This window comes from Streptomyces showdoensis, assembly GCF_039535475.1.
Taxonomy (GTDB): domain Bacteria; phylum Actinomycetota; class Actinomycetes; order Streptomycetales; family Streptomycetaceae; genus Streptomyces; species Streptomyces showdoensis.
Genome location: NZ_BAAAXG010000028.1, coordinates 687,968 through 745,098, shown reverse-complemented (window position 1 = coordinate 745,098; position 57,131 = coordinate 687,968). Strand labels below are relative to the sequence as shown.

Genomic DNA, 57,131 nt, shown 5'->3' with positions numbered 1-57,131 from the left:
TTCTCCGTCCAGGACGGCAGTGCACTAGGGCGAGGATGGCGGCCCGTCCGTCGCCTTGCTTCCTTGCTCCCATGACGCTCACCACCCCGCCCCGCGCCGCCGGCGAAGCGCTCGCCGGCCGCCGCGAATGGACCGCCCTCGCCGTCCTGATGCTGCCCCTGCTCCTCGTCTCCATGGACGTCTCCGTCCTCTACTTCGCCCTCCCCGCGATCGCCGCCGAACTCCGCCCCGGCGCCACCGCGCAGCTGTGGATCCTCGACATGTACGGCTTCGTCCTCGCCGGACTCCTCATCACCATGGGCGCCCTCGCCGACCGCCTCGGCCGGCGCCGGCTGCTCCTCGGCGGCGCCGCCCTCTTCGGCCTGGCCTCCTGCGCCGCCGCCCTCGCCGACGGCGCCGGCACGCTCATCGCGGCCCGCGCGCTCCTCGGCGTCGGCGGGGCCTGCCTGATGCCCACCACCCTCGCCATGATCCGCACCCTCTTCCGCGACGAGGCCCAGCGCGCCAAGGCCGTCACCACCTGGACCGCGGTCATGGCCGGCGGCATCTCCCTCGGGCCCATCCTCAGCGGAGCGCTCCTCGAACACTTCTGGTGGGGCTCGGTGTTCCTCGTCAACCTGCCCGCCATGGCCCTGCTCCTGCTCCTCGGCCCCGTCCTCCTGCCCGCCGGCCGGGGCACGCCCGGGCCGGGCCGCTTCGACGGGTGGAGCGCGCTGCTCTCCCTCGGCGCGGTGCTGCCGACCGTCTACGGCGTCAAGGAGTTCGCCACGGACGGGTGGTCGCCCCTCGCCGCGCTCGCCGTCGCCGCCGGCCTCTGCGTCGCCGCCGCCTTCCTGCGCCGCCAGTCCCGGCTCGCCCACCCCATGGTCGACCTCGCCCTGCTGCGCCGCCCCGCCTACGGCGGCTCCGTCCTCGTCAACCTGCTCGCCATGGCCGCGACCGTCGGCTTCGCCGTCTTCACCACCCAGTACCTGCAGTCCGTCCTCGGCCAGAGCCCCTTCGAGGCCGCCCTGTGGAGCCTCGTGCCCACCCTCGGCGTCATGGCCGCCGCCCCGGCCGCCGCGGGGCTCGCCCGGCGGACCGACCGGGCGTACGTCATGGCCGGCGGGTTCCTCCTCGCCGCCGCCTGCTTCGGGTGGCTGGCCCTCGTCGACCTCGGCACCCCGCTGTGGGCCGTGCTCACCGCCTGCGCCGGGTACGCGGCCGGGATCGTCTCGGCCATGACCCTCGGCAACGAACTCGCCCTCGGCGCCGCGCCCGTCGAGCGGGCCGGGGCGGCCGCCGCGGTCCTCGAATCGGGCCAGGAACTCGGCGGAGCCCTCGGCATGGCCGTCCTCGGCTCCGTCGGCACCGCCGTCTACACCGCCGCCATGCCCTCCGGGGCGCCCGTCGCCGCCCGCGAGACCCTCGGCGGGGCCCTCGGCGCCCCCGCCCCCGTCCTCGCCGCGGCCCGCGCCGCCTTCACCGAGGCGATCGGCGGGGCGGCGGTCGGCGCGGGGGTGCTGATGCTGGTCGCCGCGGGTCTCTCGTACGGGGTGCTGCGGGGGCGGCGGGTGGGGGACTGAGGGGCGTGTCGGCCGGGTGGCCCGCTGACCGGGGCCCTGGTGGGCCCGGTCGCCGCGTCGCGCGTCGGTCCGGTGGGTCGCAGGGGCCCACCGGGCCCCTCAGCCCACCAGACTGTCGCGCCAGGCCTTGTGCAGCCCCGCGTACCGGCCCTCGCCGCCGACCAGTGCCGCCGGTGAGCCGTCCTCCACGACCCGGCCCGATTCCATCACCAGGACCCGGTCCGCCACCTCCACCGTCGACAGGCGGTGGGCGATGACCACCGCCGTGCGGCCCGCCAGGACCGTGTCCATCGCCCGCTGCACCGCCCGCTCGCCCGGCACGTCCAGCGAGCTGGTCGCCTCGTCCAGGATGAGCACCGCAGGGTCCGCCAGCAACGCCCGCGCGAAGGCGACCAGTTGGCGCTGGCCCGCCGAGATCCGGCCGCCCCGCTTGCGCACGTCCGTGTCGTAGCCGTCCGGCAGCGCCGCGATGAAGTCGTGGGCGCCGATGGCCTTCGCCGCCTGCTCGATCTCCTCGCGGCTCGCCTCCGGGCGGCCGATCGCGATGTTCTCCGCGACCGTCCCCGAGAACAGGAACGCCTCCTGCGTCACCATCACCACGCCCCGCCGCAGCTCCGGCGTCGCCAGCTCGCGCAGGTCCGCCCCGTCCAGCAGCACCCGGCCCTCCGTCGGGTCGTAGAAGCGGGCCAGCAGTTTCGCCAGCGTCGACTTGCCCGCGCCCGTCGAGCCCACGACGGCGACCGTCTGGCCCGCCGGGATCGTCAGGTCGAGGCGCGGCAGCACCTCGCCGCCCGTCCGGTACGCGAACCGGACCCCCTCGAAGACCACCTCGCGGCCCGGGGCGCCGGTGCGCACCGGCAGCTCCCGGGGCGCGGTCGCCTCCGGGACGCCCGGCCGCTGGGCGAGCAGGCCCGCGATCTTCGCGAGCGAGGCCGCCGCCGACTCGTACGAGTTGAGGAACATGCCGAGCCGGTCGATCGGGTCGTACAGCCGGCGTACGTACAGCACCGCCGCCGCCAGCACGCCCAGCTCCAGCGTGCCGCCCGCCACCCGGTACGCGCCCCACAGGCACATGCCGGCCACCGCCGTGTTCGCCACGAGCCGCGAGCCCACCACGTACCGGGCCATCTCCAGGAGCGCGTCGCCGTTGCTGCGCTCGTGCCGCGCGTTCAGGACCGCGAACTCCGCGTCGTTCGCCCGCTCCCGGCGGAAGGCGCGCACCGGCCGGATGCCGTTCAGCGTCTCCGCGAACTTCACGATCACCCCGGCGATCGCCGTCGAGCGGACCGCGAACACCGCGGCGGAGCGCCGGCGGTAGCTCCGGACCAGGAGGTACAGCGGGCCGAACGAGGCCACCGCCACCGCGCCGACGCCCAGGTCCAGCCAGAGCAGCATCAGCGAGATCGACACGAAGGACAGGGCCACGCCCAGGAGTTCCTGCAGGCCCTCGGAGAGCAGCTCGCGCAGCGACTCCACGTCGGTCGTGGAGCGGGAGATCAGCCGGCCCGAGGTGTAGCGCTCGTGGAAGTCGATGCTGAGATCCTGCGCGTGGCGGAAGATCCGGCCGCGCAGGTCCAGCAGGACGGCCTGGTTGATCCGCGCGGCCGTCCGCACGAACGCGTACTGGAGCAGGCCGCCGGCCGCCGCGCAGCCCAGGTAGCCGAGCGCCACGGCGAGGACCGGGGTGTGGTTCCCGGCGCGGAACGCCGGCACGCCCCGGTCGATCGCGTACGCCACCAGGAGCGGGCCCGCCTGGAGGGCCAGCTGCTGGACCAGGAGCAGGAGGACCGCCGTCGCGGCCGTCGCCCGGTGGGCGCTCAGGAGGGAGCGGAGGAGCCGGCCCGTGGCGCCGGGGGCGGTGGGGAGGTCGTCCTGGTCGAAGGGGTCGGCCGGGCCGGCCGGCGGTGCGGTGAGGGGTGCGGGGGCTCCTGGCGTCCCACGGCTGCCGGGCGGGGTCTTCCGTTCCGTGTTCGTGTCCGTCATCGGGGGTCCTCATGCCTTTCGCCGGACATCAGCCATGCGTACTCGGCGCTCTCGCGGAGCAGTTCGTGGTGGGTGCCGACCGCCGCCACCCGGCCGCCGGACAGCAGCGCCACCCGGTCGGCCAGCAGCACCGTCGACGGGCGGTGCGCCACCACCAGGGCGGTCGTGTCGCGCAGCACCTCCCGCAGTGCCGCCTCGACCTTCGCCTCCGTGTGCACGTCCAGCGCCGACAGCGGGTCGTCCAGGACCAGGAAGCGGGGGCGGCCCACGACCGCCCGGGCCAGTGCGAGGCGCTGCCGCTGGCCGCCCGACAGGCTCAGGCCCTGTTCGCCGACCTGGGTGTCCGCGCCCTCGGGCAGCCTCCCCACGAAGTCCTGCGCCTGGGCCACGGACAGGGCCCGGGACAGGTCCTCGTCCGTTCCCCCGGCCGTCCCCATCAGGACGTTCTCGCCGATGCTCGCCGAGAACAGGGTCGGCTCCTCGAACGCCACCGACACCAGGGAGCGCAGCCGTTCCCGGGGCATGAGGGTGATGTCCTCGCCGTCCAGGAGGATCCGGCCGGCGCTCGGCTCGTGCAGCCGGGGGACGAGGGCGGTGAGGGTCGTCTTGCCCGAGCCCGTGCCGCCCACCAGCGCCAGCGTCTCGCCGGGCCGGACGTGCAGGTCCACGCCGTCCAGGACGGGCGGGCTGCCGGGGGGCGCGTCCGGGTAGTGGAAGGTGATGTTCTCGAAGTGGAGGCCGGTGGACCGTTCGCCGGTCCCCCCGGCTTCCTCCCGGAGGGCGTCCTCCTCCTCGGGTTCGTCCATCACCTCGAAGTAGCGCTCGGCCGCCGTCGCCGCCTCCTGGCTCATCGCCAGCAGGAAGCCGATCGACTCCACCGGCCAGCGCAGTGCCAGCGCCGTCGCCAGGAACGCCACCAGCGTGCCCGCCGACAGCTGCCCGTCGGCCACCTGCACCGTGCCCAGCACCAGGGCGGCGCCCACCGCCAGTTCGGGCAGCAGCGTCATCACCGCCCAGATCCAGGCCAGCAGACGGGCCTTGGCCAGTTCCGTGCCCCGGAGCAGCTCCGCCAGGTTCCGGAAGGCGTCCGCCTGGCTGCGGTGCCGGCCGAAGCCCTTCACGATCCGGATGCCGAGCACGCTCTCCTCGACCACCGTGGTCAGGTCGCCCACCTGGTCCTGCGCCCGCCGGGTCACCACCGTGTACTTCCGCTCGAAGAGCGAGCAGAGGATGACCATCGGCGCGACGGGGGCCAGCAGCACCAGGCCCAGCGTCCAGTCCTGGGCGAACAGCACCGCGTAACCCACCAGGATCGTCACGCCGTTGACCAGTAGGAAGGTCAGCGGGAAGGCGAGGAAGAGGCGGATCAGCATGAGGTCCGTGGTGCCGCGCGACAGGAGCTGGCCGGATGCCCAGCGGTCGTGGAAGGCGATCGGCAGCCGCTGGAGGTGCCGGTACAGGTCGGCCCGCATCCCCGCCTCCACCCCCGCGAGCGGGCGCGCCACCAGCCAGCGCCGGACGCCGAAGAGGACCGCCTCGGTGATGCCGAGGAGGAGCAGGTACAGCGCGCCGAACCAGACTCCGGCCCGGTCGCCGGCCGTGACCGGGCCGTCGACCAGCCACTTCAGGACCAGGGGGATCACGAGCGACAGACAGGAGGCCACGATCGCGACGAACGCGGCGGTGAAGAGCCGGGCCCGCACCGGGCGTACGTACGGCCACAGACGCAGCAGCGCGCGCACCGTCGAGCGCCGTCCGGGGGACGATTCCTTGGTGGGTACATGTTCAGTGGGCATCAGGTCCGAGCCTACGGTTCACCCCTGACACGGCTCATGTGGTTTTCCGGCCACCGGGCGGGGCACCTCCCACCGCGAGACCGCTGCCGAGCTCTTCCTCAGCGAAGCCACCGTCAAGACCACCTGACGCACATCCACGCCAAGCTGGGCGCCGAGGACCGCGCGGCGGCCGTCGCCGTCGCCTACCAGCGGGGCATCCTCGGCGGCACCGGCTGACCGCTGCGCCCAGCGTCAACGGGCCCTGCGCTCCCGGACAACGACACCGCCCACCCGGGCGCGGAGACTGGACAGCGCACGGGACGGCTCACGGGGGACGGCGAGCCGCCACGTGCGCCTTCCCCCGCCGGCCACCGCCGTCGCGCCGTGGTGGCCGGCGCGGGGCCCACCGTCCGTCGGCCGCGAGCCGGTCCGTAGGATCCCGCCCGTTCGGCCGCGCGGCCGGAGGAACGGGTGACGAGGGTGGGGACCATGAACGACTCCAGGACGCGGCGGCGCGCCGCCGCACTGGTGCTGCCGCTGCTGCTGACGACGGTGGCGGCCTGCCAGTCCGGCGGCCGGGACGGCGAGGCGGCCCCGACGACCCCCTCGCCCACCCCGACCCCCGTCTTCTCGGTACGCCTCGACGACCAGCTCTCCGCCGCGAGCGAGGCCACCAGGGCGGCCGGCTCCGCCGCCTTCACCTGGACGCTCCGCTACGGCTCCGCCAAGGGCACCGCCGTGGAGCGCGTGACCGGCGTGCAGGACTACGCGAAGGACACGGCACGGGCGGAACGGGTGGTCGAGGTCCCGCGCCGCTTCCCGGCGGACGCGGCGCGCGAACTGGGCGGGGAGCCGGTCCGCGAGCGCAGGCCGCAGACCTTCGCCGTCTCGGGCAACCAGGTCTCCTACCGCACCGCGGACGGCGGCTGGCTGCGGTACTCCTCCGCCGCCTCCACCGACGTCGTGGACCGGATGGACGGCGCCCTCCAGCGGGCCGGCGACACCGCCCCGTACGGCCGGACGCTCGCCGAGGTCGTCTCCGTCGCCGACGCGAGCACGCCGCCCGTGAAGGGCGCGGACGGCAGCCGCACGTACCGGCTGGACGTGCCCCTCACCTACGCCACCGGCGCGCTGCCGGAGGCGCTCGACCTCACCCAGGACCTCGCCCGGCAGGCCCCCGGACCGATCCGCATGACCGTCGTGCTCGACGCCCACGGCCTGCTCCTGCGCGCCACCGCCGACTACGCCCCCGCGCTCGCGCTGCTGCACGGCCGGCACCTCCTGAAGGGGGTGACCTCGCTGCGCGCCGACTACGCGCTGTCCGGCCACGGCAGGACCCCCGTGCCGCCGCCGCCCGCCGGCGCGCGGGTCCGGGACGCCGAGAAGGCGCTGACCGACGTGCACCGGGTGAAGCCCGGCGGCTGCGCCTCCGTCGACACCGGGCTCGGCACCCTGGCGCTGGTCCGGGTCGTCCCCTGCGGCTCCGGCGCGGACCTCCGGGTGTTCGGGCAGGTCAGGTTCAAGGAGACCGTCCAGGGCGACCCGGACGGCGTCGCCGCGCGCGAGGGCCAGGACCGGTGCGAGGACGCGTTCGGCACCGCACCGCGCTCCTGGATCGCCGACGGGCGCCCGGCCGGCTCCTTCACCACCTACGGGCAGGGCACCACGTCCTCCGCGTACACCGGCCCCGACGTCGACGTCGAGGGCGACTACACCTGCTTCGTCGAGACCCGCTAGCCGCCCACCCGCAGCAGCACCACCGACCGCCCCGCCACGGTGATCGTCCCCCCGCCCCGGTGCACCGTCCCCGGGGCGCGGGACTGGTCCTCCGTAGCGGTGTCCACGATCAGCTCGTAGGACGCGGCCCACGGCGGGCCGGGCAGCCGGAACTCCACCGGGCGGTGGCCCGCGTGGAGCACCGCCAGGAAGCTGTCGTCGGTGACCTGCCGGCCGCGCGCGTCCCGGCCCGGGATGTCGCGGCCCGACAGGTAGAGGCCGAGCGTCGCCGCCGGGGCGTACCAGTCGGGTTCGGTCATCTCGGTGCCGTCGGCGGTGAACCAGGCCAGGTCCCGCAGCCCGTCGGCGGCGGGCCGGCCCGAGAAGAAGGCCCGGCGGCGCAGCACCGGGTGACGGTGGCGCAGGGCGAGCAGCCGGCGGGTCAGCGCCAGGAGCTGGGCGCGGCCCGGGTCCTCCGGGAGGCTCCAGTCCAGCCAGCCGATCTCGTTGTCCTGGCAGTAGGCGTTGTTGTTGCCGCCCTGGGTGCGGCCCATCTCGTCGCCCGCGACGAGCATCGGCACCCCGGTCGACAGCAGCAGCGTGGTCATCAGGTTGCGCAGCTGGCGCCGGCGCAGGGCGTTGATCCCGGGGTCGTCGGTCTCGCCCTCGGTGCCGCAGTTCCAGGAGCGGTTGTCGTGGGTGCCGTCCCGGTTGCCCTCGCCGTTGGCCTCGTTGTGCTTGCGCTCGTAGGTGACGAGGTCGCGCAGGGTGAAGCCGTCGTGGGCGGTCACGAAGTTGACCGAGGCGTACGGGCGCCGCCCGCCCCAGGCGTACAGGTCGCTGGAGCCGGAGAGCCGGTAGCCGAGGTCCCGGACGTCGGGCAGGGCGCCGCGCCAGAAGTCCCGTACGGCGTCCCGGTAGCGGTCGTTCCACTCCGTCCACAGCGGCGGGAAGGAGCCCACCTGGTAGCCGCCGTTGCCGACGTCCCAGGGCTCGGCGATGAGCTTGACCCGGCGCAGCACCGGGTCCTGGGCGATGACCGCGAGGAAGGGGGAGAGCATGTCGACGTCGTGCATCGAGCGGGCGAGCGCCGCCGCCAGGTCGAAGCGGAAGCCGTCCACGCCCATCTCGGTCACCCAGTAGCGCAGGCTGTCGGTGATGAGCCGCAGCACCTGCGGCTGCACCACGTGCAGGGTGTTGCCGCAGCCGGTGTAGTCGGCGTAGCGCCGGGCGTCCGACTGGAGGCGGTAGTAGCCGCGGTTGTCGATGCCCTTCAGGGACAGGGTGGGGCCGAGCTCGCCGGCCTCGGCGGTGTGGTTGTAGACGACGTCGAGGATGACCTCGATCCCGGCGGCGTGCAGCGCCCGCACCATCCGCTTGAACTCGCCGACCTGCTGCCCGGCCGTCCCGCTCGCCGAGTAGCCGGCGTGCGGGGCGAAGTAGCCGATGGAGTTGTAGCCCCAGTAGTTGGTGAGGCCGCGCCGCAGTAGATGGTCCTCGTGCGCGAACTGGTGCACCGGCAGCAGTTCGACCGCGGTGACGCCGAGCCGCACCAGGTGCTCGATCGCGGCCGGGTGCGCGAGGCCCGCGTAGGTGCCGCGCAGGTGCTCGGGGATGCCGGGGTGCCGGGCGGTGAAGCCCTTGACGTGCAGCTCGTAGATGACCGAGTCCGGCCAGGGCGTCTTGGGCCTGCGGTCGTCGGACCAGTCGTCGTCGTCCTGGACGACGACCCCCTTGGGGACGTACGGGGCGGAGTCCCGCTCGTCGCGGACGGTGTCGGCGACGTGCTGCTGCGGCCAGTCCCGCACGTGCCCGTACGCCTCGGGCGGCAGCGAGCGGTAGTCGTTGCCCGCGGCCCCGTCGACGGCCCGGGCGTACGGGTCGAGGAGCAGCTTCGCCGGGTTCCAGCGGGCCCCGGTCCACGGGTCCCAGCGTCCGTGCACCCGGTAGCCGTACCGCTGTCCGGGGCCGACGCCCGGCACGAAGCCGTGCCAGATCTCATGGGTCGGCTCGGCCAGTTCGAGCCGCGTCTCGGTGCCGTCGGCGTCGAACAGGCACAGCTCGACGGCCTCCGCCCCGCCCGACCACAGCGCGAAGTTGGTGCCCGCGACCCCGTCGGGGCCCACCCGGCAGCGGGCGCCGAGCGGGGTCGGCGCCCCCGGCCACACCACCCGCTCCGGCCCCTTCGGGGCGCGGGCATGCTCGTGTACCGCCTCCTGCTCGGCTGCGCTCGACACCGTCCCGGCCTCCCGCGGCTCTCCCCGTGCGGGAGGGCGGCGGCGTCCCGGCCGCCGCTGTCCGCACGTGGTCCTCCCACCTGTTCTGCCCGCACGGCCCTGCTCCCAACATGACCCGCACGCACGTTTCCCCTGGAGGGTGGCCGTCGTTGGGCCGGTCGTGAGACATGTGATGAAGCGGGCGGGGTACGCGCTCGCCGTGGCGGGACTGTTGGCGGGCCTCGCGGGCTGCACCGGAGCCGACGGTGACGGCGGTGCCGGCGGTGGCGGGGGCCTCGGCACCGGCGTGGCCCTGCCGGGCAAGGCGCGGGCGCCCGGCGACGTGATCCGGGTCAGCCCCGAGGACGGCAGCCGCGGGGTGCCCGCCGACGGGCCCCTGGAGGTGCGGGTGGACAGCGGCCGCCTGGAGCGGGTCACCGTCGTCCAGGTGGAGGACGCGCAGCGCACCCGGGTGGCGGGGGAGATCTCCGCGGACGGGCTGCGCTGGCGCCCGGGCCCGGGCACCCGGCTCGCGCTGGCCGCGAAGTACAGCGTGGACGCGGTCGCGCTCGACGCCCACGGGCGCCGCTCGGCCCGGCACACCACCTTCACCACGGTGGTGCCCGAGCGCCGCTTCATCGGCTACTTCAAGCCGGAGAACCGGTCCACGGTCGGCACCGGCATGATCGTCTCCTTCTCCTTCAACCGGGAGATCGAGAACCGCGCGGAGGTCGAGCGGGCCATCCGGGTCACCTCCGACCCGCCGGTCGACATCGCCGGCCACTGGTTCGGCAAGGACCGCCTCGACTTCCGCCCCGCCGCGTACTGGCAGCCCGGCACCGAGGTCACCGTCGACCTCGACCTGCGCGACGTCGAGGGCGCGCCCGGGGTGTACGGGATCCAGCGCAAGAAGGTCGGCTTCACGGTGGGCCGCTCCCAGGTCTCCCTGGTCGACGCCGAGCGGCACACGATGGAGATCCGCCGGGACGGCGACCTGCTCACCACGCTGCCGATCACGGCCGGGGCGCCGAAGACCACCACGTACAACGGCAAGATGGTGGTCACGGAGCTGTTCGAGGTGACCCGGATGGACGGGCGTACGGTGGGCTTCGGCGGCGAGTACGACATCAAGGACGTGCCGCACGCGATCCGGCTGACCGACTCGGGGACCTTCCTGCACGGCAACTACTGGGCCTCGGCGTCCACCTTCGGCTCGGCCAACGTCAGCCACGGCTGCGTCGGGCTGCGGGACGTGAAGGGCGGCGGCTCGGACACCCCGGCCGGCTGGTTCTTCGACCGGACCCTCATCGGCGACGTGGTCGAGGTGGTCAACTCGCGCGACAAGCAGGTCGCCGCGGACAACGGTCTGGGCGGCTGGAACATGGAGTGGAGCCGCTGGCGGGCGGGTTCCGCGCTGAGCTGATCCGGGACGACGCGGCCCGGGGCCCGCCGGTCGCCGCGCCCCGCGTGAACTGGGACTGAACGGTGACATTCGCGTGGAAGTTTCGTGTCCGGCGGTGTGATTATCTAACGCCGTGTGCGCGGGAGGATGCGCACGGGGGTGGGGCCCGAGCAGTGCCGGGTCGTCCGAGGGGAGAAGAGCATAGTGAACGGGCAGCCGATATCCGGAGGGACCGCCGGACGACGGCGCCGAGGCGCCCGCCTGGGCGCGCTGGCGACGGGGACGCTGCTCCTCGTGCTGACCGCGTGCGGCGGCGGCGGTGCCACCGGCGGGGGCAAGGGGGGCCAGGGCCCGGCGGGCTCCGGCGGCAAGCAGGAGATCGCGGCGTCCACCGCGGTCGTGACGATCGCCCCGAAGGACGGCGCCGACTCGGTCGCCACCAGCGGCGCGCTGAAGGTGACGGCCGATCAGGGCAAGCTGTCGACGGTCACGGTCGCCGACACCAAGGGCACCCCGGTCGAGGGCCGGATCTCCGCGGACGGCGCGAGCTGGGAGCCGCTCGGCCACCTGTCGGCCGGCACCCAGTACAAGGTGCACGCCGTGGCCAAGGACACCGAGGGCCGTGAGTCGGCGAAGGACACCACCTTCAGCACCCTCGTCCCGAAGAACACCTTCATCGGCCACTACACGCCGGAGGACGGCGCGACCGTCGGCGTCGGCATGCCGGTCTCGATCAACTTCACCCGGGGCATCACCAACCCGGAGGCCGTCGAGCGCGCCATCAAGGTGACGGCGGAGCCGGCCGTGGAGATCGAGGGGCACTGGTTCGGCAACGACCGGCTCGACTTCCGTCCCGAGGACTACTGGGCCGCGGGCACCAAGGTGACCGTCAAGCTCAACCTGGACGGCGTCGAGGGCCGCCCGGGCGTGTACGGCAAGCAGAAGAAGACGATCACCTTCACCATCGGGCGCCGCCAGGTCTCCACGGTGGACGCCAGCGCCAAGACGATGAAGATCGAGCGCGACGGCCAGATCATCAAGACCCTGCCGATCACGGCCGGCGCGCCGTCCACGACCACGTACAACGGTCAGATGGTGATCAGCGAGAAGTACAAGGTGACGCGCATGAACGGCGCCACCGTGGGCTTCGGCGGCGAGTACGACATCAAGGACGTGCCGCACGCGATGCGCCTGTCCACCTCGGGCACCTTCGTGCACGGCAACTACTGGGCCTCGGCCTCGACCTTCGGCTCGGCCAACGTCAGCCACGGCTGCGTCGGTCTGCGCGACACCCGCGGCGCCGGCGACAGCTCGACGCCCGCCGCCTGGTTCTTCGACCGCTCGATCATCGGTGACGTCGTCATCGTGAAGAACTCGCGCGACAAGCAGATCAAGCCGGACAACGGCCTCAACGGCTGGAACATGTCCTGGTCGGAGTGGAAGGCCTGACCTTCCGTCCTCCCCTCGCGGGCCCCGGTGCTGTGACCAACGGCACCGGGGCCCGCGCCGTTAACGGCGGCTAACCTTCGGTCCATGACTGTGAACCTCGAAGTCGCCGATGGCGTCGGCACGATCCGTCTCGACCGCCCCCCGATGAACGCCCTGGACGTCGCCACCCAGGACCGGCTGCGCGAGCTGGCCGAGGAGGCGACCGACCGCGACGACGTGCGGGCCGTGATCCTCTACGGCGGCGAGAAGGTGTTCGCGGCCGGCGCGGACATCAAGGAGATGCAGGTCATGGACCACGCGGCCATGGTCAAGCGGTCCCGGGCGCTGCAGGACTCCTTCACCGCGGTCGCCCGCATCCCCAAGCCGGTCGTCGCGGCCGTCACCGGGTACGCGCTGGGCGGCGGCTGCGAGCTCGCGCTCTGCGCCGACTACCGGATCGCCGCGGACAACGCCAAGCTGGGCCAGCCCGAGATCCTGCTCGGCCTCATCCCCGGCGCCGGCGGCACCCAGCGCCTCTCCCGTCTCGTCGGCCCCTCCAAGGCCAAGGACCTCATCTTCACCGGCCGCATGGTGAGGGCGGACGAGGCGCTCCGGCTCGGCCTGGTCGACCGGGTCGTGCCGGCCGCCGAGGTGTACGAGCAGGCGCACGCCTGGGCCGCGCAGCTGGCGAAGGGGCCCGCGATCGCCCTGCGGGCCGCGAAGGAGTCGGTCGACCAGGGTCTGGAGGCGGACATCGACACCGGTCTCGCCATCGAACGCACCTGGTTCGCGGGCCTGTTCGCGACGGAGGACCGGGAGCGCGGGATGCGCAGCTTCGTCGAGGAGGGCCCGGGCAAGGCCACGTTCGCCTGAGCCGGGCCCGCTTCCGCCGACGTCGCGGACCGGCGTCGGCCGCTGTCGGACGGATCCCCCGGAATTGTCGATTCCGGGGGGTCGAATCCCGCGGAACGCCCCCCGCGCCCCGCTCCGTGCGGCCATGATGGGGGCATGGCGGGCCTGGATGGTATGGATCAACCGCGGCAGCGCGGCGGTGCGACCGCCGCACGGTGGGTGCCGGCCGCGGAGGACGGACAGGCCGCGGAAGCACTGGAGTTGTACGGGAACCCGGCCGAGGAGGATGTCCGGCTGCCGTCCCGTCCCGAGTCGGCCGCGGTCGCCCGTCGGCTCACCCAGTGGGTCGTGCTGCGCCAGTGGGCGCTCGGTCCGCAGATCGCCGAGCACGCGGTGCTGCTCGTCTCCGAGCTGGTCGGCAACGCCGTCCGGCACACCGGCGCGCGGGTCTTCGCCCTGCGCATGCTGCGCCGCCGCGGCTGGATCCGGATCGAGGTGCGCGACCCCTCGCGCGGACTGCCCTGTCTGATGCCGGTGCACGAGCTCGACACGAGCGGCCGGGGCCTCTTCCTCGTCGACAAGCTCTCCGACCGCTGGGGCGTGGACCTCGCCCCGCGCGGCAAGACGACCTGGTTCGAGATGCGGGTCGGCGACCGCTAGGCCGTGTCCGGGCGGGCGGCCCCCGGACGCACGAAAGCCCCCGTCCGCCGTGGTGGGGCGCGTGGGGGCTTCCGTGTGATGCGCCGTGGATCGGGGGGGGTGTGTCCACGGCCGCCATGTCGACCTGGCCCGGGTCAATGGGGGTCGTGTCTCCGACTATGGCAGACAGGTGGCCACTCCGCCAAAAGTCCCTACCGGGGCAGAGTCGGACAAAGCGGGACGGTTTACCAATGAATCGTTGGTGACATGCAGCACCGTCCTTATAAACGATGAATAAGTATGGCGTTCATCGGGTGTTTCCTCGCCCCGTCCGCATGGTGGACGCCTGATCCCGTCCCGCAAACGTCCTGAATTGGCTCAATCGTCGCGATTCCGGCATACCAGCCCTTAAATGGTCCCGTGATGCCGACCGACCGCCGCGGTGCCCTCCGGGCGGGCGCGGCCACCGCCCTCGCGGGGGCCCTCGCCACCGCCTGCGGTACGGAGCCGCGCCCCGCACCCCCCAAGGGCCCCGCACCCGCCCCCGCCGCCCCGTCGCCGCGCTGCTATCCCGGCCGCCCCGACGAGATCGCCAACGGCCCCCGCGACCGCCCCGCGGTCGCCCTCACCTTCCACGGACAGGGCGACCCCGCCCTCGCCCGCGCCGTCCTCGGCCACGCCGAACGGGCCGGCGCCCGTGTCACCGTCCTCGCCGTCGGCGACTGGCTCGACCGGTACCCCGAGATGGCCCGCCGCGTCCTCGACGGCGGCCACGACCTCGGCAACCACACCCAGCGCCACGTCGACGTCAACGCCATGACCGAGGCCGACGCCCTCGCCGAGATCCAGGCCTGCGCCACCCGGCTGCGCCGCCTCACCGGCTCCATCGGCACCTGGTTCCGGCCCTCCCGCACCCAGCACGCCGCCGAGACCGTCCGCCGGGCCGCCCGGCGCGCCGGATACCCGCACGTCCTCTCGTACGACGTGGACTCCCTCGACTACACCTCGCCCGGCCCCGCCGCCGTCGTCAGCCACGTCACCGGGCGGATCCGCAACGGATCGGTGGTGAGCCTCCACTTCGGCTACGCCGACACGGTCGCCGCGCTGCCCCTCCTCCTCGCCGACCTCGACCGCCGCGGCCTGCGCGCGGTGACCACCACGGAGCTGCTGACCTGATGCCGACCCACGCCCCCCGTACCAAGGGACTCCTCGCCGCCGCCCTGCTCCTCGCGCTGGCCGGCTGCGGCACCCCGCACCCCGCCGAGAACTCCGGCGGCGTCAAGAAGGCCGCCGTGCTCCCCGCCCTGCCGAAACCGGCCGCAGCCCCCGCCGGACTGCCCGGCATGCCCCCGCTGCTCAAGCCCGACGACGTCTACGCCGCCGACCGGCCGAACCGGCTCTCACCGGTCGTCAAGGACTTCCCCTCGCGGGTGTACGTCCCCAACACCGCCTCCAACACGGTCTCGGTCATCGACCCCGCCACGTACAAGGTCGTCGAGACCATCCCGGTCGGCAACCAGCCGCAACACGTCGTGCCCTCCTGGGACATGAAGACCCTCTGGGTCAACAACAACCGCGGCCACACCCTCACGCCCATCGACCCGGCCACCGGCGTCGCCGGCAAGCCCGTCGAGGTCCACGACCCGTACAACCTCTACTTCACCCCGAACGGCAAGTACGCCGTCGTCATGGCCTCGCTCGACCGCGAACTCGTCTTCCGCGACCCGCACACCATGGAACGCCGCAAGACCGTCCCGGTCTCCTGCTACGGCGTCAACCACGCCGACTTCTCCGCCGACGGGCGCTACTTCGTCGTCTCCTGCGAGTTCTCCGGCGAACTCCTCAAGGTCGACACCGAGAAGATGGAGGTCATCGGCCAGCAGAAGCTGCCCTTCCAGGGCGCCATGCCGCAGGACGTGAAGATCTCCCCGGACGGCAAGACCTTCTACATCGCCGACATGATGGCCCACGGCATGTGGGTGCTCGACGGCGAGAAGTTCACCACCCCGACGCTGCTGCCCACCGGCAAGGGCTGCCACGGCCTCTACGTCTCCCGCGACTCCAAGGAGATGTACGTCTCCAACCGCGGCGAGGGCACGGTCTCCGTCTTCGACTTCGCCCAGAACCGGCTCACCAAGAAGTGGCGGCTCCCGAACGGCGGTTCGCCCGACATGGGCGGGGTCTCCGCCGACGGGAAGGTGCTCTGGCTCTCCGGGCGCTACGACTCCGAGGTGTACGCCATCGACACCGCCACCGGGAAGCAGCTCGCCCGCGTCCCCGTCGGCGGCGGCCCCCACGGCCTGGCGGTCTACCCGCAGCCCGGCCGCTACTCCCTCGGCCACACGGGCATCTTCCGCTAGCCGCTCCCGGGCCCGTCTAGCCCGCGACGAGCAGCACCTCCGCGCCCACCGGGCGGTACCCCGCCGCCTGGAAGGTGCGGACGCTGCGCGCGTTGCCGGGGCTGTTCTGGGCCCACACCACGGGGTCCGGGGTCAGATGACGGGCCGCCGTCGCGAGCGCCCGGCCCAGACCCCGGTGCCGCACCTCCTCGTCCACCTCGACGGCGGCCTCCATGCGGCCCGCCACGCCCCGGCCCAGGATCAGCACGCCGCCGTCCGCCGCCCACACCCGGACCTCGTCCCGGTACTTCAGCGCCCGCGCCACCCGGGGGTGCTCCTGGTCCTCGATCTCCCGCAGTTCGATCTCCGGCTCGCCCGGCAGGGCGCCCGCGACCGTCAGCAGGTCGACCGTGTTCACGTCCCGGCCCGTGCGCGCCATCAGCGCCGAGTGGAACCGCGGGGTCATGCTCGCCACCAGCGGATCCGTCGAGGCCGCCGACAGCTCCGCCCGTATCCACTCCGGGTCCTCGTCCAGGAAGACCACGGAGTGCGCCGTGAAGGACAGCACCCCGGCGTCCCGCGCGTTCGGCTGGGGCAGGATCGTCGTCGACCCGTCCGGCGGCGGGAACTCCCCGTGTGCCGCGGCGGTCAGGATGCGGGCCACTTCGCTGTTCATACCCCCATCATCCGGCACGGGGGCGCCCGCTAATCTGGCCCCCGACATCGAAGCACCATGAAGGGGCGGAAGCAGTGGCCGACATCAACGAGGCGCGTACGGCGTTCGAGCGGTTCGACGTGGACGGGGACGGCTTCATCACGGCCGCCGAGTACAAGAGCGTCATGGCGCAGCTGGGTGACTTCAACGTCACCGAGTCCGTCGCCGAGGCCCTCATCAAGCAGCGCGACGACAACGAGGACGGCGTGCTCTCCTGGGACGAGTTCTGGTCCCACCTCAGCAAGGCCTGAGCCTCGGGGCGAGGACGGGCGGCACCCGGTACGACCACGCGCGCGTACGCGGCACGCCGCCCGTCCGACCTCTCCTTCCCCTCCCGCTCCCCGTTTTCGTCACGCTCCGTGCACGACGAGCGGATTTGCGTGGCGGGGAGGAAGATGGGGAGTGATCCACCCACCCCCTCATCCTCATGATGTCCACTGCCGTGCGACTGGCGCGTCGATTTCTGATGGCGGTGCTTCTGAGCGCAGCGATCAGCGTGGGTCCGGCCGCACTCACCCCCCTGACGGGCCTGCTGCCGCAAGCGGTGGCGGCCTCCCTCACGCTGGCGCCGAACACCGGGCCGCCCGGTACGAGCGTCCAGGTCCACGGTGACGGCTTCTCGTCCTGCAGCCCGGTGACCATCACCTTCGACGGCGGGCACGGGGTGCCGGGCACGGCGAACCTGCCCCAGATCTCCGGCACCATCGCGGTGCCCGCGGACGCCACTCCCGGTGGCCACAAGATCGCGGCGAACTGCAAGCCGCTCGTCGACTCCGGCGGTGACTACTACTACGCCGCGGCCACCTTCACGGTGACCGGCGCCGGCCCCGGCCCCGGCGACACCACCAACCCCGCGGAGAGCCTGAAGACCGCCACGATCAGCCTGGACAAGTCCGAGGGGCCGCCCAAGACGCAGTTCACCGTGAGCGGCTCGGGCTTCGGCAAGTGCTACGCCGACGACGTCGAGCTGTACGCGGGGGAGAAGAAGCTCGTGGACCACCGCATCGACGTCAGCGCGGACGAGGGCAGCTTCAGCCAGCAGGCGGAGGTCTTCGAGGGCACCCCGCCGGGCACGTACCAGATCACGGCCGTCTGCGTCGGCTACCCGAACATCAAGGCGAGTGCCCCCTTCACCGTGACGGAGAAGACGGCCGCGCACCCGGCCCTCGCACTCGACCCCAAGGAGGGCGAGAAGGGGAAGCCCGCACAGGCCGACGGCACCGGCTTCACCTGCCCGGACGTCGAGCTCGATTGGGACGACGGCGGGGTGCTCACCCCCGCGACGGTCACGGACGGCACCTTCAGCACCGGGATCACGATCCCGGCCGACGCCCAGCCGGGCGCCCACACGGTGCGGGCCGCGTGCACGGCCGACGCGGAGCAGTACGCGGACGCGCCGTTCACGGTGAAGGCCGGTCCGACCGAGAACGGCGGGAACCAGAACGGTGGCACCGACCAGAACGGCGGGAACGAGAACGGCGGCGATCACAACGGCGGGAACCAGAACGGGGGCACCGACAACGGTGGTGACCAGAACGGCGGGGGCACCGATAACGGCGGTACCGACAACGGCGGTACCGATAACGGCGGTACCGACAACGGCGGTACCGACAACGGTGGCACCGACAACGGTGGTGACCAGAACGGCGGGGGCACCGACAACGGTGGGAACCAGAACGGTGGCGGTACCGACAACGGTGGGAACCAGAACGGTGGCGGTACCGACAACGGTGGGAACCAGAACACCGGCGGCACCGACAACGGCGGGAACCAGAACACCGGCGGCACCACCGGCGGTGACAGCGGAGGGTCCGCCACCCCCGTCGGCTGGATCGTCGGACCCGCCTCGCTCGGCGGCGTGCTCGCCGTGGCCGTCGCCGCCGGCGCGTACTTCGGGCGGCTGCACCGCGGTCCCCGCTGGGTCCGCGGTCATGTGAAGGCCCGGCTCCGTCCGGTCACCGGCAGTGCCGATCTGACCGAGGCGCGGGCGCCCGGCGAGCCGCCGACCCACTCGACCCGGCTCGACCCGCACCCGGACCCGGGCCGGCAGACGCTCGACGAGGAGGACCGATGACCACCACCATGCCCACGACGGCCCCCACGACCGTCCGCTCGTTCCTGCTCGGGGCGGGGGAGAGGCTCGACGGTCCGCTGCGCGCCCACGGCACGGCGGGCCCGCTGCTCGCGCCGGTGCGGGGCCGGACCCCCGCCGCCGACCGGGCGGTCGAGCACGAGCTGGCGGGGGTCGTGGACGACTTCCTCGGCCTCGACGTGTTCGACCTCGTGGCGGGCGGCTGGTCCGGGCACTCGGCGCTGCAGGCGGCGGCCCGCAGGACCCGGGAGCTGCCGGGCAGCGAGGAGGTCGTGGCGCTGGCGACCCACCGGGTCACCTCGACGCACCGGCCGTACATCGACGTGTACGTGGACGGCGCGAAGCTCGGCACCCTGCAGGTGGAGCTCAACCTGGTCTTCTGGGTGTCGGGGTTCGTGTGCGTGGTCCGGGACGCCTGTCTGACCGGGGTGAACGCGGGGAGCTGCGCGGTCGACGCGAGCCTCGCGGTGCAGGGGGCCGTGCTCGCGGAGCGCAAGGGCGGCCCGCTGGACCTGCCGGGCGGCTTCGCGCTGCGCGGCCCGGTGCCGCTGCTGCGGGACGAGCCGGACCCGTACGGGGCCCGGACCGTCCCGGGAGTCGGCGGCCGCCGCCGGTGATCAGCACTCGATGATGTTCACGGCGAGGCCGCCGCGCGCCGTCTCCTTGTACTTCACGCTCATGTCCGCGCCGGTCTCCTTCATGGTCTTGATGACCTTGTCGAGGGAGACCATGTGGCTGCCGTCGCCGCGCATCGACATCTTCGCCGCCGTGACGGCCTTGACCGCCGCCATGCCGTTGCGCTCGATGCACGGGATCTGGACCAGGCCGCCGACCGGGTCGCAGGTGAGGCCCAGGTTGTGCTCCATGCCGATCTCGGCCGCGTTCTCCACCTGCTCGGGCGAGCCGCCGAGCACCTCGGCGAGGGCGCCGGCCGCCATCGAGCAGGCCGAGCCGACCTCGCCCTGGCAGCCGACCTCGGCGCCGGAGATGGAGGCGTTCTCCTTGAAGAGCATGCCGATCGCGCCGGCCGCGAGGAGGAAGCGGACCACGCCGTCCTCCTTCTCCTCCGGGGTGCAGGAGCCGGTGCCGAAGTTCATGTAGTAGTGCAGGACGGCGGGGATGATGCCGGCCGCGCCGTTGGTCGGGGCGGTGACCACCCGGCCGCCCGCGGCGTTCTCCTCGTTCACGGCCATCGCGTAGAGGGTGATCCACTCCATCGCGTGCGCGGCCGGGTCGCCCTCGGAGCGCAGCTTGCGGGCCGAGGTGGCGGCGCGGCGGCGGACCTTCAGACCGCCGGGCAGGATGCCCTCGCGGGACATGCCGCGGGACACGCAGGCCTGCATGACCCGCCAGATCTCCAGGAGGCCCGCGCGGATCTCGTCCTCGGTGCGCCAGGCCTTCTCGTTCTCCAGCATCAGGGAGGAGATCGACAGGCCGGTCTCCTTGGTCAGGCGGAGCAGCTCGTCACCGGTGCGGAAGGGGTACTTCAGGACGGTGTCCTCGGGGACGATCGGGTTCTCGCCCGCGACCGCGTCCTCGTCCACGACGAAGCCGCCGCCGACCGAGTAGTAGGTCTTCTCCAGGACGAGCGCGCCCTCGGCGTCGTACGCGAAGACCGTCATGCCGTTGGCGTGGTACGGCAGTGCCTTGCGGCGGTGCAGGATCAGGTCGTCGTCGAAGGAGAAGGGGATCTCGTGCATCCCGAGCAGGTTGATCCGGCCGCTCGCCTTGATCCGCTCGAACTCGTCGTCGGCCTTCTCGACGTCGACGGTGCGCGGGGAGTTGCCCTCCAGGCCGAGCAGGACGGCCTTCGGGGTGCCGTGGCCGTGGCCGGTGGCGCCCAGCGAGCCGTAGAGCTCCGCTCGTATCGCCGCCGTGTGGGCGAGCAGGCCCTCGTTCTTCAGGCGGCGGGCGAACATCCGGGCCGCGCGCATGGGGCCCACCGTGTGGGAGCTCGACGGGCCGATGCCGATCGAGAACAGGTCGAAGACCGAGATGGCCACGGGGGAACTCCTTGTGGGGGCTAGACGCCGTTGTCTGCCGGGGTGGAGCAGAAACGAAGGGGGTGGAGCACGGGCCGGGGCACCGCGCTCACTGTCCAGTGTGCGCGGTGCCCCGGAGGTTTCGTACGAACGGACTCGTACGAGCCCGGTAACAAAAGGGTACGAAACTACTTCAGGCCGGGGTACAGCGGGTGCTTGTCGGCGAGCGCCGTCACCCGGGCCTTGAGCGCCTCGGCGTCGAAGCCGGGCTTCAGCGTCTCGGCGATGATGTCGGCGACCTCGGTGAAGTCCTCGGCCTGGAAGCCGCGGGTGGCGAGGGCCGGCGTGCCGATGCGCAGGCCGGAGGTGACCATCGGCGGGCGCGGGTCGTTCGGAACGGCGTTCCGGTTGACCGTGATGCCCACCTCGTGGAGACGGTCCTCGGCCTGCTGGCCGTCGAGCTCCGAGTTGCGCAGGTCGACCAGGAGCAGGTGCACGTCGGTGCCGCCGGAGAGCACGGACACGCCGTGCTCGGTGACGTCGTCCCGGACCAGGCGCTCGGCGATGATGCGGGCGCCGTCCAGGGTGCGCTGCTGGCGCTCCTTGAACTCCTCCGAGGCCGCGACCTTGAAGGAGACGGCCTTGGCCGCGATCACGTGCTCCAGCGGGCCGCCCTGGAAGCCGGGGAAGACCGAGGAGTTCAGCTTCTTGGCGAATTCCTTCTTCGCCAGGATGATGCCGCCGCGCGGGCCGCCGAGCGTCTTGTGCGTGGTCGAGGTGACCACGTCCGCGTACTCGACCGGGTTCGGGTGCAGACCCGCGGCGACCAGGCCCGCGAAGTGGGCCATGTCGACCCACAGGTAGGCCTCGACCTCGTCGGCGATCCGGCGGAACTCGGCGAAGTCCAGCTGGCGCGGGTAGGCGGACCAGCCCGCGATGATCACCTTGGGGCGGTGCTCCTTGGCCAGGCGCTCGACCTCGGCCATGTCGACCAGACCGGCCTCGTCGACGTGGTACGCGACCACGTTGAACTGCTTGCCGGAGAAGTTCAGGCGCATGCCGTGGGTCAGGTGACCGCCGTGCGCCAGGTCCAGGCCGAGGATCGTGTCGCCCGGCTGGGCGATCGCGAAGAGGGCGGCCTGGTTGGCGGAGGCGCCGGAGTGGGGCTGCACGTTGGCGTACTCGGCGCCGAACAGGTCCTTGATCCGGTCGATGGCGATCTGCTCGGCCACGTCGACGTGCTCGCAGCCGCCGTAGTAGCGGCGGCCCGGGTAGCCCTCGGCGTACTTGTTGGTGAGGACCGAGCCCTGGGCCTCCATGACCGCGACCGGAGCGAAGTTCTCCGAGGCGATCATCTCGAGGGTGGACTGCTGGCGGCGGAGCTCGGCGTCGACGGCGGCGGCGACGTCCGGGTCCAGCTCGTGGAGAGGGGTGTTCAGAAGCGACATGAATCGATCCCTAGGGGGTCTCGGTTTAGCCGGCGGTGAAGGCGGTGTACTCGTCGGCGGTGAGCAGGTCGTCCGGCTCGCCCGCGAGGCGCACCTTGAACAGCCAGCCACCCTCGAACGGAGCGGAGTTCACGAGCGACGGGTCGTCGACGACGTCCTGGTTGGCCGCGACGACCTCGCCGGTCACCGGGGCGTACAGGTCGCTGACGGACTTGGTGGACTCCAGCTCGCCGCAGGTCTCGCCCGCGGTCACGGTGTCGCCGACCTCGGGGAGCTGCACGTAGACGATGTCACCGAGCGCGTTGGCGGCGTGCTCCGTGATGCCGATCGTGGCGACGCCGTCCTCGACGGCCGACAGCCACTCGTGCTCCTTGCTGTAGCGCAGCTGCTGGGGGTTGCTCATGACCTGATTCTCCTGGATCGGGGGAGTACTGATGAACGTGGGTCTTGCGGGGTGAGACACGAAGTGAGACGGGGGGTGAGGGAAACGTCACTCCTCACGCCCCAGGACGCCCTCAGGCGCCCCTCGCGTCCCTCACGTCACTTCTGGCGCTTGTAGAACGGCAGCGCCACGACCTCGTACGGCTCGTGCGCGCCGCGGATGTCGACGCCGACGCCCTCGGTGCCGGGCGCGGCGAACTCCGCGTCGACGTACGCCATGGCGATCGGCTTGCCCAGGGTCGGCGACGGGGCGCCGGAGGTCACCTCGCCGATGACCTGGCCGTTCGCCACGACGGAGAAGCCGGCGCGCGGGACCCGGCGGCCCTCGGCGATGAGGCCGACCAGCTTGCGCGGCGGGGCGGACTCGGCGCGCTCGGCGGCCTTCTCCAGCGCCTCGCGGCCGACGAAGCGGCCCTCGTTGGTGGTCTTCTCGAACTTCACGACCCGGCCCAGCCCGGCGTCGAACGGGGTCAGCGCGGTGGTCAGCTCGTGGCCGTACAGCGGCATGCCCGCCTCCAGGCGGAGCGTGTCGCGGCAGGACAGGCCGCAGGGGATCAGGCCGACGCCCTCGCCCGCCTCGGTCAGGGCCTTCCACACGCCCTCGGCGTGCTCGGGCTTCAGGAACAGCTCGAAGCCGTCCTCGCCGGTGTAGCCGGTGCGGGCGATGAGCGCGGGCACGCCGGCGACGGTGCCGGGCAGGCCGGCGTAGTACTTCAGGCCGTCCAGGTCGGCGTCGGTGATCGCCTTCAGGATGCCGGGGGACTCCGGGCCCTGGACGGCGAGCAGCGCGTAGGCGTCGCGGTCGTCGCGGACCTCGGCGTCGAAGCCCTCGGAGCGCGCCACGAGGGCGTCCAGGACGATCTGGGCGTTGGAGGCGTTGGCGACGACCATGTACTCGGGGGCCTCGGGCTCGCCCAGGCGGTACACGATCAGGTCGTCGAGGATGCCGCCGTCCTCCTGGCAGATCATCGTGTAGCGGGCCCGGCCGGTGCCCACGGTGGAGATGTTGCCGACGAGGGCGTGGTCCAGGAGCTCCACGGCCTGCGGGCCGGTGACGGTGATCTCGCCCATGTGGGAGAGGTCGAAGAGACCCGCCTTGGTGCGGACGGCGTTGTGCTCGTCGCGCTCGCTGCCGTAACGCAGCGGCATGTCCCAGCCGGCGAAGTCGGTCATGGTCGCGCCCAGCGAACGATGCAGCGCATCGAGGGCGGTGAGGCGGGGGGCAGTGCTCATCGGGTGGCTCCCGGGTCCCAGGGCGTGCAGGGCACGACATGCATGACGGAGGACGGTCCTCCCCATCTGTCATGGAACCTGAGAGGTTCACCGAGGGCATCCCCGGCTTGCACCTTGGGTGGGGCCACGACAGGCGCGGCCCGCTTTTCAGATCTGCCTCATCCACGCGGTACGGGGCCTGAGAGATTCAAGGGAGGAACTTGCTCCTTCGGCGCCCGGGCGCACCCTGTGACTGCGGTGCGTGACCGGGACTCTCCCGCGCGGATTCGAGCGGCCGGTATGAGGTTGTGGACGCTCGTGCGAGCGCCTGCGCGCACATCATTGCACGGCGGTTCGGCCCGGCAAATCGCTTGCGTCTCATTACCCTTTCTTTACACTTCGTGGGCAAGGGTCTCCGCAGGGCCTACCAGGGGGAGAGACGCGATGCAGATGCCGCCGAGGACGCCGATGCGGCACACCGGTGCCTATGCGACGAGCGCGGGCATACCCGTGCAGAATGCCGGAAGCCGGGCGCGGGCCCGTGCCCGGACCCGCCGCCGCAGCCGCCTGCTGCGCGACCTGCGCGACCGCGGGGCCGACCGCGGCCCCCGCGCCCTCGCGTACGCCATGGGGGACGTCGTGGTCGTCTCCGGACTGCCCGGCAGCGGCAAGTCGACCCTGATGGCCCGCACGGCCGAGGGCCGCGCCATCGACTCCCAGCACACCCGCGAGCGCTGGGAGGCCCGCCTGCCCCGCTTCCTGCCCTACGCCGTCTACCGCCCGCTCGCCCGCCTCGCCCACTACGCGGGGCTCCGCCGCGCCCTGCGCTCCGGCGCGAGCGTCGTCGTCCACGACTGCGGCACCCAGTCCTGGGTGCGCGGCTGGCTCGCCCGCGAGGCCCGGCGCCGCGGCACCGCCCTGCACCTGATCCTGCTCGACGTCGAGCCCGCGACCGCCCGGGAGGGACAGGCCGCCCGCGGCCGCGGCGTCTCGGGCTACGCCTTCGCCCGGCACCGCCGCGCCGTCGGCCGGCTCGTGAGCACCGCCGAGGCCGGGAAGCTGCCCCCGGGCTGCGCCTCGGTCACCCTGCTCGACCGGGACGCCGCCGACACCCTGCGGAAGATCGGCTTCCGCGACGTGTCCTGAAGCACTCCACGGGCTTTCCGCCCCCTTTTCGGTCACAGCGGCGCCGACGCGCCGTTAAGGTGCTGAACCGCACCGTGTGTGCCGGACGCACCGGGTGCCGGAAGGGGAAAGCGAGAACCGTGGACGTGACGTGGCCGGGCAATGAGCTCGAAGAAGTGCTGGCCGCCTCGCTCGGCAACCCCGCGGCCGGCGGCCGACTGGTCGAGGTGCTCGGGCGCAGCCCCGTGTGGGTCCCGCTGCCCAACGGCGGCGGCCCCGACAGCAGCGACCTCGACCTGCCCACCCTGGAGCTGGACGGCTACGCCTACGTGCCCGTCTTCAGCTCCGAGCAGCAGTTCCTCGCCTGCGTCGGCTCCCACATGTCCTTCACCGTGGCCCCCGCCCGCGACTTCGCCCGCGGTCTGCCCCCGCAGCTCGGCATCGCCGTGAACCCCGGCGGCACCGTCGGCGTCCCGCTGCCGCCGCCCGCCGTCGCCGAGCTCTGCCGGGCCGGCCGCACCCCGCTCGACGGGCCCGCCAGCGGCGGCCGCGTCCGCCTCTTCGAGCCCGACTGGCAGGACGACCCCGTCGACTTCCTCGCCGCCGCCTCCGCCGAGTTCGAGGCCGCCGGAACCGTCGTCACCGCCCGCCGCGTCCTCGCCAGCGTCGAGGGCACCGAACCGGCCCTCTTCATCGGCGTCCAGCTGCTCGGCCCCGACGCCGACCGCAACGGGCCGCTCGACGCCCTCGGGCGCGCCCTCGGCCGGGTCGAGGTGGCCTGGCCGGTCAACCTCATCCTGCTCGACGTGGCCCAGGACCCGGTCGGCGACTGGATGCTGGCGAAGGTGCGCCCCTTCTACCAGCGCGCCGCCGTGTGAGCGTCCCCCTGTTTAAGCTGAACTGATTCAAGCCGATCCACACCGCGATGCGGACGACGAGGGGCGGGACCCAAAGGTGAGCGCGTCAGGCACCGCTGCGACCGAACAGGTCGAGCACATGCTGCGCCAGGTGGCACCCGGGCGCCACGACGCCTACGAGCAGCTGCTGCACGCCCTCGCCGCCGCCGACGTCCGGATGCTGCTCTGGCAGGGCTCGCCCGGCTCGCCCGACGCCCAGTACGGGAACATGGAGGTCGACGGCTTCGGCTACGCGCCCTGCGTCACCTCCGACCAGGAGCTCGCCGCCTCCGGCTGGAACCGCGGCCACGAGCTCGCCTCCGGTCTGGAGATCGCCCGCGCCCTCTACCCCGACCGCTGGGGGATCTGGCTGAATCCGCACGCCCCCGGCGGCGGCGTCGGCATCCCCTGGGCCGATCTGCGCCGCATCGCCACCGGCCTGGACCGGATGCCCGCCGGACCCCTGCGGCTCTCCGAGCCCGCCGTGGAGATCCCGCAGTTCTACGCCCTGCTCACGCAGAACGCCCACCGCACGCCCGCCGTGCGCTCGCTGCGTCGCGCCTGGGTGCAGCCCGCGCTGGGCTCCCCGTACCTCGCCATCGGTCTGGACCTCTACGACTCCTCGCCGGGCTCCGTCGAGGCGGTGCGCACGATGATGCGCCAGACCGTCGGGGCCGTCCCCGAGGGGCTGCCGGTCTCCACGGTCGCGATGTCCGACGGGTACGACCCGGTCGCGATGTGGCTGCACGCCCACGCCCGGCCCTTCTACGACCGTGACGCGCACGCCGCCCCCGCGGCTCCGCACGCCCCGGCTTACGGCTATCCTCCGGCCGCGCCCCGCCCGTACTGATACGTCCGTTCCGTCACCCGCGTCACCTCCGTCCCCCCAAATCACGCCCGCGCGGCATGAGTTGAGCAGGATGTCCGGTCTGGTCGAATAGCGGCCGAGTTGGTCCGCTCACGCGATCACGACGTCCGGATAACGGAAGACAACGCACCGCATCACGTTTACGCAAACATTCCCCTTGGGGGCTGGCGGGTGATCGCGGGCACATTGAAGACTCCCCGGAACACCAGGCGTTCGGCTCCCCCCGAGCCGGTGCCCAGCAGTTGTTCCACCGAGCCGCTACCCGCGGCGGGCAAGGGCCGGCGACCCGGCGGCCGAGAGGGGTCCTCACCACGATGACGGCACCACTGCACGAGACGAATGCGGCCGAGCAGGCCGCGGCCGTCGACGCCGTGCCCGACGCGCCGGCCAAGGCGATCGAGGGCCGTTCCCCCTGGAAGATCGCCTGGACCAGGCTGAAGCGCGACAAACTCGCCCTCGCGGGCGCCTTCGTGGTCGTCTTCCTGATCCTGGTCGCGATCTTCGCCCCGGTCATCGTCTCGCTCCTCGGCCACCCGCCGGACGAGTTCCACGAGGACCAGATCGACCCGCTCTTCGGCACCCCGATCGGCTCCTGGGGCGGCGTGAGCTCGGACTTCCTCTTCGGCGTCGAGCCGGTCAACGGCCGCGACGTCTTCAGCCGCATCGTCTACGGCGCCCGGATCTCGCTGCTCGTCGCCTTCGCCGCCGCGCTCTTCGCGGTCCTGCTCGGCACCGTCCTCGGTGTCGTCGCCGGCTACTTCGGCGGCTGGATCGACGCGGCCCTCAGCCGGGTCATGGACGTCATGCTCGCCTTCCCGCAGCTGCTGTTCACCATCGCCCTGGTCTCCGTCCTGCCGAACCAGTTCCTCGGACTCGACGGTTCGGGCGTCCGCATCGCCGCCCTGGTCGTCGTGATCGGCTTCTTCGGCTGGCCCTACGTGGGCCGCATCGTCCGAGGCCAGACGCTCAGCCTGCGCAACCGCGAGTACGTGGAGGCGGCCCAGAGCCTGGGCGCCGGCCGGCTGTACATCCTGCGCCGCGAGCTGCTGCCCAACCTGATCGCCCCGATCATGGTCTACGCAACCCTCATGATCCCCACCAACATCCTCACCGAAGCGGCGCTCAGCTTCCTCGGTGCGGGTGTGAAGCCCCCGACCGCTTCCTGGGGGCAGATGCTGTCGACGGCCATCACCACCTACGAGGCCGACCCGCTCTTCATGGTGATCCCCGGCCTCGCCATCTTCATCACCGTTCTGGCGTTCAACCTCTTCGGCGACGGCGTGCGTGACGCGCTCGACCCGAAGAGCTCCCGCTGACACACGCCGTTCACCGAAAGACCAGCCCCTGCCGCTGTCGACAGAGGCACATCCCCCAAAGGCGGACCATCCGTGACAACGGCCGCCATGACTTCGGAGGTTGCTCGACCATGACTCTGAACAGCTCCCAGAGGCGCAGAATCGCCGCCGGCGCGCTGCTCGCCGCGGCCACGATGGTCGCGACCACCGCGTGTGGCGGCGGCAAGGGCGGCGAGAGCGGCGGCAAGGGCGGCAAGGCGGGCGCGGCCGGCTTCAACGCCGCGGTGAACCAGGTCGCCAACCCCTCGGACAAGAAGGGCGGCGAGCTGAAGTTCATCGGCTCGCAGGAGGCCGACTCGTGGGACCCGCAGCGCGGTTACTACGGCTTCGTCTGGGACTTCCAGCGCTACTACACGCGCCAGCTGGTCTCCTTCAAGTCCGAGCCGGGCGCCGCCTCCACCGAGCTGGTCCCGGACCTCGCGACCGACGCGGGCAAGGTCTCGGCCGACGGCCTCACCTACACGTTCACGCTGAAGGACGGCGTGAAGTGGGAGGACGGCAAGCCGATCACCTCCAAGGACGTCAAGTACGGCATCGAGCGCATCTGGGCGCAGGACGTCATCTCCGGCGGCCCGATCTACCTTCAGCAGGTCCTCGACCCCAAGAAGACCTACGCCGGTCCGTACAAGGACACCTCCGCGGACAAGCTCGGCCTGAAGGCGATCGAGACCCCGGACGACAAGACCATCGTCTTCAAGCTGCCGGTCGCCAACGGCGACTTCCTGCAGATGCTGGCGATGCCCGCCGCCTCCCCGGTCCGCCAGGACAAGGACACCAAGGCCAAGTACGGCCTGGGCGTCTTCTCCTCCGGCCCGTACAAGTGGCAGTCGTACACGCCGAACAAGTCCATGAAGCTCGTGCGCAACGAGAACTGGGACGCCAAGTCGGACACCATCCGCAAGGCCCTCCCGGACACCATCAGCGTCACGTTCACCACGAACGCCGACGACATGGACAACCGCCTGATCGAGGGCGAGTACGACCTCGACATCAACGCGACCGGTGTCGGCGCCGCCGCCCGCGCGAAGGTGCTCCAGCAGAACAAGGCGAACGCGGACAACCCGCAGACCGGCTTCATCCGTTACGCCGTGTTCCCGCAGACGGTCATCTCCAACATCGAGTGCCGCAAGGCGATCATCTACGCGGCCGACTCCAAGTCGCTGCAGACCGCCCGTGGCGGCCCGCAGGCCGGTGGCGACATCGCCGCCAACATGCTGCCGCCGGCGATCAAGGGTGCCGACCCGAAGTACGACCCGTACGGCAAGCTGGGCGGCGCTCCGGACCTCGCCAAGGCGAAGGACGCGCTGAAGAAGTGCGGCAAGCCGAACGGCTTCAAGACCACCATCGCGGTCCGCAACAACAAGAAGATCGAGATCGCGACCGCCGAGTCCCTCCAGCAGTCGCTGAAGGCCGTCGGCATCGACGCCCAGATCGACCAGTTCGACGGCGCCCAGACCTCCGGCATCATCGGTTCGCCGAAGGTGGTCAAGGAGAAGGGCTACGGCATCATCATCATGGGCTGGGGCGCCGACTTCCCGACCGGCCAGGGCTTCCTGCAGCCGCTCGTGGACGGCCGGTTCATCCTGCAGTCCGGCAACAACAACTTCTCCGAGCTGAACGACCCGGCCGTCAACGGCCTGTTCGACCAGGCGCTGAAGGAGACCGACCCGACCAAGGCCGGCGAGCTCTACAAGCAGATCAACACCAAGGTCTCCGAGGCCGCGGTCTACCTGCCCTTCACCCACGAGAAGAACATCATCTGGCGTGGCTCGCGCCTGACCAACGTCTACACGGCCGACGCCTACAACGGCCGCTACGACTACGCGTCGCTCGGCGTCGTCAAGTAAGTCGCCACACCAGCCGAGTCTGAAACCAACTCGCTCCAACGGCGCACCCGCCGCTAGGTCCGAAGGGCAGGTGAGGGCCGTGCGCGGCGGCCGGGGAATCCGATCGGGTTCCCCGGCCGCCGACCGGCCGACCGCATGCTTGCATACATAATCCGACGGCTCTTCGCCGTCGTCATGATGCTGCTCGTCGTCACCCTGGTGACGCTCAGCATCTTCTTCCTCATCCCCAAGCTGACCGGCAGTGACCCTGCCGCGATGTTCGTCGGCAAGCAGGCGGATCCGGCTGCCATCGAGGGCGTCCGTCAGAAGCTGGGCCTCGGCGATCCGATCCTGGTGCAGTTCTGGCACTTCGTCTCCGGAATCTTCGTCGGCCGCGACTACGTGGGCGGCGGCGACTCCATCCACTGCGCCGCGCCCTGCTTCGGCTACTCGTTCAAGACCGAGCAGGACGTCTGGACGATGCTGCTCGACGCCTTCCCGATCACCCTCTCCATGGTCATCGGCGCGGCCGTGCTGTGGCTGGTCCTCGGCGTCTCCACCGGCGTCCTCTCCGCGCTCAAGCGGGGCACGGTCGTCGACCGCGCGGCGATGATCACCGCGCTCGCCGGCGTCTCGCTCCCCATCTTCTTCACGGCCATGCTGGCGATGCTCGTCTTCCGCACCCAGCTCGGCTGGCTCGACGCCACGTACGTGCCGCTCGGCGAGTCCTTCGGCGGCTGGTTCGGCGGTCTGATCCTCCCGTGGGTCACCCTCGCCTTCCTGTACGCGGCGATGTACGCCCGCCTCACCCGCGCCACCATGCTGGAGGTCCTCGGCGAGGACTACATCCGCACCGCGCGGGCCAAGGGCCTGACGGAGCCGGTCGTGCTCGGCAAGCACGCCATGCGCTCCACGATGACCCCCATCCTGACCATCTTCGGCATGGACCTCGGCGCCCTCGTCGGCGGCGCGATCCTCACCGAGACCGCGTTCAACCTCCAGGGCCTCGGCTGGATGGCCATCAAGGGAGTGAGCGACCGCGACCTGCCCCTGATCATGGCCGTCACGCTCATCACCGCCGCCTGTGTGGTCATCGCCAACCTCGTGGTGGACCTTCTGTACGCAGTGATCGACCCCCGAGTGAGGCTGGCATGACCGACAAGCTCGTGAAGACCGGCGCCGCCGTCGGCGAGCCGGTCGCCACCGGGAACGCGCCCTCCGACGCCTTCCTCGACGTCCGCGACCTGAAGATCCACTTCCCGACCGACGACGGTCTGGTGAAGTCGGTCGACGGCCTCACCTTCCAGCTGGAGAAGGGCAAGACCCTCGGCATCGTCGGCGAGTCCGGCTCCGGTAAGTCGGTCACCTCGCTCGGCATCATGGGCCTGCACACCGTCGGCCAGTACGGCCGGCAGAAGGCCCGCATCTCCGGCGAGATCTGGCTCAACGGCCGGGAGCTGCTCACCGCCGACGCGGACACCGTGCGCAAGATGCGCGGCCGCGAGATGGCGATGATCTTCCAGGATCCGCTGTCCGCGATGCACCCGTACTACACGGTCGGCAACCAGATCGTGGAGGCCTACCGGGTCCACCACGACGTCGACAAGAAGACCGCCCGCAAGCGGGCCGTCGAACTCCTCGACCGGGTGGGCATCCCCGAGCCGGCCAAGCGCTTCGACAACTACCCGCACGAGTTCTCCGGCGGCATGCGCCAGCGCGCGATGATCGCGATGGCGCTGGTCAACAACCCCGAGCTGCTCATCGCGGACGAGCCGACCACCGCGCTCGACGTGACCGTCCAGGCGCAGATCCTCGACCTGATGCGCGACCTGCAGAAGGAGTTCGGCTCCGCGGTCATCATCATCACGCACGACCTCGGCGTGGTCGCCGAGATCGCCGACGACATCCTCGTGATGTACGGCGGCCGCTGCGTGGAGCGCGGCTCGGCCGAGGACGTCTTCTACGAGCCGAAGCACCCCTACACCTGGGGTCTGCTCGGTTCCATGCCGCGCATCGACCGGGAGCAGACCGAGCGCCTCATCCCGGTCAAGGGCAACCCGCCCAGCCTCATCAACGTCCCCAGCGGCTGCGCCTTCAACCCGCGCTGCCCGTACGCGGACGTCCCCAAGGGCGGCATCACCCGGACCGTACGCCCCGAGCTGACGGAGACCGGTTCCCGACACTTCTCGGCCTGTCACATGGCGCCGGAGGAGCGGAACCGGATCTGGACCGAAGAGATTGCGCCGAAGCTGTGAGCGAGACGACGGAACCCCTGCTGAAGGTCACCGGCCTGCAGAAGCACTTCCCCATCAAGAAGGGGCTGCTGCAGCGCCAGACCGGCGCCGTGAAGGCGGTCGACGGCATCGACTTCGAGGTCTACCCAGGTGAGACCCTCGGCGTCGTCGGCGAGTCCGGCTGCGGCAAGTCCACGATGGGCCGCCTGATCACCCGGCTCCTGGAGCCGACCGGCGGGACGATCGAGTTCGAGGGCACGGACATCTCGCACCTCGGCGTCGCGAAGATGCGTCCGCTGCGCCGCGACGTGCAGATGATCTTCCAGGACCCGTACGGCTCGCTGAACCCGCGCCACACGGTCGGCGCGATCGTCTCGGCGCCCTTCAAGCTCCAGGGCGTGGAGCCCGAGGGCGGCGTGAAGAAGGAGGTCCAGCGCCTGCTGGGCCTGGTCGGCCTGAACCCCGAGCACTACAACCGCTACCCGCACGAGTTCTCCGGCGGCCAGCGCCAGCGCATCGGCATCGCCCGCGCCCTGGCCCTGAAGCCGAAGCTGGTCGTCGCGGACGAGCCCGTCTCGGCCCTGGACGTCTCGATCCAGGCGCAGGTGGTCAACCTCCTGGACGACCTCCAGGAGGAGCTCGGCCTCACGTACGTGATCATCGCGCACGACCTGTCGGTCATCCGGCACGTGTCGGACCGCATCGCCGTCATGTACCTGGGCAAGGTCGTCGAGCTGGCCGACCGCAAGTCCCTGTACGAGTCGCCGATGCACCCGTACACCCGCGCGCTGATGTCCGCGGTCCCGATCCCGGACCCGCGCCGCCGGGGCCAGAAGAACGACCGCATCCTGCTGACCGGTGACGTCCCGTCGCCGATCGCGCCCCCGCCGGGCTGCCGCTTCCACACCCGCTGCTGGAAGGCGACGGAGCTGTGCAAGACCCAGGAGCCCCCGCTCCTGGAGCTGCGCCCAGGCCAGCGCGTGGCCTGCCACCACCCGGAGAACGCCGAGAACGCCGCGGGCCTGACGGTCCCGGCGGCCCGCGAGTCGGTGGAGGTCGCCCTCACGAAGAAGCCGGAGCCGGAGGCCCCGGCACAGGACACGACGGACGAGCCGGCACCCGAGGCCTCGCCCGAGGCGACCCCCGAGTCCTGACCGCCCGCCGGGGCCCCCGTTCGCCGAAAGGCGGCGGGGGCCCCGTGCCATGTCGGCGCACCCGGGCGGAACCGGCACAATTGGTCGGTGCTCCACGATCTGTTCAACCCCTCCGTCCAGCACGCCCTGGATCTCATCGGCATCTTCGTCTTCGCGATCTCCGGTGCGCTCCTGGCCGTGCGCAAGAACTTCGACGTCTTCGGCATCGCGGTCCTCGCCGAGGCCACGGCGCTGGGCGGCGGTATCGTCCGCGACCTGATCATCGGCGCGGTGCCCCCGGCCGCCTTCACGGACCTGGGCTACTTCCTGATGCCGCTGGTCGCGTCCGTCCTGGTCTTCTTCCTCCACCCCGAGGTGGAGCGCACCCAGACCGCGGTCAACGTCTTCGACGCGGCGGGTCTCGGCCTCTTCTGCGTGACGGGCACGACCAAGGCGTACGACTACGGCCTCGGCCTGACCTCCTCGGCGGCGCTCGGCCTGGCGACCGCGGTCGGCGGCGGTGTGCTGCGCGACGTGCTGGCCAACGAGGTGCCGTCGCTGCTGCGCTGGGACCGCGACCTGTACGCCGTGCCGGCGATCGTGGGCGCCACGATGGTGGTCCTCTGCATCCGCTTCGACGTCCTCAACGCGTACACGAGCGGCGCGGCGGTGCTGACCGCCTTCGTCCTGCGACTCCTGGCGATGCACTACCACTGGCGGGCGCCGCGCGCGTGGAACCGCCGCTCCTCCGCCCGCGAGGAATCCGAAAAAGCTACCGCTCAGTAGCTAAATCCGGTACGGTCGCCGCCATGAGCACGAGCAGCATCGAGGCGACGAGCGAGTTCGACCGCGACACCGCCGTCACCCTCCGCGCCCCGGGCGTCTACGACGCCGAACTCTCCGCGGGCTGGACGATCATCCAGGCGGTCAACGGCGGCTACCTCCTCGCCCTCCTCGGCCGCGCCCTCGGCGACCACCTGCCCCACCCGGACCCGTTCACGATCTCGGCGCACTACCTGACGCCGTCCGTGCCGGGCCCGGCGGTCATCCGCACGGAGACGGTCCGCACCGGCCGCACCCTCTCCACCGGCCAGGCCTCCCTCTTCCAGTACGCGGAGGACGGCACCGAGGTGGAGCGCATCCGCGTCCTGGCCTCCTACGGCCACCTGGACACGCTCCCCGACGACGTCCGCACCACGGCGACCCCGCCCGCGATGGCCCCCGTCGACCAGTGCTTCGGAGCCTCGGACGGCCCGACCCCGCAGATCCCCGGCTCCTCGGCGATCACGGAGCGCCTGGACATCCGCCTGGACCCGGCCTGCGTGGGCTGGGCGGTCGGCGCGCCCTCCGGCAAGGGCGAGATGCGCGCCTGGTTCGGCCTGGCCGACGCCCGCGACCCGGACCCGCTCTCGCTCCTCCTCACGGTCGACGCCCTCCCGCCGACCTCCTTCGAGCTGGGCCTCAAGGGCTGGACCCCGACCGTCGAGCTCACCACCCACGTCCGCTGCCGCCCGGCCCCCGGCCCGCTGCGCGTCTCCATCACGACCCGCAACCTCGCGGGCGGCTTCCTGGAGGAGGACGCGGAGGTCTGGGACTCGGCCGACCGCCTGGTGGCCCAGTCCCGCCAGCTGGCCCGGGCTCCACGGGGCTGACCCGGGGGCCGCACCCGACGACGGCGGGGAGGGGGCCGGGACCGGGGCGGGGGTGGGGGTGTCCGGACGTGGCGGCGCCCGTGACGGGCGAAGCGAAGTGAAGGTCGCGGTCCGGACACCCCCACCCCCGCGGAGGTCCCGCCCCCCGTGGGCGACGGGTCCGAAGGGGCGCACGAGGTCGACGCCCCGCGGCCCGATCCACCCCCCACAAACAGGCCACACGACGACCCCCCGCCCCCGGCCTCGTAGAATCAACCCACCATGGCTTACCTCGACCACGCCGCGACCACGCCCATGCTCCCCGAGGCGATCGAGGCGATGACCGCCCAGCTCGCCGTCACGGGCAACGCCTCCTCGCTGCACGCCGCCGGCCGGCGCGCCCGGCGGACCGTCGAGGAGGCCCGTGAGACGCTCGCGAGCGCGCTCGGGGCCCGCCCCAGCGAGGTCGTCTTCACCTCCGGCGGCACCGAGGCCGACAACCTCGCCGTCAAGGGCCTCTACTGGGCCCGCCGCGCCGCCGACCCGCGCCGCACCCGCGTCCTGGCCAGCCCCGTCGAGCACCACGCGGTGCTGGACGCCGTCGACTGGCTGGCCACCCATGAGGGCGCCGCGGTCGAGTACCTCCCGGTGGACGCGTACGGCCGGGTGCACCCCGAGGCCCTGCGCGAGGCGATCGCCCGCGACCCCGGCTCCGTGGCCCTCGCCACCGTGATGTGGGCGAACAACGAGATCGGCACGATCATGCCGGTCCGCGAACTGGCGGACGTGGCGGCGGAGTTCGACGTCCCGCTGCACGCCGACGCGGTCCAGGCCTTCGGACAGGTCCCGGTCGGCTTCGCGGCCTCGGGCCTCGCGGCGATGACCGTCTCGGGCCACAAGATCGGCGGCCCGTACGGCATCGGCGCCCTGCTCCTGGGCCGCGAGTACACCCCGGTCCCGGTCCTGCACGGCGGCGGCCAGGAGCGCCACGTCCGCTCGGGCACGCTCGACGTGCCCGCGATCGCCGCGTTCGCGGTGGCGGGACGCCTCGCCGCCGAGGGTCGGGAGGAGTTCGCGGGCACCGTGGGCAGCCTCCGCGACGAGCTGGTCGAGGCCGTCCGCGCCGCGGTCCCGGACGCGCTGCTCGGCGGCGACCCGGTCGACCGCCTCCCGGCCAACGCGCACTTCACCTTCCCCGGCTGCGAGGGCGACTCGCTGCTCCTCCTCCTCGACGCCGCCGGCATCGAGTGCTCGACGGGCTCCGCCTGCACCGCGGGGATCGCGCAGCCGAGCCACGTGCTGCTCGCGACGGGCGCGGACCCGGACCTGGCCCGCGGCACCCTCCGCTTCACGCTGGGCCACACCTCCACGAAGGAGGACGTGGCGGCGGTGGCGGAGGCGATCGGCCCCGCCGTGGAACGCGCGCGGACGGCCGGCCTCAGCTGACCGGGGCGGCCTTGGCCGACGGACCGGCCTTGGCCGACGGACCGGCCTTAGCCGACGGACCGGCCTCGGCCGACGGACCGGCCTCGGCCGACGGACCGGCCTCAGCTGACCGGCCGGCCTCAGCCGACCGATCGGCCTCAGCCGACCGGGGCGGCCCGGTCCAGCCGGGCCCGCTCCTTGCGCACGAGCCCCATGTAGCGCTCCCAGTCCCAGTGCGGCCCGGGATCGGTGTGGTCGGTGCCCGGCACCTCCACGTGCCCGATGATGTGCTCCCGGTCCACGGGTATCCCGTACCGCCGGCATATGTCGGCGGTCAGTCGCGCCGAGCCCGCGTACATCGCCGCCGTGAAGTCCTGGGGCCGGTCGACGAAGCCCTCGTGCTCGATGCCGATGCTGCGCTGGTTCATGTCCCGGTTGCCCGCGTGGTAGGCGACGTCGAGCTCGCGGACCATCTGCGCGACGTGCCCGTCCTTGCGCACGACGTAGTGGGTGGCGGCCTCGTGCGCGGGGTCCTTGAAGACCTTCAGGGCCGAGGCGTAGCTGCCCTGCACGACATGGATCACGACCCGGTCGACGGCGTAGTCGTCCGGCCGGTCGGCCCGCCGCCAGTTGTAGTCGGACGCCGCCGTCCACTCGGCGCCCTTGTGGTCGAGCTCGCCCTCGGTCCGCTTCCGCTCGGTCCCGGGCAGCCGCCACCACAGCCGGGCCAGCTCGTCCCGGGCGAGCACGGCGGTGCCGGCGACGGCGACCCCGCCCCCGATCAGGAACGCCCGCCGCCCGGGCCCGCTCCCGGACGACCGCTTCCCGCTCTTCTCACGCTTCTTGCTCCCCATGTGATCGAGAACGCTTACTCCGGCGACCACGGTTCCCGGGCCCCGTACCCTGGTAGGGCTATGACTCAGACCTCGCAGCAGCGCCCCCTCCGTGTCCTCGCCGCCATGTCCGGCGGGGTCGACTCCGCCGTCGCCGCGGCCCGTGCCGTGGAGGCCGGCCACGACGTCACCGGCGTGCACCTCGCCCTGTCCGCGAACCCGCAGTCCTTCCGCACCGGAGCGCGGGGCTGTTGCACCATCGAGGACTCGCGCGACGCCCGGCGGGCGGCGGACGTCATCGGCATCCCGTTCTACGTGTGGGACCTGGCCGAGCGGTTCCGCGAGGACGTCGTGGACGACTTCGTCGCGGAGTACGAGGCGGGCCGCACTCCCAACCCGTGCCTGCGCTGCAACGAGAAGATCAAGTTCGCGGCGCTGCTGGACAAGGCCCTCGCCCTGGGCTTCGACGCCGTGTGCACCGGCCACTACGCCACCGTCGTGCTGAACGAGGACGGCACCCGCGAGCTGCACCGCGCCTCCGACATGGCCAAGGACCAGTCGTACGTGCTGGGCGTCCTCGACGAGAAGCAGCTGGCGCACGCCATGTTCCCGCTCGGCGACACCCTGACCACCAAGGAGGAGATCCGCGCGGAGGCGGAGCGGCGCGACCTCGCGGTCGCCAAGAAGCCCGACAGCCACGACATCTGCTTCATCGCGGACGGCGACACCCAGGGCTTCCTCGCGACCCGCCTGGGCAGGGCCGAGGGCGACATCGTCGACGAGTCCGGCACCAAGCTCGGCACCCACGAGGGGGCCTACGGCTTCACCATCGGCCAGCGCAAGGGTCTCCGCATCGGCCACCCCGCCGCCGACGGCAAGCCGCGCTACGTGCTCGACATCTCCCCGGTGAACAACACGGTCACCGTCGGCCCCGCCGAGGCGCTCGACGTCACCGGCCTCACCGCGATCAAGCCCCGCTGGTGCGGCACGGCCCCCGAGGGCCCCGGCCGCTACACCGCCCAGCTGCGCGCGCACGGCGGCGAGACGCCGGTGGACGCGGCGATGCGGGACGGCGAGCTGGTCGTCACCTTCGACGAGCCGGTCAGGGGCGTGGCGCCGGGCCAGGCGATCGTCCTCTACGACGGCACCCGCGTGGTCGGCTCGGCGACGATCGCGACGACGGTCCGCCGGACGGCGCCCCAGCCGGCCTGACGCCCTTCCCCCGGGGAAGGGGGCCGGGAGCCGGACAGGGGGCCGGGAGCCGGACGCCGGCCCCCGGCCGTACGGTGGTGCCCATGAACATCTGCGTCTTCCTCTCCGCCGCCGACCTCGACGAGCGCTACACGTCCGCCGCCCGCGACTTCGCCACCCGCCTCGGCAAGGCCGGCCACACCCTGGTCTGGGGCGGCTCGGACACGGGCCTGATGAAGGTCGTCGCGGACGGCGCCGAGGAGGCGGGCGGACGGCTGGTCGGCGTCTCCGTCGACTTCCTCTCGGCCAAGGCCCGCCCGGTCGCGGACGAGATGGTCGTCGCGAAGGACCTCGCCGAGCGCAAGGCGCTGCTGCTCGCCAAGTCCGACGCGGTCGTCATCATGGTCGGCGGCACCGGCACCCTCGACGAGGCCACCGAGATCCTGGAACTGAAGAAGCACGGCAAGCACGCCAAGCCGGTCGTCCTGCTCAACACCGCGGGCTTCTACGACGGCCTGAAGGCCCAGTTCCGCCGCATGGAGGAGGAGGGCTTCCTCCCGCTCCCGCTGTCCGACCTGGTCTTCTTCGCGGAGGACGGGGCGGCGGCGCTGGCGTATCTGGAGGAGGCCGTCGGCTGAGCGGACGGACTCACCCGCTGCTCCCGCAATCCACGTACGGACGCTCTTGTGCCGGGTCGAGCGCCCCTGTTATGGAGCGGAGCACATGATCTCCCGATCCCGCTTCACGATCGCATACGGCGGCATGAACTGCGTTAGCCTCTCGGGGGCGTGAAGCGGAACGCAGAGACACTCGGGGGAGCCGTGTCCTATTCGGAACGTTGGCAGGAGCTGTTCGGGGCGGCCGGCGAAGGCCCGGCCATGCGCCTCGCCTCCACCGCCCCGGAACCCGGCACGGGCGGCAGCGGCGACCTCAAGCACAGCGGGGGCCCCTGGACCAGCGCCTCCGGCACCGCCGCCGAGCTGCGCACCAGCACGGAGACCAGCCGCTCGGCGCTCGGCCCCGGCCACGAGGGCGTCGAGACCGGTGCGGCCGGTCTCGCCTCGGTCGCGGCGCTCAAGAGCGTCCTGACCTCCTGGGAGGAGCGCCTCCAGGCGGTCCGGGACGAATGCGAGCAGCTCACGGGCCCGCTGCTGACCGTCGCGAAGGAGATGGGCGAGACCGAGACGGCGATCGAGAAGTCCTTCAAGGGCGTCGACGGCGGCGGCGCGGGTGAGCGGCGATGACCGGGACCCTCACCTGGCGCATGCTGCGCGACCTGAAGAGCTCCGAGTTCACGGAGGCGGGCGACACCTGGCACGCCGTCTCGAACCGCTCCGACGCCGACCGCGTACGGGTCGACCGCGCGATGTCCGCGAAGCTCCGCGAGACCCAGGAGAGCGAGTCGGCGGAGGCGGCGCTCGGCCGGCTCCAGCGCCTCAGCCGCAACTTCCAGTACCTGCACACCGAGTGCGGGCTCGTCCGCACGGCGCTCAACGGACTCGCGGCCGACCTCGCCGAGCCGCAGAACCGGTTGAAGCAGGCCCTCGCCGACGCCGCCGCCCTGAACTTCACCGTCCACGACGACGGTTCCGTGAGCTATCCCGCGGCCGAGGTGCAGGACCTGACCGGGGCGAAGAAGCAGGCCCCGGGCAGCAGCGTCCAGGGCAGCTCCCGCCTCCCGCTGGAGCCGCCCGGCCTCGGCACCGGCGGACGGTCCCCGCTCTACCCGGGTTACCAGGGCTTCCAGCCGCTCAACCCGAACGCGGCGAAGGCACAGGACGTGGCCGACCGCATCGCCCGGGCGGTGCGGTCCGCGCAGGAGATCGACGCCCGGTACGCCAAGACCCTCGGCGGCCTCAAGGCGGAGAAGGGCCTCGACGTCACCGAGGCCACGCTGAAGGACGTCCGCCGCGACACCGCCGACGTCCGCTCCACCGCCGGCGCACGCCTCGGCGCGGCCGTCCCCGAGGACAAGAGCCCCGCCGAACGCAAGCAGTGGTGGGACGGCCTCACCGACGAACAGCGCCAGGAGTACCTGGAGGTCGCGCCGGACCTGATCGGCGACCTCGACGGCATCCCCGCCACCGTCCGCGACGAGGCCAACCGCACGTACCTGCCGGTCCTCATGGACGAGCTGTCCCGCCGGGGCGGGGACGACGCGGGGACCAAGCTGGACGCGCTCAAGGTGATCCAGGAGAAGCTGGGCAGGCCGAGCGACCCGCCGATGTTCCTGCTGGGCATCGGCGACGAGGGCAACGGGCGCGCGATCGTCTCGTACGGCAACCCGGACACGTCGAAGAACGTCTCGGCGTACGTCCCGGGTCTCGGCACCAAGCTGGACGCCGATTTCGCCGAGGACACGATGAAGCGGGCGCAGGACACGGCGAGGGGTGCCCGGCGCTTCGACCCCTCCAGCGCCTCGATCGTCTGGCTCGGCTACGACGCTCCGCAGAACGTGGACGTCATGTCCAAGGGCGACGCACAGCGCGGGGCCCCCGCGTACAACCAGTTCATGGCCGGCCTGTCGGCGACGAACGAGAACGCGGACCCGCACGTGACGGCGATCGGGCACTCCTACGGCTCGCTCACGGTCGGCACCGCGGCCAAGCAGTCCGGCGGGATCCCGGGCGTGGACGACGTCATCCTGCTCGGCAGCCCCGGCGTGGACGCGCAGAAGGCGACCGAGCTCGGTGTGGGCAAGGACCACGTCTTCGTCGGCGCGGCGGACAACGACCCGGTCACCCACCTGCCGACCAAGGGCGAGACGGCGTTGGGCTGGCTGACCGGGGGTCCGCTCGGCCCCGTCGTCGGGCGGGACCTCTTCGACATCGGCAACGACGACGTGTACTTCGGCAAGGACCCGGCGAGCGAGGCCTTCGGGGCACGCCGCTTCAAGGTCGACGACGGGCCGAGGATGATCATGGACGGCGGGGGATTCGACGCCCACTCCCAGTACTTCACTCCGGAACTGGACGCGGAGTCCGCGAACAACATCTCCAGGATCGTCGCAGGCCGGTCCGGGCAGATCACGACGGAGGAACACCGATGACGCGAACGGGACGGGCGGTTCGGCGGGTCGCTCCCGCCATCCTGGCGGGCGTCCTGCTCGCCGGGTGCGGAGGTACCGGGAACGAAGGGGCGAAGACGGACATGAACATGCAGGAGGCGGCGGAGCGGGTCGACGCGCTGCTGGACGCGACCCTGGGCGCGGTCGCCCCGGAGGTCCAGTGGGCCCACGACACCTGGACCAGCGGCAGCTGCACGGTGACCCGGCGCCGCACCGTCACGACCGTGATCTCAGAGCAGCGGCGCGGCGCCTTCCTCGGGGTGATCGAGCGCTTCTGGAAGAAGAGCGGGTACGAGATCACCGGCGTGAACAAGGACGCGGAGATGCCGTCCGTCTTCGCCAGGACACCCGACGGCTTCGAGTTCGACCTCACCATCGGGCACGCGGGGCAGGCGTTCTTCGACGCGACCACCCCGTGCGTCGGAAAGTCCGCGGTCGCCGAACCGGCCGCCAGGCCGAACGGCCCCGCCTATCCCTACGGCGCCGTCCCCACCCCCAACGTCCGCTCCGACTTCTGGTCCGCAGCAACGCCCCTGCCCTGAGTCCGGGAGCTGAGAGCATGGGCCCCATGGCAACTCATGTGATCACCGGAGCGGGCTCCGGCATCGGTGCCGCCGTCGCGCGGCGGCTGCACGCGCGCGGGGACGAACTCGTGCTGCACGCGCGGGACGCGGGGCGGGCGAAGGAGCTGGCGGCCGAGTTCCCGGGCGCGCGGACGCTCGTCGGGGACCTCGCGGACCCGGACCGGCTGTCCTGGGCCTTCTCGCACCAGAGCCTGCCCGAGCGGATCGACACCCTGCTGCACATCGCGGGCGTCGTCGACCTCGGCCCGGTCGGTGACCTCACCCCCAAGACCTGGCACCACCAGCTGAACGTCAACCTGATCGCCCCCGCCGAGCTGACCCGGCACTTCCTGCCCCAACTCCGGCTCACCAAGGGCCACGTGGTCTTCGTGAACTCGGGCGCCGGACTCCACGCGCACGCCGAGTGGAGCGCGTACGCCGCCTCCAAGCACGGCCTCAGGGCGCTCGCCGACTCGCTGCGGCACGAGGAGCACGGCAACGGGGTGCGGGTGACCTCCGTCTACCCGGGCCGGACGGCCAGCCCCATGCAGGCGAAGGTGCACCAGCAGGAGGGCAAGGCGTACGACCCCGCGCACTGGATCGACCCCGAGTCGGTGGCCACCACCATCGTCATGGCGATCGACCTGCCGCGCGACGCCGAGGTCAACGACCTGTCGGTCCGGCCGGGGCGCTGAGCCGGTGACGGGGGGCGGCGGCACGGCGGGGAGCGCCCCGGCCGCCGGGGGCGGGACGGCGGCGCACAACTCGGTCACCGGCGGCACGCACGGCACCGTCGTCCAGGCCGGGCACATCGAACACCTCGTCGTGCACCAGGCCCCGCCGCCGCCCGACGAGGTGACCGTCGCCCCGCCCTGGGGACGCCGGGGCACCCCGCTCCGCGGGCGGGGCGCCCTGCTCGCGCGGCTCCGCGCGGCCACCGGGACGCACGTGCTGTACGGCCTCGGGGGCGTCGGCAAGACCAGCCTCGCCCTGGAGACCGCGAGCGCCTTCGCGGCCGGGGGCGCGCCCGTGTGGTGGGTCGCCGCCCAGGACTCGGGCCGGCTCGCGGGCGGCCTGCGCGCGGTCGCCCGCCGGGTGGGCCTGCGCGAGGACGAACCGGCCGCCGGCCAGACCGCCGACCTGCTGTGGGAACGCCTGGCCGCCCTTCCCGGGCCCTGGCTCCTCGTCGTCGACAACGCGGACGAACTCGCCCTGCTCGACGGGCCGGGCTCCCTCGCCGCCGGTACGGGCTGGGTGCGCGCCCCGGCGGCCGTCGGCGGCCTCGTGCTCGTCACCACCCGGGACGGCGACCCGGCCGCCTGGGGCACCGGACCCGAGCTGCACCCGCTCGGCGCGCTCTCGGGGGCGGAGGGCGCCCGGGTCCTCGCCGACCGGGCGGGGGAGGGGGCCGGGCCCGTCACGGACGCCGAACTCCTCGCCGTACGGCTCGGCGGGCTCCCGCTCGCCCTGGACGGCGCCGGGCGCTACCTCACCTCCGTCGCCGAACGCCCCGCGTTCCTCCGCACCCCCGGCGAACCCGCCACGTACGGCGCCTATCTCGCCGCCCTGGGAGCCGGGGACGTCTCCCTGGACGGGGACGGCACCCTCGCCCGCATCTGGGCCGTCGTCGAGGCCCGGGGCCGTCGCTTCGGCCCCGACCATCCGGACACCCTCGCCGCCCGCTTCAACCTCGCCACCCTGCTCGAACCCGCCGCCGCCCGCGCCGAACTCACCGCCGTCCTCGAAGCCCGCACCCGCGTCCTCGGCCCCGGCCACCCCGTCACCGCCGCCACGCGCGCGGCGCTGACACGTACGCTTCCCGGGTGAGCGAGAAGAGCGACAAGAACGCATTCCCCTGGGCCCCCGCCACCGGCGTCGGGTCCATGCCCGGCGGCGACGCCCGTGAGGCCGCCAAGACCGTCACCGGCTCCTTCGAGGACTTCCCGTTCCTGGCGGAGCTGCCCGCGCGCGGGCCCGGCGCCGACATGATCGGGCGGACGGCGGGGCTGCTCGTCGAGCTGTACGCGCACGTGGAGCCCAGCGGCTGGCGGATCAGCGACCGGCCGGGGCGGGACACCCGGCGGGCCAGGTCCTGGCTGGGGGAGGACCTGGACGCCCTGGAGGAGTTCACCCAGGGGTACGAGGGGCCGCTCAAGGTACAGGTCGTGGGGCCGTGGACGCTCGCCGCGGCGCTGGAGCTGCGCGGCGGCGAGGCGATGCTCGGCGACGCGGGGGCCGTTCGGGACCTGGCGGGCTCGCTCGCGGAGGGACTGCGCGGGCACCTCGCGGAGCTGCGCAGGCGCGTCCCGGGCGCGCGGCCGGTGCTCCAGCTCGACGAGCCCTCGTTGACCTCGGTCCTGCTCGGGCAGGTCCGCACCGCCAGCGGCTACCGCACCCACCGGGCCGTCGACCGGCAGGTGGTGGAGGGGACGCTGCGCGACGTGATGGCGGCGCACGACGGGCCGGTGGTGGTGCACTCCTGCGCGCCCGGCGTGCCGTTCGGGCTGCTCCGGCGGGCCGGGGCGGCCGGTGTCTCGTTCGACTTCGGGCTGCTCACCGAGCGTGACGAGGAGCCGATCGGCGAGGCGGTGGAGGGCGGGACCGTGCTCTTCGCCGGTGTGGTGCCGTCGACGGACCCGGCCTCGGGGGCATTGTCGGACCCGGGCGGTAGCGTCATGGGTGTCAGGACGCTGTGGCGCAGGCTGGGGCTGAATCCGGGGACTCTCGCGAAGTCCGTGGTGGTCACCCCCGCCTGTGGTCTGGCGGGCGCCTCCCCGGAGTACGCCCGCAAGGCGCTCGCCCACTGCGCCCGGGCGGCGAGATCGCTCGCGGACAACCCAGAGTGACCGGGGTGACCGGGTTTCAGGCATCGGGAGGACGAGGAACGGTGGCAGTCGAACAGGGGGCCCCCGCCGAGGCGCGGGAGCAGCACGCCGAGCTGGCGGAGCAGGTCGAGGAGCACCGCTTCCGGTACTACGTGAAGGACCAGCCGGTCGTCAGCGACGCGGAGTTCGACCGGCTCCTGCGGGCCCTGGAGGCCCTGGAGGAGCGGTATCCGGAGCTGCGGACGCCGGACTCGCCGACCCAGAAGGTCGCCGGGTCGTACGAGACGGAGTTCACCTCCGTGGAGCACCGCGAGCGGATGCTCTCGCTGGACAACGCGTTCGACGACGAGGAGCTGGCCGCCTGGGCCGAGCGCGTCTCGCGGGACGTCGGCACCTCCGACTTCCACTACCTGTGCGAGCTGAAGGTCGACGGCCTGGCCGTGAACCTGACGTACGAGCACGGGCGGCTGACCCGCGCGGCGACCCGCGGCGACGGGCGCACGGGCGAGGACATCACGCCGAACGTGCGGACCATCGCGGACGTCCCGGACCGGCTGCGCGGCGACCGCGTCCCGGAGCTGGTGGAGATCCGCGGCGAGGTGTACTTCCCGATGGACGCCTTCGAGGGGCTGAACGCGCGGCTGGTCGAGGCGGGCGACAAGCCCTTCGCCAACCCGCGGAACGCGGCGGCGGGTTCGCTGCGCCAGAAGGACCCGAAGGTGACGGCGACCCGCCCGCTGCACATGGTGGTGCACGGCATCGGCGCCCGCGAGGGCTTCGACATCGACAACCTGTCGCACGCCTACGAGCTGCTGCGCGAGTGGGGCCTGCCCACCGCCCGGCACAACCGGGTGGTCGACTCCCTCGACGGCGTGCGGGAGTTCATCGCGTACTTCGGCGAGAACCGGCACTCGGTGGAGCACGAGATCGACGGCGTCGTCGTCAAGCTGGACGAGATCCCGCTCCAGGGCCGGCTCGGCTCGACGGCGCGCGCCCCGCGCTGGGCGATCGCGTGGAAGTACGCGCCGGAGGAGGTCAACACCAAGCTGGTCGACATCAAGGTCGGCGTCGGCCGCACCGGGCGCGTCACGCCGTACGCGCAGGTGGAGCCGGTGACGGTGGCCGGTTCGGAGGTCGAGTTCGCCACCCTGCACAACCAGGAGGTGGTGAAGGCCAAGGGCGTGCTGATCGGCGACACGGTCGTGCTGCGCAAGGCCGGTGACGTCATCCCGGAGATCCTGGGACCGGTGGCGGACCTGCGGGACGGCAGCGAGCGGGAGTTCGTGATGCCGGCCGAGTGCCCGGAGTGCGGGACGCCGCTGAAGCCGATGAAGGAGGGGGACATCGATCTGCGCTGTCCCAACGCGCGGACCTGTCCCGCCCAGCTGCGCGAGCGGCTGTTCTTCCTGGCCGGCCGCCAGTGCCTGGACATCGAGAACTTCGGCGCGGTGGCGGCGGCGGCGCTCACCCGCCCGCTGGAGCCGGCCGAGCCGCCGCTGCTCGACGAGGGCGACCTCTTCGACCTGACGATCGAGCGGCTGCTGCCGATCAAGGCGTACGTGCTGGATCCGGACAGCGGGCTGCCCAAGCGGGACCCGAAGACCGGCGAGGAGAAGATCGTCACGGTCTTCGCCAACCAGAAGGGCGAGCCGAAGAAGAACGCGCTGGCGATGCTGGAGAACATCGCGGCGGCGAAGACGCGCCCGCTGGCCCGCTTCATCAACGGTCTGTCGATCCGTCACGTCGGCCCGGTCGCCGCGGAGGCGCTGGCCCGCGAGTTCCGTTCCCTGGAGCGGATCGAGCAGGCGACGGAAGAGGAGCTGGCGGCGGTCGACGGGGTCGGCGGGATCATCGCGACCGCGGTGAAGCAGTGGTTCGCCGAGGAGTGGCACCAGGAGATCGTGCGCAAGTGGCGCGCGGCCGGGGTGGCCCTGGAGGACGAGGGCGCCGGCGAGGAGACCGGGCCGCGACCGCTGGACGGTCTGACGGTGGTCGTGACGGGCACCCTGCAGGACTTCACCAGGGATGGCGCAAAAGAGTCGCTGCAAGCCCGTGGAGCGAAGGTGACAGGTTCCGTTTCGAAGAAGACCGCCTTTGTCGTTGTCGGTGACAACCCGGGATCGAAGTACGACAAGGCGATGCAGCTGAAGGTTCCGGTTCTGAACGAGGAAGGCTTCGCCGTCCTGCTCGAACAGGGTCCCGACGCAGCTCGGGAGGTGGCCCTCCCGGTCGCCGAGTAGTCCCTCGACGGGCCGCGGAAGCTCACCCGTTCGGCGCATACCAGATCGTTACGGGTGGCCGGGTCGCATTCGGGCAAGAGATGGAGAGCGCTGCCCGTCGGAGCCCTCCGCGGCCTAGTGTGGTGACCGTGCGTCCGCCGCGCACGGCTGTGTGAGGGCCCTGCCGGGTGCAGGAGCAGGACACGCGGTACGACGAGCGGCGGCACGACGGCCCAGTGGCATGACGACGGCCCCCGCGTTGCGACGGCACCGCCGGTTGTGAGAGGGACGGGAATGAAACCGACCGAGAGTGCCGCCCCGGTAGCACGGCCCCAGGGCCGTGCGGCGTTCGTGGGCATCACCTCCGGGCTGCCCGGAGCGCTGGTGGGCATCGCCGCCGTCGTGCTCGCGGCCGGGCTGTACCGGACGCTCAGCACCGGCCAGGGGCTCTTCCCCGGCGGCGCCGCCGGCTGGTCCCTCGCCGTCCTCACCGGCCTGATCGTCGGCCACCTGGTCGCACTCGGCCGCGACCGCTGGTGGGGCGGCACCGGCTCCGGCGCCGCCCTCACCCTGGCCGTCCTGCTGCTGTACGGCTGGGTGCCGGCCTGTCTGGTCTCCCTCTCCGTCGTCGTGCTCGTCGCCGCCGCCCGTCGGCACCGCTGGCGGCACGGCCTGCTGCACGGCGCCGTGGACGTGATCGGCGCCTGCGCCGCCGCCCTCGTCCTCGCCACCTTCGGCGACGTGCCGACCGTCGCGGAACCCTGGCAGCCCCTCGACTGGGGGATCGCCGACGTACCGGAAGTCGTGCTCGCCGCCCTCGCCTATCTCGTGGTGACCCGGCTGCTCCTGTGGTACGCGCTCGCCCCCCAGGGCGGCGCCCTGCCCACCGCGGCCCGCACCGCCCTGCTCCGCCAGGGCCTCGTCGCCGTCGCCCTCCTCGGCATCGCCCCCCTCATCTGCGTCGTCGCCGTCGCCCGCCCCCCGCTGCTGCCGCTCTTCGTCGTCCCGCTGATCGCCCTCGACTCCACCCTGTGGATCGCCCGGGCCCGCGCCGAGGAGCAGCTGCGCGACCCGCTCACCGGCCTGCCCAACCGCCAGTGGCTCCTGGAACGCACCTGGACGGCCCTGGAGGAGGCCGAGGGGGAGGGCGTCCGCTCCGCGCTCGTCCTCATCGACCTCGACCGCTTCCGCTCGGTCAACGACACCCTCGGGCACCTCGCCGGCGACCGGCTGCTCCTCCAGATCGCCGAACGGCTCCGGCTCGCCCTGCCCCGCGGGGCCGAGGCCGCGCGGCTCGGCGGCGACGAGTTCGCCGTCCTGCTGCCCACCGCCGACTCCACCACCAGCGCCCAGCGCGTCGCCCGCCACCTCGTCGCCGAGCTCTCCTCCCCGCTCGACCTCGACGGACTCACCCTGGTCCTGGAGGCCAGCGCCGGCGTCGCCGTCTTCCCCGAGCACGCCCTGGACGCCGAGGGGCTGCTGCGCCGGGCCGACGTGGCGATGTACCAGGCCAAGCGCGACCGCACGGGCGTCGAGGTCTACGAGTCGAAGCGCGACTCCAACACCCCCGACCGCCTGGGCCTCCTCGGCGACCTGCGGCGCGCCCTGGACGCCGGCGAGGTCGAGCTGCACTACCAGCCCAAGGTCCGCTTCGACGGCCAGGTCGCCGGACTGGAGGCCCTGGTCCGCTGGGTCCACCCCGAGCGCGGCAAGGTCCCGCCGGACGAGTTCATCGCCATCGCCGAGTCCTCCGGGCTGATGCCCCACCTCACCGAGTACGTCCTGGAGACCGCCCTCGCCCAGGTGGCCCGCTGGCGCGCCCAGGGACTCAACGTGCCGGTCGCGGTCAACGTCTCCCCGCGCGACGTCCACACCCCCGGCTTCGCGGGCGCCGTGGCCGCCCGGCTCGCCCGGCACGGCGTACCGGCCGGGGCGCTCCAGCTGGAGATAACGGAGCACGTGCTCCTGGAGGACCCGCAGCGGGCCGCCGACACCATGGCCGGGCTCACCGGCCACGGCGTCAAGATGTCGCTCGACGACTTCGGCACCGGCTACTCCTCCCTCGTCCACCTGCGCCGCCTCCCGGTGAGCGAGCTGAAGATCGACCGCTCCTTCGTCGCCCGGCTCGCCGTCGACAACGAGGACGCCGAGATCGTCCGCTGCACGGTGGACCTGGCGCACTCCCTCGGCCTGCTGGTGGTCGCCGAGGGCGTCGAGGACGACGAGACCTGGGAGCGGCTGCGCGACCTGGGCTGCGACGCGGTCCAGGGCTGGCTGGTCGCGGCCGCCATGCCGCCCGGCGAGACCACTGCCTGGCTGCGCGCCCGCGGCGAGCACGGCTGGCGCCGCCCCTCGGAGATCGCGGCGAGCGCCGCCGCCGCGAACGCGATGACCCCCATGAACCCCATGAACCCCGTGAACCCCGTGAACACGGCGACGGCGGTGAACTCCGTGAACGCGGTGAACACCGCCGCGGTGGACTTCGACCGCCCGTCGGGGCACGTCGTGCAGTGACGCCCGGACCCGGCCGGGGAGCACCGGCCGGGGGCCGTCGGGGAGCCGCCACGGGCCCGCGGACGGAGGCCCGTGGGCCCGGCGCGGGCAAACCGTTTCACGGGCAGCGGTGCGGGCCCCCTAGGATTGGGCCAACACCATCAAGCACCCCTGAGGATCCGCATGCCTGGCATCACGCGCGAGGAGGTCGCCCACCTCGCCCGGCTGGCGCGTCTGGAACTCGCCGACGAAGAACTCGATCACTTCGCCGGCCAGCTCGACGACATCATCGGCGCGGTCGCCCGCGTCTCCGAGGTCGCCGACCAAGACGTACCGCCGACCTCCCACCCGCTGCCGCTGACCAACGTCATGCGCGCGGACGAGGTCCGTCCGTCGCTCACCCCCGAGCAGGCGCTCTCCGGCGCCCCGGCCCAGGAGCAGCAGCGTTTCAAGGTGCCGCAGATCCTGGGGGAGGACTAAGAAGTCATGACGGACAACAGCACCATCATCAAGCTCACCGCCGCCGAGATCGCGGCGAAGATCGCCTCCGGCGAGCTCACCGCCGTCCAGGTCACCGAGGCCCACCTGGCCCGGATCGAGGCCGTGGACGAGAAGGTCCACGCCTTCCTGCACGTCGACCGCGAGGGCGCGCTCGCGCAGGCCCGCGCCGTGGACGAGAAGCGTGCCCGCGGCGAGGAGCTGGGTCCGCTCGCCGGCGTCCCGCTCGCGCTGAAGGACATCTTCACCACCCAGGGCATCCCGACCACGGTCGGCTCCAAGATGCTCGAGGGCTGGATCCCGCCCTACGACGCGACCCTCGTGAAGCGGCTCAAGGCCGCCGACGTGGTCATCCTGGGCAAGACCAACATGGACGAGTTCGCCATGGGCTCCTCCACGGAGAACAGCGCGTACGGCCCGACCGGCAACCCCTGGGACCTCACCCGGATCCCCGGCGGCTCCGGCGGTGGCTCCTCGGCCGCCCTCGCCGCGTACCAGGCCCCGCTCGCCATCGGCACGGACACCGGCGGTTCCATCCGCCAGCCCGCCGCCGTCACCGGCACGGTCGGCGTCAAGCCGACCTACGGCGCGGTCTCCCGCTACGGCATGGTGGCCTTCTCGTCCTCGCTCGACCAGGGCGGCCCCTGTGCCCGTACGGTCCTCGACGCGGCCCTGCTGCACGAGGCCATCGCCGGCCACGACCCGCTCGACTCGACCTCCATCGACGCGCCGGTCCCGCCGGTCGTCGAGGCGGCCCGCAACGGCTCGGTCGCCGGGATGCGCGTCGGCGTCGTCAAGCAGTTCCGCGGCGAGGGCTACCAGGCCGGCGTCGTGCAGCGCTTCGACGAGTCCGTCGAGCTGCTGAAGTCGCTGGGCGCCGAGATCGTGGAGCTGGACTGCCCCACCTTCGACCTCGCGCTCTCCGCGTACTACCTGATCGCCCCGTCGGAGTGCTCCTCCAACCTGGCCCGCTTCGACGGTCTGCGCTACGGCCTGCGGGCCGGCGACGACGGTTCCCGGTCCGCCGAGGACGTCACCGCGCTCACCCGCGAGGCCGGCTTCGGCCCCGAGGTCAAGCGCCGCATCATCCTCGGTACGTACGCGCTGAGCTCGGGCTACTACGACGCCTGGTTCGGCTCGGCCCAGAAGGTCCGCACGCTCATCACCCGCGAGTTCGAGGCCGCCTTCGAGCAGGTCGACGTGATCGTCTCCCCGACGACCCCGACCACCGCCTTCGCGATCGGCGAGCGCGCCGACGACCCGATGGCGATGTACCTCGCGGACCTGTGCACCATCCCGACCAACCTGGCGGGCAACGCCGCCATGTCGCTGCCCTGCGGCCTCGCGCCGGAGGACGGCCTGCCGGTCGGTCTGCAGATCATCGCCCCCGCACTGAAGGACGACCGGCTGTACAAGGTCGGTGCCGCCGTCGAGGCCGCCTTCGTGGAAAAGTGGGGTCACCCGCTGCTCGAGGAGGCTCCGTCGCTGTGAGTACCAGTGCACTGCAGAAGGCCAAGGGCTTCAAGAAGTCCAAGACCGGCACGTACGTGTCGATGGGCACCACCGCCTTCGGCGCGCTCAGCGTGGCGAAGCAGGTCAAGAAGGCGCGCGCCGAGCACGACACGCTGAAGCTGGTCGACGCCGTCGTCTCCGCCGCCGCCATCGTCACCGGCCTCGCGATCCTGTACCGCGAGCTGAAGCGCCTCGGCGACGACGACGTCCTGCTGGGCTGAGAGGGAAGTTCCACCGTGACTGTCACTGAACTGCTGTCGTACGAAGCGGCGCTCGCCGCGTACGACCCCGTCATGGGCCTCGAGGTCCATGTCGAGCTGGGCACCAAGACCAAGATGTTCTGCGGCTGCTCGACCGAGCTCGGCCAGGACGCGAACACGCAGACCTGCCCGACCTGCCTCGGCCTGCCGGGCGCGCTCCCGGTCGTCAACGCGATCGGCGTCGAGTCCGCCGTCAAGATCGGTCTCGCGCTGAACTGCGAGATCGCCGAGTGGTGCCGCTTCGCCCGGAAGAACTACTTCTATCCGGACATGCCGAAGAACTTCCAGACCTCGCAGTACGACGAGCCGATCGCCTTCAACGGCTATCTGGACGTCCAGCTGGAGGACGGCGAGATCTTCCGCGTGGAGATCGAGCGCGCCCACATGGAGGAGGACACCGGCAAGTCCACCCACATCGGTGGCGCGACCGGCCGCATCCACGGCGCCTCGCACTCGCTGCTCGACTACAACCGGGCCGGCATCCCGCTCATCGAGATCGTCACCAAGCCGATCGTCGGTGCGGGCGAGCGCGCTCCCGAGGTCGCCAAGGCGTACGTGGCGGAGCTGCGCGAGCTGATCAAGGCCCTGGGCGTCTCCGAGGCGCGCATGGACAAGGGCCAGATGCGCTGCGACGTCAACCTGTCCCTGATGCCGAAGGGTTCGAGCACCTTCGGCACGCGTTCGGAGACGAAGAACGTCAACTCGCTGCGCTCCGTGGAGCGTGCGGCGCGCTTCGAGATCCAGCGCCACGCGGCGGTCCTGACCTCCGGCGGCTCGATCCTGCAGGAGACCCGTCACTTCCACGAGGACGACGGCAGCACCACCTCCGGCCGGATCAAGGACAACGCCGAGGACTACCGCTACTTCCCGGAGCCGGACCTGGTCCCGGTCGCCCCGGCCCGCGCGTGGGTCGAGGAGCTGCGGGCGGCCCTGCCGGAGCTCCCCCGGGTGCGCCGCAACCGGCTGCGCGAGGAGTGGGGCGTGTCCGAGCTGGACATGCAGGCCATCCTCAACGCGGGCGCGGTCGACCCGATCGTCGCCACGACCGAGGCGGGCGCCGACGCGGCGTCGGCCCGCAAGTGGTGGATGGGCGAGCTCGCCCGTAACGCCAACGAGCAGGGCGTCGCGCTCGACGAGCTCCCGATCACCCCGGCGGACGTCGCCCGCGTGTCGGCTCTGGTCGCCTCCGGCGACCTGAACGACAAGCTGGCCCGCCAGGTCATCGAGGGCGTCCTCGCGGGCGAGGGCACCCCGGACGAGGTCGTCGAGAAGCGCGGCCTGAAGGTCGTCTCGGACGACGGCGCGCTCGGCGCGGCGGTCGACGAGGCCATCGCGGGCAACGCGGCCATCGCGGACAAGATCCGCGGCGGCAAGGTCGCCGCGGTCGGCGCCCTGGTCGGCGCGGTCATGAAGGCCACCCGCGGTCAGGCCGACGCGGCGCGCGTGAAGGACCTGATCCTGGAGAAGCTGGGCGTCAGCGAGGGCTGATCCCCGGCATCGCACGCGAGCGGCCCCGCACCGGAGTTCCGGTGCGGGGCCGTCGTCATGCGGGGGTGGTCATCAGAAGCAGGGCACCGAGGTGGTCGGCAGGACCTGGAGGGAGCTGGCCTCGTCGCGCTGGCCCTGGCCGTTGCCGTCGACGAAGTCGTCCGACAGGCGGTCGTGGGTCACGTAGCTGCCCGGGTTCACGCAGAAGACGCGGTTCTGGTAGTTCACGTCGTAGTAGTAGTGGCTCTCGTAGCCGCTGTTGCTGGAGTTGCTGGCGGACCACGAGTTGTCGTTCACCAGGTGCCCGCTGGGGGAGAACGCGTCGTCCGTGAAGTTGGGGTCGCTGTTGAAGTAGTTGTGCGAGGCGGTCCCGATGCTGCCCTCGAACAGGCAGTGGTAGCCCGAGGGACAGTTGGGGCCGGCCGCGGCGGTCGAGGCCGTCGCGATGCCGCCGCCCACCAGGAGCGCGGTCGCGCCGGCGACGGCCGCGAACTTGGCGCGGAGCCCGGACTTCATTTCAAGCATGGACATGCCAATCTCTCATTCGTGTCGGTGTGTCGGTGTGTCGGTGTGTTCGGGAAACATCCGCTCCCGGTTCAGGGGCGGAAGACCGTGGTGGCCAGGACCTCGCCGGCCGCCTCGTCCTGGCGGGCCGACAGCTTCCTCCAGTCCCGGCCGATGTCGGGGTGCTCGTCCAGCCAGCGCTGCTGCACGGCGGCGAGCCGCCGGTACGCCGTGGTCAGGTACCCCGTCTCCGCCTTGCAGCGCAGATCCGCCGCGGCGACCGGACCGCTCCGCCGCTCCTCCTCCGAGCGCAGCGAACGCTGGACCTGTACGGGATCCTGGGCCTTGACCCGGGCCCGGTCCATGCACGCCCGCCAGCGGGCGGTCGCCGCGCGGAACGCGGAGTCCTCCTCCACCTTCCGGCGGGCGTCCTCCTGCGCCTCGAACAGCCTGATCCGTACCTGGAGCCAGCGCATCCGGCCCTCGCCGAGCAGCCGCTCCTCCGCCTCGGCCAGGCAGCCCTCGCCCGGCCGGGAGACGCTCAGCCGCAGGCCCCTGGCGGTGACCCGCCGGGCCTCGTCGCCGAAGAGCGCCCGCGCGTACGCGTCGGTGCTCTCCGGGCTGCCGGGCGCGGGCGGAGCCTCGGGGGACGGCGTGGGGGAGGCCGTGCGGGGCGGTGCCGCGGACTCCAGACCGAAGGGCCGCGGGCGCTCGTCGGCGCCCGGATCCTCCGCGGAGCCGTCCGGAGCCCGGGGCGGCGGGACCGGGGCGTACCGGAACCCCCGCCCGGCCATGCAGGCGACGGCGATCCTCTGCTGGGCCACGGCGGCGCGCGGCTGCGGGGTGTAGAGCAGGCCGGTGACGGGCGGCAGCCGGTGCAGCGCGGTCAGCCCGGCGGGGTCCGCGCCCCGGTGCGCGCCGGGATCGGCGGCCCCCGCCCCGGTGCCCGTGCCCGCGCACCCGGCGGCCGCGGCGACGACCATCCCGGCGGCCACCGCGCGGATCAGCTTCGTCAGGGCCTCGGGCATTTTTCGGTCCACCGTCCTGTTGGAGAGTCGTGCTGATCAGCACCGGACGGGGCAGAGTCTGCGCGGACGGGGGGAGTGCCGTGTACATGTGTGCGCTGGAGCGCAATGTCCCAGGTGGGAGGGGCTGAGGTGTTACGCATTCACTTCACCGGCGAGGATCTCGCCCGGATGCGGATCGCGGCCGAGCCGGACCCGATGTGGGAGATGCAGCTCAGCCTCCACCGGCTGCAGAGGCGGGACGCGGGCGTGGTGTTCGGCCCCTGGCTGCGGGAGTCGCTGGCCCGGGTGCCCCCGGCCACCCGGCTGCTGACGACGCTCGTGCCGGCCACCGGGTACGCCCCCGACTTCCTGACGCCCGCGGTCGGCGGGGGCCTCGCCGCCCAGGTGGAGGCCCTGCGGTCCACGCCCAGGCAGCGACTGCTGCGGGACCTGCGGCAGTTCGCCCGGCAGGACGTCGCCCGGCGGCTGCCGGCATGGGTCCGGGAGCTCGCGGAGGGGGAGCCCGCGGGGCTGGGCCCGGTCGCGGACGCGGCGCAGGCGTACATCGACGCCGTGCTCGGTCCCTTCTGGGAGCGCATGCGCGCGCAGGTGGGCCGGGACCGGGCGCGCCGCTCGGCGGTGCTGGCCGAGGGGGGCTGGGACGCGGTCCTCAGCACGCTCCACCCGTCGGTGCGCTGGGAGTATCCGGTGCTCCGGGTGGAGGGCGCGGCCGACGGCGACCTCCACCTCGGCGGACGCGGTCTGCGGCTCCAGCCGGCCTTCTTCCGCCGCTGCGGGCCGCTCGCCCCCGGCGATCCGGCGCTCCCCCCGGTCCTCGTCCACCCGATCGAGCACGACGTCCGCTGGGCGACCCCGGACGCGGGCCCGGCGGACGGGCAGGCGCTCGCGGCCCTGATCGGCCCCACCCGGGCCAGCCTGCTGTCCGCGCTCGCCGACGGCGTGGCCAACACGGGCGAACTCGCCCGCCTCGCCGGCACCACCGCTCCCAACGCCAGCCGGCACATCACGGCCCTGCGCGAGGCGGCACTCGTCTCCAGCCAGCGGCACCGCAACGCGACGCTCCACACGGTCACCGAACTCGGCCTCGCCCTCCTGGAGGGCGGGAACCCGCGCGACCCGGCCTAGGCCGGAAAGGCCCCACGGGCCCGCGACGGACCGTCGCCGGGCGCCGCCGGTCGAGCTGTCCCGTGCGGACTGCCTGCGGATACGATCGCGACCGATCGGCAGACGATCTTCACCACGACCCGACGGGGGAACGCATGTCCACCTCTCGCAGAGCCCTGGCCTTCATGGCCGCGGGCTGTCTGTCCCTGATAGGCCTCCAGGCCGGACCGCTCGCCGCGGAGGCCGCCGCGGCCACGGACAGCGGCCGGTTCCAGGGCGTCAACTGGGCCGACCCGAGGGACAACTACGCGAGCGACGAGCTGGTCCTGTCGGGCCTGTCGAAGACCGACGACTTCCCGACGACCTACGCCAAGTCCTCGGCGATCATCGGCCAGTTCCAGAGCAAGTTCGGCGTGAACACCGTCCGGCTGCCGGTCAACCCGGCCACCGTCAACGGCGCGTACTGGCAGTCGTACACGGGCGCCATCGACGCCGCCGTGCACAAGGGCGCCAAGGTCCTGCTGGGCTACTGGGAGGCCCCGGAGACCAAGGACGGGCGGATCGACAACCAGGCGTCCTACGACGCCATGTGGTCGACGATCCTCGCCAAGTACGGCGACAACCGGCAGGTGTACTTCGAGCCGATGAACGAGCCGTTCGGCTACACCGCCGCGCAGTGGACCGACGTGGCCGCCCGCTGGCTGACCGACCACGGCCAGAACATCGCCCGCGAGCGCGTCTTCGTCGGCGGCACCGGCTACAGCGAGGACGTGCGCCCGGTGTGCGCCGACTCCCGCCTGGCCGGCACCCACCTCTCCCTGCACCACTACGGCTTCTGGCACGGTGACTGGAAGGACCGGGCCCAGTGGTCGGCCGACCTGCGCACCAAGGTCGGCGGCTGCGCCTCCCGCACGGTCCTCACCGAGTTCGGCGCGAACCTGGCCGGCGGCCTCGACTACAACGGCCCGACCAACGGCTCCCACGAGATCGCCTACCTCCAGGGCGACACGGACACCCTGCGCGAGCTCGGCATGGGCTCGGTCTACTGGCCCGGTCTGCGCAACGGCGACTGGTACAGCCTGACCGAGCTCCAGGGCACCGGAACGAACCTCACCCTGCGCACCGTCAACCAGTCCGCCGCCGACCGGCTCGCCTGGGCCTGGTTCGGCACCGGCCGGCCGTCCGTCCAGAACGGCGTGCTGCGCGGCGTCGGCTCCGGCCACTGCCTGGACGTGCCCGGCGCCTCGA

49 protein-coding genes, 1 pseudogene and 1 riboswitch (1 of these 51 cut by a window edge) are annotated in these 57,131 nt (G+C 72.5%); of the genes and pseudogenes, 39 read left to right on the top strand and 11 right to left on the bottom strand.

Annotated elements, in window-relative coordinates; genetic code table 11:
- The first annotated feature begins 71 nt into the window (after positions 1-71).
- The gene (locus ABD981_RS37945) at positions 72-1,565 is read left to right on the top strand and encodes an MFS transporter (protein WP_046905353.1); all 1,494 of its coding nucleotides are present in this window, start codon (positions 72-74) and stop codon (positions 1,563-1,565) included.
- 99 nt (positions 1,566-1,664) lie between these two features.
- Here the strand turns inward: ABD981_RS37945 and ABD981_RS37940 are convergent, their stop codons facing one another.
- Both ABD981_RS37940 and ABD981_RS37935 read right to left on the bottom strand, forming a co-directional pair.
- Entirely contained in the window at positions 1,665-3,548 is a 1,884-nt protein-coding gene (locus tag ABD981_RS37940; RefSeq protein ID WP_046905354.1) for an ABC transporter ATP-binding protein, read from the bottom strand.
- Complete coding sequence (locus ABD981_RS37935; protein WP_046905355.1) at positions 3,545-5,344, bottom strand: ABC transporter ATP-binding protein; 1,800 nt, start codon at positions 5,342-5,344, stop codon at positions 3,545-3,547. Before ABD981_RS37935 ends, ABD981_RS37940 begins: the two co-directional genes overlap by 4 nt.
- 58 nt (positions 5,345-5,402) lie before the next feature.
- Between ABD981_RS37935 and ABD981_RS37930 the strand changes: the two are divergent.
- Positions 5,403-5,560: pseudogene (locus ABD981_RS37930) on the top strand (response regulator transcription factor); the annotation flags it as partial.
- Between the two features lie 252 nt (positions 5,561-5,812).
- Positions 5,813-7,060 (top strand): hypothetical protein, encoded by a 1,248-nt coding sequence (locus ABD981_RS37925; RefSeq protein ID WP_046905356.1) that lies wholly within the window; start codon positions 5,813-5,815, stop codon positions 7,058-7,060.
- On the opposite strand, the gene glgX is transcribed toward ABD981_RS37925, so the two are convergent.
- Complete coding sequence (gene glgX / locus ABD981_RS37920) at positions 7,057-9,276, bottom strand: glycogen debranching protein GlgX (RefSeq protein WP_046905357.1); 2,220 nt, start codon at positions 9,274-9,276, stop codon at positions 7,057-7,059. The two genes, ABD981_RS37925 and glgX, sit on opposite strands and share 4 nt — an antisense overlap.
- Positions 9,277-9,448: 172 nt before the next feature.
- Between glgX and ABD981_RS37915 the strand changes: the two genes are divergently transcribed.
- The 6 genes from ABD981_RS37915 (at position 9,449) to ABD981_RS37890 (ending at position 15,936) form a co-directional block, all read left to right on the top strand.
- Positions 9,449-10,678, top strand: a complete 1,230-nt coding sequence (locus ABD981_RS37915) for a L,D-transpeptidase (RefSeq protein ID WP_123954069.1) — start codon at positions 9,449-9,451, stop codon at positions 10,676-10,678.
- A 183-nt stretch (positions 10,679-10,861) separates the two neighbouring features.
- Positions 10,862-12,106: a L,D-transpeptidase gene (locus ABD981_RS37910; RefSeq protein WP_123954070.1), complete on the top strand. Its 1,245-nt coding sequence runs from the start codon at positions 10,862-10,864 to the stop codon at positions 12,104-12,106.
- Positions 12,107-12,190: 84 nt separating this feature from the next.
- Positions 12,191-12,958: an enoyl-CoA hydratase/isomerase family protein gene (locus tag ABD981_RS37905; protein ID WP_046905359.1), complete on the top strand. Its 768-nt coding sequence runs from the start codon at positions 12,191-12,193 to the stop codon at positions 12,956-12,958.
- 135 nt (positions 12,959-13,093) lie between these two features.
- Entirely contained in the window at positions 13,094-13,597 is a 504-nt protein-coding gene (locus ABD981_RS37900; protein ID WP_046905360.1) for an ATP-binding protein, read from the top strand.
- Between the two features lie 402 nt (positions 13,598-13,999).
- The gene (locus ABD981_RS37895) at positions 14,000-14,752 is read left to right on the top strand and encodes a polysaccharide deacetylase family protein (protein ID WP_046905361.1); all 753 of its coding nucleotides are present in this window, start codon (positions 14,000-14,002) and stop codon (positions 14,750-14,752) included.
- Positions 14,752-15,936 carry a YncE family protein gene (locus tag ABD981_RS37890; protein WP_046905362.1) on the top strand — a complete coding sequence of 395 codons (1,185 nt, stop codon included), beginning with the start codon at positions 14,752-14,754 and terminating at the stop codon, positions 15,934-15,936. The genes ABD981_RS37895 and ABD981_RS37890 overlap by 1 nt, the downstream gene beginning before the upstream one ends.
- Positions 15,937-15,952: 16 nt before the next feature.
- On the opposite strand, the gene ABD981_RS37885 is transcribed toward ABD981_RS37890, so the two are convergent.
- On the bottom strand, positions 15,953-16,591 hold the full coding sequence (locus ABD981_RS37885) for an N-acetyltransferase (protein WP_046905363.1): 639 nt from the start codon (positions 16,589-16,591) through the stop codon (positions 15,953-15,955).
- 74 nt (positions 16,592-16,665) lie between these two features.
- Here ABD981_RS37885 and ABD981_RS37880 point away from each other — a divergent pair, with 74 nt between their 5' ends.
- The 3 genes from ABD981_RS37880 to ABD981_RS37870 all read left to right on the top strand — a co-directional run bounded on the left by ABD981_RS37880 (position 16,666) and on the right by ABD981_RS37870 (position 19,339).
- Positions 16,666-16,881 carry an EF-hand domain-containing protein gene (locus tag ABD981_RS37880; RefSeq protein WP_046905364.1) on the top strand — a complete coding sequence of 72 codons (216 nt, stop codon included), beginning with the start codon at positions 16,666-16,668 and terminating at the stop codon, positions 16,879-16,881.
- Between the two features lie 215 nt (positions 16,882-17,096).
- The gene (locus ABD981_RS37875) at positions 17,097-18,704 is read left to right on the top strand and encodes a hypothetical protein (RefSeq protein ID WP_345530560.1); all 1,608 of its coding nucleotides are present in this window, start codon (positions 17,097-17,099) and stop codon (positions 18,702-18,704) included.
- Positions 18,701-19,339: a hypothetical protein gene (locus ABD981_RS37870; RefSeq protein ID WP_046905365.1), complete on the top strand. Its 639-nt coding sequence runs from the start codon at positions 18,701-18,703 to the stop codon at positions 19,337-19,339. Before ABD981_RS37875 ends, ABD981_RS37870 begins: the two co-directional genes overlap by 4 nt.
- On the opposite strand, the gene ABD981_RS37865 is transcribed toward ABD981_RS37870, so the two are convergent.
- From ABD981_RS37865 to gcvT, 4 genes are all read right to left on the bottom strand, one after another.
- The gene (locus ABD981_RS37865; RefSeq protein WP_046905366.1) at positions 19,340-20,725 is read right to left on the bottom strand and encodes an L-serine ammonia-lyase; all 1,386 of its coding nucleotides are present in this window, start codon (positions 20,723-20,725) and stop codon (positions 19,340-19,342) included. It lies immediately after the preceding gene.
- A 167-nt stretch (positions 20,726-20,892) separates the two neighbouring features.
- Entirely contained in the window at positions 20,893-22,152 is a 1,260-nt protein-coding gene (glyA, locus tag ABD981_RS37860; protein ID WP_046905367.1) for a serine hydroxymethyltransferase, read from the bottom strand.
- Between the two features lie 25 nt (positions 22,153-22,177).
- The gene (gene gcvH / locus ABD981_RS37855; protein ID WP_046905368.1) at positions 22,178-22,555 is read right to left on the bottom strand and encodes a glycine cleavage system protein GcvH; all 378 of its coding nucleotides are present in this window, start codon (positions 22,553-22,555) and stop codon (positions 22,178-22,180) included.
- A gap of 137 nt (positions 22,556-22,692) precedes the next feature.
- Positions 22,693-23,826 carry a glycine cleavage system aminomethyltransferase GcvT gene (gcvT, locus tag ABD981_RS37850; protein WP_046905369.1) on the bottom strand — a complete coding sequence of 378 codons (1,134 nt, stop codon included), beginning with the start codon at positions 23,824-23,826 and terminating at the stop codon, positions 22,693-22,695.
- Positions 23,827-23,983: 157 nt separating this feature from the next.
- Positions 23,984-24,095, bottom strand: a riboswitch (glycine riboswitch).
- A 154-nt stretch (positions 24,096-24,249) separates the two neighbouring features.
- On the opposite strand from gcvT, the gene ABD981_RS37845 reads away from it, so the two are divergent.
- The 11 genes from ABD981_RS37845 to ABD981_RS37795 all read left to right on the top strand — a co-directional run bounded on the left by ABD981_RS37845 (position 24,250) and on the right by ABD981_RS37795 (position 36,319).
- Entirely contained in the window at positions 24,250-24,951 is a 702-nt protein-coding gene (locus ABD981_RS37845) for an AAA family ATPase (protein ID WP_240495065.1), read from the top strand.
- Positions 24,952-25,070: 119 nt separating this feature from the next.
- Complete coding sequence (locus ABD981_RS37840; RefSeq protein ID WP_046905371.1) at positions 25,071-25,808, top strand: enhanced serine sensitivity protein SseB; 738 nt, start codon at positions 25,071-25,073, stop codon at positions 25,806-25,808.
- Positions 25,809-25,884: 76 nt separating this feature from the next.
- Positions 25,885-26,676 (top strand): enhanced serine sensitivity protein SseB C-terminal domain-containing protein, encoded by a 792-nt coding sequence (locus ABD981_RS37835; protein WP_046905372.1) that lies wholly within the window; start codon positions 25,885-25,887, stop codon positions 26,674-26,676.
- Between the two features lie 332 nt (positions 26,677-27,008).
- Positions 27,009-28,010 (top strand): ABC transporter permease, encoded by a 1,002-nt coding sequence (locus ABD981_RS37830; protein ID WP_046905373.1) that lies wholly within the window; start codon positions 27,009-27,011, stop codon positions 28,008-28,010.
- Positions 28,011-28,120: 110 nt separating this feature from the next.
- Positions 28,121-29,896 carry an ABC transporter substrate-binding protein gene (locus ABD981_RS37825; protein ID WP_046905374.1) on the top strand — a complete coding sequence of 592 codons (1,776 nt, stop codon included), beginning with the start codon at positions 28,121-28,123 and terminating at the stop codon, positions 29,894-29,896.
- A gap of 135 nt (positions 29,897-30,031) precedes the next feature.
- On the top strand, positions 30,032-31,030 hold the full coding sequence (locus ABD981_RS37820; protein ID WP_046905375.1) for an ABC transporter permease: 999 nt from the start codon (positions 30,032-30,034) through the stop codon (positions 31,028-31,030).
- On the top strand, positions 31,027-32,130 hold the full coding sequence (locus ABD981_RS37815; protein ID WP_046905376.1) for an ABC transporter ATP-binding protein: 1,104 nt from the start codon (positions 31,027-31,029) through the stop codon (positions 32,128-32,130). The genes ABD981_RS37820 and ABD981_RS37815 overlap by 4 nt, the downstream gene beginning before the upstream one ends.
- Positions 32,127-33,263 carry an ABC transporter ATP-binding protein gene (locus tag ABD981_RS37810; protein ID WP_123954072.1) on the top strand — a complete coding sequence of 379 codons (1,137 nt, stop codon included), beginning with the start codon at positions 32,127-32,129 and terminating at the stop codon, positions 33,261-33,263. The genes ABD981_RS37815 and ABD981_RS37810 overlap by 4 nt, the downstream gene beginning before the upstream one ends.
- Positions 33,264-33,350: 87 nt before the next feature.
- Positions 33,351-34,028: a trimeric intracellular cation channel family protein gene (locus ABD981_RS37805; protein ID WP_046905378.1), complete on the top strand. Its 678-nt coding sequence runs from the start codon at positions 33,351-33,353 to the stop codon at positions 34,026-34,028.
- 23 nt (positions 34,029-34,051) lie between these two features.
- On the top strand, positions 34,052-34,894 hold the full coding sequence (locus ABD981_RS37800) for a thioesterase family protein (protein WP_046905379.1): 843 nt from the start codon (positions 34,052-34,054) through the stop codon (positions 34,892-34,894).
- A gap of 261 nt (positions 34,895-35,155) precedes the next feature.
- Positions 35,156-36,319, top strand: coding sequence for a cysteine desulfurase family protein (locus tag ABD981_RS37795; RefSeq protein WP_046905380.1), 1,164 nt, complete (start codon positions 35,156-35,158; stop codon positions 36,317-36,319).
- Between the two features lie 137 nt (positions 36,320-36,456).
- Here ABD981_RS37795 and ABD981_RS37790 read toward each other — a convergent pair whose 3' ends face one another.
- Positions 36,457-37,152 carry an N-acetylmuramoyl-L-alanine amidase gene (locus ABD981_RS37790; RefSeq protein ID WP_046905381.1) on the bottom strand — a complete coding sequence of 232 codons (696 nt, stop codon included), beginning with the start codon at positions 37,150-37,152 and terminating at the stop codon, positions 36,457-36,459.
- Positions 37,153-37,212: 60 nt separating this feature from the next.
- On the opposite strand from ABD981_RS37790, the gene mnmA reads away from it, so the two are divergent.
- The 14 genes from mnmA to gatB all read left to right on the top strand — a co-directional run bounded on the left by mnmA (position 37,213) and on the right by gatB (position 53,247).
- Positions 37,213-38,343 carry a tRNA 2-thiouridine(34) synthase MnmA gene (gene mnmA, locus ABD981_RS37785; protein ID WP_046905382.1) on the top strand — a complete coding sequence of 377 codons (1,131 nt, stop codon included), beginning with the start codon at positions 37,213-37,215 and terminating at the stop codon, positions 38,341-38,343.
- A gap of 83 nt (positions 38,344-38,426) precedes the next feature.
- The gene (locus ABD981_RS37780) at positions 38,427-38,960 is read left to right on the top strand and encodes an LOG family protein (RefSeq protein WP_046905383.1); all 534 of its coding nucleotides are present in this window, start codon (positions 38,427-38,429) and stop codon (positions 38,958-38,960) included.
- A gap of 183 nt (positions 38,961-39,143) precedes the next feature.
- Positions 39,144-39,566, top strand: a complete 423-nt coding sequence (locus ABD981_RS37775) for a hypothetical protein (RefSeq protein ID WP_123954073.1) — start codon at positions 39,144-39,146, stop codon at positions 39,564-39,566.
- Positions 39,563-41,371, top strand: coding sequence for an alpha/beta hydrolase (locus ABD981_RS37770; protein WP_046905385.1), 1,809 nt, complete (start codon positions 39,563-39,565; stop codon positions 41,369-41,371). The genes ABD981_RS37775 and ABD981_RS37770 overlap by 4 nt, the downstream gene beginning before the upstream one ends.
- A 101-nt stretch (positions 41,372-41,472) precedes the next feature.
- On the top strand, positions 41,473-41,931 hold the full coding sequence (locus tag ABD981_RS37765; protein ID WP_123954074.1) for a hypothetical protein: 459 nt from the start codon (positions 41,473-41,475) through the stop codon (positions 41,929-41,931).
- Positions 41,932-41,948: 17 nt separating this feature from the next.
- A complete protein-coding gene (locus tag ABD981_RS37760) occupies positions 41,949-42,647 on the top strand; it encodes an SDR family oxidoreductase (protein WP_046905387.1) in 699 nt (232 codons plus the stop codon).
- Positions 42,648-42,651: 4 nt separating this feature from the next.
- Complete coding sequence (locus ABD981_RS37755; protein ID WP_123954075.1) at positions 42,652-43,779, top strand: AAA family ATPase; 1,128 nt, start codon at positions 42,652-42,654, stop codon at positions 43,777-43,779.
- A complete protein-coding gene (locus ABD981_RS37750) occupies positions 43,776-44,798 on the top strand; it encodes a methionine synthase (RefSeq protein WP_123954076.1) in 1,023 nt (340 codons plus the stop codon). Before ABD981_RS37755 ends, ABD981_RS37750 begins: the two co-directional genes overlap by 4 nt.
- A 41-nt stretch (positions 44,799-44,839) precedes the next feature.
- On the top strand, positions 44,840-47,017 hold the full coding sequence (ligA, locus tag ABD981_RS37745) for an NAD-dependent DNA ligase LigA (protein WP_046905388.1): 2,178 nt from the start codon (positions 44,840-44,842) through the stop codon (positions 47,015-47,017).
- A 273-nt stretch (positions 47,018-47,290) separates the two neighbouring features.
- Positions 47,291-49,510, top strand: coding sequence for a putative bifunctional diguanylate cyclase/phosphodiesterase (locus ABD981_RS37740; RefSeq protein WP_046905389.1), 2,220 nt, complete (start codon positions 47,291-47,293; stop codon positions 49,508-49,510).
- Between the two features lie 162 nt (positions 49,511-49,672).
- Positions 49,673-49,969 carry an Asp-tRNA(Asn)/Glu-tRNA(Gln) amidotransferase subunit GatC gene (gatC, locus tag ABD981_RS37735; protein ID WP_046905390.1) on the top strand — a complete coding sequence of 99 codons (297 nt, stop codon included), beginning with the start codon at positions 49,673-49,675 and terminating at the stop codon, positions 49,967-49,969.
- Between the two features lie 6 nt (positions 49,970-49,975).
- Complete coding sequence (gatA, locus tag ABD981_RS37730) at positions 49,976-51,478, top strand: Asp-tRNA(Asn)/Glu-tRNA(Gln) amidotransferase subunit GatA (protein WP_046905391.1); 1,503 nt, start codon at positions 49,976-49,978, stop codon at positions 51,476-51,478.
- Complete coding sequence (locus ABD981_RS37725; protein ID WP_046905392.1) at positions 51,475-51,720, top strand: membrane protein; 246 nt, start codon at positions 51,475-51,477, stop codon at positions 51,718-51,720. The genes gatA and ABD981_RS37725 overlap by 4 nt, the downstream gene beginning before the upstream one ends.
- Positions 51,721-51,735: 15 nt before the next feature.
- Positions 51,736-53,247, top strand: a complete 1,512-nt coding sequence (gatB, locus tag ABD981_RS37720) for an Asp-tRNA(Asn)/Glu-tRNA(Gln) amidotransferase subunit GatB (RefSeq protein WP_046905393.1) — start codon at positions 51,736-51,738, stop codon at positions 53,245-53,247.
- A 72-nt stretch (positions 53,248-53,319) separates the two neighbouring features.
- Here the strand turns inward: gatB and ABD981_RS37715 are convergent, their stop codons facing one another.
- Complete coding sequence (locus ABD981_RS37715) at positions 53,320-53,778, bottom strand: peptidase inhibitor family I36 protein (RefSeq protein ID WP_123954077.1); 459 nt, start codon at positions 53,776-53,778, stop codon at positions 53,320-53,322.
- A 65-nt stretch (positions 53,779-53,843) separates the two neighbouring features.
- The gene (locus ABD981_RS37710; RefSeq protein WP_046905395.1) at positions 53,844-54,779 is read right to left on the bottom strand and encodes an RAD23 family protein; all 936 of its coding nucleotides are present in this window, start codon (positions 54,777-54,779) and stop codon (positions 53,844-53,846) included.
- 129 nt (positions 54,780-54,908) lie between these two features.
- Between ABD981_RS37710 and ABD981_RS37705 the strand changes: the two genes are divergently transcribed.
- Both ABD981_RS37705 and ABD981_RS37700 read left to right on the top strand, forming a co-directional pair.
- Positions 54,909-55,904, top strand: a complete 996-nt coding sequence (locus ABD981_RS37705; protein ID WP_046905396.1) for a winged helix-turn-helix domain-containing protein — start codon at positions 54,909-54,911, stop codon at positions 55,902-55,904.
- 134 nt (positions 55,905-56,038) lie between these two features.
- On the top strand, positions 56,039-57,131 hold the 5' portion of the coding sequence (locus ABD981_RS37700) for a ricin-type beta-trefoil lectin domain protein (protein WP_046905397.1). The gene runs 317 nt beyond the window's last position; the window shows 1,093 of its 1,410 coding nt (coding positions 1-1,093); the start codon lies at positions 56,039-56,041; its stop codon lies beyond the right edge, outside the window.

What these genes read in the sequence shown, in the direction of transcription:
- ABD981_RS37945 (WP_046905353.1), top strand. Translation starts at nt 72, where the DNA reads ATGACGCTCACCACCCCGCCCCGCGCCGCCGGCGAAGCGCTCGCCGGC.
- ABD981_RS37940 (WP_046905354.1), bottom strand. Translation starts at nt 3,548, where the DNA reads ATGACGGACACGAACACGGAACGGAAGACCCCGCCCGGCAGCCGTGGG.
- ABD981_RS37935 (WP_046905355.1), bottom strand. Translation starts at nt 5,344, where the DNA reads ATGCCCACTGAACATGTACCCACCAAGGAATCGTCCCCCGGACGGCGC.
- ABD981_RS37925 (WP_046905356.1), top strand. Translation starts at nt 5,813, where the DNA reads ATGAACGACTCCAGGACGCGGCGGCGCGCCGCCGCACTGGTGCTGCCG.
- ABD981_RS37915 (WP_123954069.1), top strand. Translation starts at nt 9,449, where the DNA reads ATGAAGCGGGCGGGGTACGCGCTCGCCGTGGCGGGACTGTTGGCGGGC.
- ABD981_RS37905 (WP_046905359.1), top strand. Translation starts at nt 12,191, where the DNA reads ATGACTGTGAACCTCGAAGTCGCCGATGGCGTCGGCACGATCCGTCTC.
- ABD981_RS37900 (WP_046905360.1), top strand. Translation starts at nt 13,094, where the DNA reads ATGGCGGGCCTGGATGGTATGGATCAACCGCGGCAGCGCGGCGGTGCG.
- ABD981_RS37895 (WP_046905361.1), top strand. Translation starts at nt 14,000, where the DNA reads ATGCCGACCGACCGCCGCGGTGCCCTCCGGGCGGGCGCGGCCACCGCC.
- ABD981_RS37890 (WP_046905362.1), top strand. Translation starts at nt 14,752, where the DNA reads ATGCCGACCCACGCCCCCCGTACCAAGGGACTCCTCGCCGCCGCCCTG.
- ABD981_RS37885 (WP_046905363.1), bottom strand. Translation starts at nt 16,591, where the DNA reads ATGAACAGCGAAGTGGCCCGCATCCTGACCGCCGCGGCACACGGGGAG.
- ABD981_RS37875 (WP_345530560.1), top strand. Translation starts at nt 17,097, where the DNA reads ATGGCGGTGCTTCTGAGCGCAGCGATCAGCGTGGGTCCGGCCGCACTC.
- ABD981_RS37870 (WP_046905365.1), top strand. Translation starts at nt 18,701, where the DNA reads ATGACCACCACCATGCCCACGACGGCCCCCACGACCGTCCGCTCGTTC.
- glyA (WP_046905367.1), bottom strand. Translation starts at nt 22,152, where the DNA reads ATGTCGCTTCTGAACACCCCTCTCCACGAGCTGGACCCGGACGTCGCC.
- gcvH (WP_046905368.1), bottom strand. Translation starts at nt 22,555, where the DNA reads ATGAGCAACCCCCAGCAGCTGCGCTACAGCAAGGAGCACGAGTGGCTG.
- gcvT (WP_046905369.1), bottom strand. Translation starts at nt 23,826, where the DNA reads ATGAGCACTGCCCCCCGCCTCACCGCCCTCGATGCGCTGCATCGTTCG.
- ABD981_RS37845 (WP_240495065.1), top strand. Translation starts at nt 24,250, where the DNA reads ATGCAGATGCCGCCGAGGACGCCGATGCGGCACACCGGTGCCTATGCG.
- ABD981_RS37830 (WP_046905373.1), top strand. Translation starts at nt 27,009, where the DNA reads ATGACGGCACCACTGCACGAGACGAATGCGGCCGAGCAGGCCGCGGCC.
- ABD981_RS37825 (WP_046905374.1), top strand. Translation starts at nt 28,121, where the DNA reads ATGACTCTGAACAGCTCCCAGAGGCGCAGAATCGCCGCCGGCGCGCTG.
- ABD981_RS37820 (WP_046905375.1), top strand. Translation starts at nt 30,032, where the DNA reads ATGCTTGCATACATAATCCGACGGCTCTTCGCCGTCGTCATGATGCTG.
- ABD981_RS37815 (WP_046905376.1), top strand. Translation starts at nt 31,027, where the DNA reads ATGACCGACAAGCTCGTGAAGACCGGCGCCGCCGTCGGCGAGCCGGTC.
- ABD981_RS37800 (WP_046905379.1), top strand. Translation starts at nt 34,052, where the DNA reads ATGAGCACGAGCAGCATCGAGGCGACGAGCGAGTTCGACCGCGACACC.
- ABD981_RS37795 (WP_046905380.1), top strand. Translation starts at nt 35,156, where the DNA reads ATGGCTTACCTCGACCACGCCGCGACCACGCCCATGCTCCCCGAGGCG.
- ABD981_RS37790 (WP_046905381.1), bottom strand. Translation starts at nt 37,152, where the DNA reads ATGGGGAGCAAGAAGCGTGAGAAGAGCGGGAAGCGGTCGTCCGGGAGC.
- mnmA (WP_046905382.1), top strand. Translation starts at nt 37,213, where the DNA reads ATGACTCAGACCTCGCAGCAGCGCCCCCTCCGTGTCCTCGCCGCCATG.
- ABD981_RS37780 (WP_046905383.1), top strand. Translation starts at nt 38,427, where the DNA reads ATGAACATCTGCGTCTTCCTCTCCGCCGCCGACCTCGACGAGCGCTAC.
- ABD981_RS37770 (WP_046905385.1), top strand. Translation starts at nt 39,563, where the DNA reads ATGACCGGGACCCTCACCTGGCGCATGCTGCGCGACCTGAAGAGCTCC.
- ABD981_RS37765 (WP_123954074.1), top strand. Translation starts at nt 41,473, where the DNA reads ATGAACATGCAGGAGGCGGCGGAGCGGGTCGACGCGCTGCTGGACGCG.
- ABD981_RS37760 (WP_046905387.1), top strand. Translation starts at nt 41,949, where the DNA reads ATGGGCCCCATGGCAACTCATGTGATCACCGGAGCGGGCTCCGGCATC.
- ABD981_RS37740 (WP_046905389.1), top strand. Translation starts at nt 47,291, where the DNA reads ATGAAACCGACCGAGAGTGCCGCCCCGGTAGCACGGCCCCAGGGCCGT.
- gatC (WP_046905390.1), top strand. Translation starts at nt 49,673, where the DNA reads ATGCCTGGCATCACGCGCGAGGAGGTCGCCCACCTCGCCCGGCTGGCG.
- gatA (WP_046905391.1), top strand. Translation starts at nt 49,976, where the DNA reads ATGACGGACAACAGCACCATCATCAAGCTCACCGCCGCCGAGATCGCG.
- ABD981_RS37715 (WP_123954077.1), bottom strand. Translation starts at nt 53,778, where the DNA reads ATGTCCATGCTTGAAATGAAGTCCGGGCTCCGCGCCAAGTTCGCGGCC.
- ABD981_RS37710 (WP_046905395.1), bottom strand. Translation starts at nt 54,779, where the DNA reads ATGCCCGAGGCCCTGACGAAGCTGATCCGCGCGGTGGCCGCCGGGATG.